Source organism: Microbacterium mangrovi (assembly GCF_000802305.1).
In the GTDB taxonomy this organism is placed as follows: Bacteria; Actinomycetota; Actinomycetes; order Actinomycetales; family Microbacteriaceae; genus Microbacterium; species Microbacterium mangrovi.
In genome coordinates this window covers 171,452-229,122 of record NZ_JTDK01000002.1, presented here as the reverse complement: position 1 = coordinate 229,122, position 57,671 = coordinate 171,452, and the positions used below count along the sequence as shown (strand labels likewise).

Annotated in this window: 48 protein-coding genes (2 of these 48 running past the window's edge); 35 read left to right on the top strand and 13 right to left on the bottom strand. The window is 72.1% G+C overall.

All coding sequences use genetic code 11. The features are described 5' to 3' along the window. The 3 genes in view from LK09_RS02765 to LK09_RS02755 are tightly spaced (at most 51 nt apart) and all read left to right on the top strand, a layout consistent with a single transcriptional unit that may run on beyond the window. Window positions 1-120 carry the end of an ABC transporter ATP-binding protein gene (locus tag LK09_RS02765; RefSeq protein ID WP_039395520.1) on the top strand. Its footprint begins 651 nt before the window's first position, so the window shows 120 of its 771 coding nt (coding positions 652-771); its start codon lies off the left edge, out of view; its stop codon occupies window positions 118-120. A gap of 26 nt (window positions 121-146) precedes the next feature. After that, complete coding sequence (locus tag LK09_RS02760) at window positions 147-1,532, top strand: ABC transporter permease (RefSeq protein WP_052226356.1); 1,386 nt, start codon at window positions 147-149, stop codon at window positions 1,530-1,532. Between the two features lie 51 nt (window positions 1,533-1,583). Further along, window positions 1,584-2,177: an NADPH-dependent FMN reductase gene (locus LK09_RS02755; RefSeq protein WP_039395517.1), complete on the top strand. Its 594-nt coding sequence runs from the start codon at window positions 1,584-1,586 to the stop codon at window positions 2,175-2,177. A gap of 89 nt (window positions 2,178-2,266) precedes the next feature. On the opposite strand, the gene LK09_RS02750 is transcribed toward LK09_RS02755, so the two are convergent. The 4 genes from LK09_RS02750 to LK09_RS02735 all read right to left on the bottom strand — a co-directional run bounded on the left by LK09_RS02750 (window position 2,267) and on the right by LK09_RS02735 (window position 5,600). Then, entirely contained in the window at window positions 2,267-3,763 is a 1,497-nt protein-coding gene (locus tag LK09_RS02750) for an HNH endonuclease signature motif containing protein (RefSeq protein ID WP_039395514.1), read from the bottom strand. A 58-nt stretch (window positions 3,764-3,821) separates the two neighbouring features. After that, window positions 3,822-4,475 (bottom strand): hypothetical protein, encoded by a 654-nt coding sequence (locus LK09_RS02745; protein WP_156138627.1) that lies wholly within the window; start codon window positions 4,473-4,475, stop codon window positions 3,822-3,824. A 227-nt stretch (window positions 4,476-4,702) separates the two neighbouring features. Next, entirely contained in the window at window positions 4,703-5,269 is a 567-nt protein-coding gene (locus tag LK09_RS02740; protein ID WP_052226336.1) for a hypothetical protein, read from the bottom strand. Window positions 5,270-5,345: 76 nt separating this feature from the next. Beyond that, complete coding sequence (locus LK09_RS02735) at window positions 5,346-5,600, bottom strand: hypothetical protein (RefSeq protein WP_039395511.1); 255 nt, start codon at window positions 5,598-5,600, stop codon at window positions 5,346-5,348. An 80-nt stretch (window positions 5,601-5,680) separates the two neighbouring features. On the opposite strand from LK09_RS02735, the gene LK09_RS02730 reads away from it, so the two are divergent. Continuing rightward, window positions 5,681-6,277: a 2-phosphosulfolactate phosphatase gene (locus LK09_RS02730; RefSeq protein WP_039395508.1), complete on the top strand. Its 597-nt coding sequence runs from the start codon at window positions 5,681-5,683 to the stop codon at window positions 6,275-6,277. A gap of 15 nt (window positions 6,278-6,292) precedes the next feature. Here LK09_RS02730 and LK09_RS02725 read toward each other — a convergent pair whose 3' ends face one another. After that, the gene (locus LK09_RS02725; protein WP_039395505.1) at window positions 6,293-6,781 is read right to left on the bottom strand and encodes a SprT-like domain-containing protein; all 489 of its coding nucleotides are present in this window, start codon (window positions 6,779-6,781) and stop codon (window positions 6,293-6,295) included. Between the two features lie 36 nt (window positions 6,782-6,817). After that, window positions 6,818-7,345, bottom strand: a complete 528-nt coding sequence (locus tag LK09_RS02720; protein WP_039395502.1) for a tetratricopeptide repeat protein — start codon at window positions 7,343-7,345, stop codon at window positions 6,818-6,820. Between the two features lie 131 nt (window positions 7,346-7,476). Here LK09_RS02720 and LK09_RS02715 point away from each other — a divergent pair, with 131 nt between their 5' ends. Genes LK09_RS02715 through LK09_RS02695 form a run of 5 tightly spaced genes read left to right on the top strand, consistent with a single transcriptional unit; the run spans window position 7,477 to window position 13,888 of the window. Further along, the gene (locus LK09_RS02715; RefSeq protein WP_039395499.1) at window positions 7,477-8,301 is read left to right on the top strand and encodes a hypothetical protein; all 825 of its coding nucleotides are present in this window, start codon (window positions 7,477-7,479) and stop codon (window positions 8,299-8,301) included. Between the two features lie 30 nt (window positions 8,302-8,331). After that, a complete protein-coding gene (locus LK09_RS02710) occupies window positions 8,332-9,141 on the top strand; it encodes a hypothetical protein (RefSeq protein WP_039395496.1) in 810 nt (269 codons plus the stop codon). Between the two features lie 38 nt (window positions 9,142-9,179). After that, window positions 9,180-12,440, top strand: coding sequence for an ATP-binding protein (locus LK09_RS02705; protein WP_039395492.1), 3,261 nt, complete (start codon window positions 9,180-9,182; stop codon window positions 12,438-12,440). Between the two features lie 48 nt (window positions 12,441-12,488). Beyond that, window positions 12,489-13,091 (top strand): DedA family protein, encoded by a 603-nt coding sequence (locus LK09_RS02700; protein ID WP_039395489.1) that lies wholly within the window; start codon window positions 12,489-12,491, stop codon window positions 13,089-13,091. Further along, the gene (locus LK09_RS02695; RefSeq protein WP_052226335.1) at window positions 13,088-13,888 is read left to right on the top strand and encodes a phosphatase PAP2 family protein; all 801 of its coding nucleotides are present in this window, start codon (window positions 13,088-13,090) and stop codon (window positions 13,886-13,888) included. The genes LK09_RS02700 and LK09_RS02695 overlap by 4 nt, the downstream gene beginning before the upstream one ends. Window positions 13,889-13,991: 103 nt before the next feature. On the opposite strand, the gene LK09_RS02690 is transcribed toward LK09_RS02695, so the two are convergent. Next, window positions 13,992-14,822: an ABC transporter permease gene (locus tag LK09_RS02690; RefSeq protein WP_039395486.1), complete on the bottom strand. Its 831-nt coding sequence runs from the start codon at window positions 14,820-14,822 to the stop codon at window positions 13,992-13,994. Beyond that, a complete protein-coding gene (locus LK09_RS02685; protein WP_197060953.1) occupies window positions 14,819-15,826 on the bottom strand; it encodes an ATP-binding cassette domain-containing protein in 1,008 nt (335 codons plus the stop codon). Before LK09_RS02685 ends, LK09_RS02690 begins: the two co-directional genes overlap by 4 nt. A gap of 127 nt (window positions 15,827-15,953) precedes the next feature. On the opposite strand from LK09_RS02685, the gene LK09_RS22095 reads away from it, so the two are divergent. Both LK09_RS22095 and LK09_RS02680 read left to right on the top strand, forming a co-directional pair. After that, entirely contained in the window at window positions 15,954-16,079 is a 126-nt protein-coding gene (locus LK09_RS22095) for a hypothetical protein (protein ID WP_269430915.1), read from the top strand. Next, entirely contained in the window at window positions 16,076-16,498 is a 423-nt protein-coding gene (locus tag LK09_RS02680) for a hypothetical protein (protein WP_039395484.1), read from the top strand. The genes LK09_RS22095 and LK09_RS02680 overlap by 4 nt, the downstream gene beginning before the upstream one ends. Before the next feature lie 15 nt (window positions 16,499-16,513). Here the strand turns inward: LK09_RS02680 and LK09_RS02675 are convergent, their stop codons facing one another. From LK09_RS02675 to LK09_RS02665, 3 genes are all read right to left on the bottom strand, one after another. Continuing rightward, window positions 16,514-18,958: an HAD-IC family P-type ATPase gene (locus LK09_RS02675; RefSeq protein WP_052226334.1), complete on the bottom strand. Its 2,445-nt coding sequence runs from the start codon at window positions 18,956-18,958 to the stop codon at window positions 16,514-16,516. A 63-nt stretch (window positions 18,959-19,021) separates the two neighbouring features. Then, window positions 19,022-19,882: a spermidine synthase gene (locus tag LK09_RS02670; protein WP_039395481.1), complete on the bottom strand. Its 861-nt coding sequence runs from the start codon at window positions 19,880-19,882 to the stop codon at window positions 19,022-19,024. A gap of 9 nt (window positions 19,883-19,891) precedes the next feature. Continuing rightward, complete coding sequence (locus LK09_RS02665; RefSeq protein WP_039395478.1) at window positions 19,892-20,746, bottom strand: CPBP family intramembrane glutamic endopeptidase; 855 nt, start codon at window positions 20,744-20,746, stop codon at window positions 19,892-19,894. Between the two features lie 108 nt (window positions 20,747-20,854). On the opposite strand from LK09_RS02665, the gene pxpA reads away from it, so the two are divergent. Together pxpA and LK09_RS02655 are read left to right on the top strand one after the other, a co-directional pair. Then, complete coding sequence (gene pxpA, locus LK09_RS02660; protein ID WP_039395475.1) at window positions 20,855-21,622, top strand: 5-oxoprolinase subunit PxpA; 768 nt, start codon at window positions 20,855-20,857, stop codon at window positions 21,620-21,622. A gap of 3 nt (window positions 21,623-21,625) precedes the next feature. Continuing rightward, window positions 21,626-23,167: a 5-oxoprolinase subunit B/C family protein gene (locus LK09_RS02655; protein ID WP_197060952.1), complete on the top strand. Its 1,542-nt coding sequence runs from the start codon at window positions 21,626-21,628 to the stop codon at window positions 23,165-23,167. A gap of 23 nt (window positions 23,168-23,190) precedes the next feature. Here the strand turns inward: LK09_RS02655 and LK09_RS02650 are convergent, their stop codons facing one another. Next, a complete protein-coding gene (locus LK09_RS02650) occupies window positions 23,191-24,564 on the bottom strand; it encodes an AAA family ATPase (RefSeq protein ID WP_156138626.1) in 1,374 nt (457 codons plus the stop codon). A 193-nt stretch (window positions 24,565-24,757) separates the two neighbouring features. Here LK09_RS02650 and LK09_RS02645 point away from each other — a divergent pair, with 193 nt between their 5' ends. The 12 genes from LK09_RS02645 to LK09_RS02590 all read left to right on the top strand — a co-directional run bounded on the left by LK09_RS02645 (window position 24,758) and on the right by LK09_RS02590 (window position 40,186). Further along, a complete protein-coding gene (locus tag LK09_RS02645) occupies window positions 24,758-25,270 on the top strand; it encodes a hypothetical protein (protein WP_039395467.1) in 513 nt (170 codons plus the stop codon). 28 nt (window positions 25,271-25,298) lie between these two features. Beyond that, on the top strand, window positions 25,299-26,435 hold the full coding sequence (locus tag LK09_RS02640; protein ID WP_039395464.1) for a sensor histidine kinase: 1,137 nt from the start codon (window positions 25,299-25,301) through the stop codon (window positions 26,433-26,435). Next, window positions 26,432-27,106: a response regulator transcription factor gene (locus LK09_RS02635; protein WP_039395461.1), complete on the top strand. Its 675-nt coding sequence runs from the start codon at window positions 26,432-26,434 to the stop codon at window positions 27,104-27,106. The genes LK09_RS02640 and LK09_RS02635 overlap by 4 nt, the downstream gene beginning before the upstream one ends. Window positions 27,107-27,110: 4 nt before the next feature. After that, on the top strand, window positions 27,111-27,749 hold the full coding sequence (locus tag LK09_RS20525) for a DUF2238 domain-containing protein (protein WP_052226333.1): 639 nt from the start codon (window positions 27,111-27,113) through the stop codon (window positions 27,747-27,749). 134 nt (window positions 27,750-27,883) lie between these two features. Next, window positions 27,884-28,222 (top strand): hypothetical protein, encoded by a 339-nt coding sequence (locus tag LK09_RS02625; protein WP_039395458.1) that lies wholly within the window; start codon window positions 27,884-27,886, stop codon window positions 28,220-28,222. Between the two features lie 318 nt (window positions 28,223-28,540). Next, window positions 28,541-32,032 (top strand): DNA-directed RNA polymerase subunit beta, encoded by a 3,492-nt coding sequence (gene rpoB / locus LK09_RS02620; RefSeq protein ID WP_039395456.1) that lies wholly within the window; start codon window positions 28,541-28,543, stop codon window positions 32,030-32,032. A gap of 41 nt (window positions 32,033-32,073) precedes the next feature. Continuing rightward, window positions 32,074-35,943 carry a DNA-directed RNA polymerase subunit beta' gene (locus tag LK09_RS02615; protein ID WP_039395452.1) on the top strand — a complete coding sequence of 1,290 codons (3,870 nt, stop codon included), beginning with the start codon at window positions 32,074-32,076 and terminating at the stop codon, window positions 35,941-35,943. Window positions 35,944-36,114: 171 nt separating this feature from the next. Continuing rightward, entirely contained in the window at window positions 36,115-36,762 is a 648-nt protein-coding gene (locus tag LK09_RS02610) for a hypothetical protein (protein WP_039395451.1), read from the top strand. A gap of 100 nt (window positions 36,763-36,862) precedes the next feature. After that, on the top strand, window positions 36,863-38,119 hold the full coding sequence (locus LK09_RS20520; protein WP_052226332.1) for a hypothetical protein: 1,257 nt from the start codon (window positions 36,863-36,865) through the stop codon (window positions 38,117-38,119). A 61-nt stretch (window positions 38,120-38,180) separates the two neighbouring features. Next, the gene (locus LK09_RS02600) at window positions 38,181-38,684 is read left to right on the top strand and encodes a hypothetical protein (RefSeq protein WP_231562933.1); all 504 of its coding nucleotides are present in this window, start codon (window positions 38,181-38,183) and stop codon (window positions 38,682-38,684) included. A gap of 18 nt (window positions 38,685-38,702) precedes the next feature. After that, window positions 38,703-39,365 carry a hypothetical protein gene (locus LK09_RS02595; RefSeq protein ID WP_039395448.1) on the top strand — a complete coding sequence of 221 codons (663 nt, stop codon included), beginning with the start codon at window positions 38,703-38,705 and terminating at the stop codon, window positions 39,363-39,365. Window positions 39,366-39,520: 155 nt separating this feature from the next. Beyond that, window positions 39,521-40,186 (top strand): SDR family oxidoreductase, encoded by a 666-nt coding sequence (locus tag LK09_RS02590; RefSeq protein WP_039395445.1) that lies wholly within the window; start codon window positions 39,521-39,523, stop codon window positions 40,184-40,186. Here the strand turns inward: LK09_RS02590 and LK09_RS20515 are convergent. After that, the gene (locus LK09_RS20515) at window positions 40,183-40,992 is read right to left on the bottom strand and encodes an SGNH/GDSL hydrolase family protein (protein ID WP_156138624.1); all 810 of its coding nucleotides are present in this window, start codon (window positions 40,990-40,992) and stop codon (window positions 40,183-40,185) included. The genes LK09_RS02590 and LK09_RS20515 overlap by 4 nt on opposite strands. Before the next feature lie 144 nt (window positions 40,993-41,136). Here LK09_RS20515 and LK09_RS02580 point away from each other — a divergent pair, with 144 nt between their 5' ends. The 10 genes from LK09_RS02580 to fusA form a co-directional block, all read left to right on the top strand. After that, on the top strand, window positions 41,137-42,204 hold the full coding sequence (locus LK09_RS02580; RefSeq protein ID WP_052226329.1) for a serine/threonine-protein kinase: 1,068 nt from the start codon (window positions 41,137-41,139) through the stop codon (window positions 42,202-42,204). 1 nt (window position 42,205) lies between these two features. Then, entirely contained in the window at window positions 42,206-48,154 is a 5,949-nt protein-coding gene (locus LK09_RS02575) for an Ig-like domain-containing protein (RefSeq protein WP_039395442.1), read from the top strand. 20 nt (window positions 48,155-48,174) lie between these two features. After that, window positions 48,175-49,137, top strand: coding sequence for an AAA family ATPase (locus LK09_RS02570; protein WP_039395439.1), 963 nt, complete (start codon window positions 48,175-48,177; stop codon window positions 49,135-49,137). Between the two features lie 3 nt (window positions 49,138-49,140). Further along, window positions 49,141-50,532: a DUF58 domain-containing protein gene (locus tag LK09_RS02565; protein WP_039395436.1), complete on the top strand. Its 1,392-nt coding sequence runs from the start codon at window positions 49,141-49,143 to the stop codon at window positions 50,530-50,532. Continuing rightward, the gene (locus LK09_RS02560; protein WP_052226328.1) at window positions 50,529-53,093 is read left to right on the top strand and encodes a transglutaminase-like domain-containing protein; all 2,565 of its coding nucleotides are present in this window, start codon (window positions 50,529-50,531) and stop codon (window positions 53,091-53,093) included. Before LK09_RS02565 ends, LK09_RS02560 begins: the two co-directional genes overlap by 4 nt. A gap of 6 nt (window positions 53,094-53,099) precedes the next feature. Next, window positions 53,100-54,563 (top strand): DUF5684 domain-containing protein, encoded by a 1,464-nt coding sequence (locus LK09_RS02555; protein WP_039395431.1) that lies wholly within the window; start codon window positions 53,100-53,102, stop codon window positions 54,561-54,563. A gap of 1 nt (window position 54,564) precedes the next feature. Continuing rightward, the gene (locus tag LK09_RS02550; protein ID WP_039395428.1) at window positions 54,565-55,119 is read left to right on the top strand and encodes a hypothetical protein; all 555 of its coding nucleotides are present in this window, start codon (window positions 54,565-54,567) and stop codon (window positions 55,117-55,119) included. Between the two features lie 336 nt (window positions 55,120-55,455). Further along, entirely contained in the window at window positions 55,456-55,824 is a 369-nt protein-coding gene (gene rpsL / locus LK09_RS02545; protein WP_039395425.1) for a 30S ribosomal protein S12, read from the top strand. 5 nt (window positions 55,825-55,829) lie between these two features. Then, on the top strand, window positions 55,830-56,300 hold the full coding sequence (gene rpsG, locus LK09_RS02540; protein WP_018171439.1) for a 30S ribosomal protein S7: 471 nt from the start codon (window positions 55,830-55,832) through the stop codon (window positions 56,298-56,300). Window positions 56,301-56,387: 87 nt separating this feature from the next. After that, window positions 56,388-57,671, top strand: partial view of an elongation factor G gene (fusA, locus tag LK09_RS02535; RefSeq protein ID WP_039395419.1) — the 5' portion only. 831 nt of this gene lie beyond the right edge of the window; only the first 1,284 of its 2,115 coding nucleotides appear in the window; it begins with the start codon at window positions 56,388-56,390; its stop codon lies off the right edge, out of view.

Below are 57,671 nucleotides of genomic sequence, written 5' to 3'. Positions count from 1 at the left end.
CACGCCGACCGGGTGGTGTTCCTCGGCGACGGCCGCATCACTGCGGACATGCCGCGCCAGACGGCGGAGCAGATCTCCGCCCACATGCTGGCGGCCGACGGTGCGGGGGTGGCAGCGTGAACTGGGCGTTCCTGCGCGAGCGGGGCATGGGGGCGAGCATCCTCGTCGCGGCGATCTCGTCGGCTTTCGGGGCGCTGCTCATCATCGCGATCACCTTCATCGGCGCGTTGCTCAGCGCGGATCCGTTCATCGGGGAGAGCCGGACTCTCGCGTTCGTGCTGAGTTTCATCGGGCTGGTGATCGCGGGGGTCGCGGTCTATGTCGGGGCGATCGTGACGGCCAACACCTTCGCGACGATCGTCGCGGGCCGGACTCGGCGCATCGCGCTCATGCGTCTGATCGGCGCCACCGCTCGCTCTCAGCGCCGGGAGGTGGCCACCCAGGGGCTGGTGGTCGGCGTGATCGGAGCGGTGATCGGCCTGGTCGCCGGCACGGCGGTCGGTGCGGCCGGGACGCAGTTCGCGCACAGCGCGCTGCATCTGGCCGACGTCGCCTTCCCCCTGGTGCAGCCGCTCATGCTGCTGCCCGCAGTGGCGGTCGCCCTCACAACCTGGGGCGCGGCGTGGGCCGGATCGCGTCCGGTGCTGAACGTGACGCCCCTGGAGGCCCTCGGCGGGTCGGTCTCGGCCTCTCGTGAGGAGGTGGCGCTGCGTCGGGGACGCCACGTCGCCTCCGTCGTCCTGCTGGCCGTGGGCGGTCTGCTGCTCGCAGCCGGCGTCGCGCTGGGCCTGCTCTCGCCGCTCGGCGTCGTGGTCGCGTTCTTCGGCGGCATCCTGTCGTTCACCGGGCTCGCACTGGGGTCCACGCTCGTGATGCCGCCGGTGCTCGGCCTGGTCGGGCGCCTCTTCGGCGGCTCCGCGCCGGCGAGGATGGCCGCGCAGAATGCGCTGCGATACCCCGAGCGGGCGAGCCGGATGACGATCGGCGTGGTGATGGGAGTCACCCTCGTGACGATGTTCGCCGTCGCGACCGCATCGATCAAGGTGATCCTGACGGCGTCGGCCGGGGGGAAGCTGCCGCCGGAACTCGCGAACGTGCTGGACACGTTCTCGGCGATCATGATGGGGCTCGTGGGGGTGTCGGCGGTCATCGCGGCCGTCGGGCTCGTGAATCTGCTCACCATCGGCATCGTCCAGCGTCGTCGCGAGCTGGGCCTGCTGCGGGCTCTCGGGCTGTCGTCCGGGCAGATTCGTCAGATGGTGCTGCTGGAGGCGGCGCACATCACCATCGCGGCGGCGCTCTCGGGTCTCGTGCTCGGGACGCTCTACGGCTGGGTCGCGGCGCAGTCGCTGCTGGGCTCGGTGTCCGCGCACGCGGGCGGTTCGGTCGGGGCGGGTCTCGTCGCGCCGGCGGTTCCGCTCGTCCCGATGCTGGTGATCGTGGGGGCCACCGGCGTCCTGACCCTGGTCGCGGCGGCGGTGCCGACACGACTGGCGACTCGGGTGTCGCCGGTCGAGGCGCTCGCCGTGTGACGGGTCGGCGTGCCCCTGCCGGTTCGGGCCCGGCAGGGGCATGCTGTTGCCATGCAGATCGAGATTCTTCAGCATGAGCCGCCCTACCGCGTCGGTGTGATCATCGGCAGTCTCTCCAAGGAGTCCATCAACCGGCGCCTTGCCGGGGCGTTGCAGAAGCTGGCGCCGAAGGAGCTGGAATTCTTCGAGATCGACTACAGCCGTCTTCCCCTGTACAACCGGGATTTCGACGCCGACTACCCGCCGGAGGCTCTCGAGTTCAAGGCTCAGGTGCGCAGCGCCGACGCGATCCTGTTCGTCACTCCGGAGTACAACCGGTCGCTCCCCGGTGCGCTGAAGAACGCGATCGACTGGGGCAGCAGGCCGTGGGGCCAGAACGTCTGGGCCGACAAACCCACCGGCGTCGTGGGGGCGTCGCCGGGGCAGATCGGCACGGCGGTCGGGCAGCAGTCGTTGCGCGCGACGCTGAGCTTTCTGAACGCCCGTCAGATGACGTCGCCGGAGGCGTACGTGTCGTACTCGCCGGGCCTTGTCGACGATGACGGCAACGTGACGGTGGAGGCGACCGCGCAGTTTCTCTCGATGGTGATGGAGAAGTTCCTCGAGTACATCGCGCGGGTGCTCACGGTGATCCCGCGCCCCTGACCCGTTCGAGTCTCCGCTTGCGCCGAGCGCCCCGATCGGACCCCGGGTTCGGTCGGGGCGGTGTCCTGTGCGAAGTGTTGACGCGCGGCTCATGCTGCGGCCTCGGGTGTGGCGGTTCGGAATCGGGTGGGTGGTGGTTGGAGGTCGCCGAACGCATATCGGCGTTCGAGGCGCTGGTGCAGCACGATGTGCTCGACGTCGGGGTCGGGGGAGTGGAGGACGAAGGGTCCGGTTCCGTCGCGGGTGATCCACCAGCCGTGGTGGTGCAGGTTCATGTGGTGGAACCTGCACAGCAGGATGCCGCGGTCCACATCGGTTCTGCCGCCTTCGGAGTGCAGGTCGATGTGGTGCGCTTCGCAGGAGGAGGGCGGTCTGTCGCAGCCGGTCCAGCCGCATCCGCCGTCGCGTTGCGCGAGCGCGAGGCGTTGTTTCGCGGTGAACAGGCGGGTGTCCCGGCCGAGGTTGAGTGGGTTGCCGTTCGGGTCGATGGTGATGGTGGTGGTGCCGGTGTCGCAGACGTGCTGTGCGGCGAACGCGGCCGGCACCGTGGTGTTGGTGTCTTCGATGACCGCGACGCCGGACCCGGTGCGGCTGGTGTCGGTGACGACGACCCGCACGCCGGCCTGCCGCGCACCGAACACCGACGCGGCGTCGGCGAGCGACCCGGTGTGCAGCACGTCCAGGAGCAGGTCGTACGCGAGCTGGTCATTCGTACGCGGGTCGGCGACCAGGGCGTCGGCCGCGGCCTTCTCGTCGGGGTCCACGAACCGGGGCCCGCCGCGACGCGGCCGCAGCGCGGCATCCAGCACGGACGTCACCCACGCGGCCCCGCCGGGCTCGAACCGGATCTTCGCGCACGTGACGCCGTCGGCATCCCGCCACATCCGGAACGACCGGGCCTCGTACTGCTCCTCGAACCGGCGCCGGGCGCCTTCGGGATCGAGCTGGTCGCGGATGCACCGGGCCGCAGACCCGAGGTCTTCCACCGTGCGCCGCGACGCCTCATCGATCAGCTGCTCCGCCGCGGTGGTCCACGCAGCGGTCGTCTCCGCGTCGGGCTGCTCGCTCGCGGAATCGCCATCGGACGGCGGTTCGCCGAGCCCGCGGCGGATCGCCGTCTGCTGGTCCAGCGTGATCCGGCCCGCGGTGAACGCCTCACCGAGACACGCGTGCCAGGCGCGCAGGGGCGTCGTCGGGTCGGGCTGGGAGCCGTCGTCCGGATCGCCCGGCGGAGCTGTCTGCACGGTGTCGACGAGCGCCTGACCGAGGCGCGCGGCCTTGCCGGCCTGTGTACGGGAGACGCCGGTCAGATCTTGGATCAGACCGACCGCCGAGCGGTGTCCGCGTTTCTGCGCCAGCCCGCCGTGCCCGGCATCCCGCGTGGATCGCTCGGCGACCACGCCCGTCGCCACCACCCGCAGTGCCTCGAGCTCTCGGATCGCCGCTGATGTGGACGCGATCACCGCGACCACCTCGTCATCCTGCAGTCGAGTCACGGCGGTGCCGGCCTCTGTGACGGACACTTCTCCGAGCATCGCGGTCAGCACGTCGAGTTGGTGATCGACTTTAGCTACGAAACTGGCCATGCCTGAAGTGTCGCACGGACCTCCGACATTGGGAGATATGTGCGGTCACGAGCCGGAATCAGTGGACCGTTCCGGGGCATCCGGGTCCGTCGGGGTCTTCGTCGCAGGTGTGCTCGACGAGGACGGTGTGGGCGACGTACAGCTGGAAGCGCTTCCCCGGGGCGTTCGCGACCACGTACCCCTCGACGTCGTACCAGCCGGCGGAGCCGGCGAACAACACCTGCGCGGTGAAGGCGACGGTGACTCGTGCGGTGACGAGGGCCTTGCGGCGATACGTGTGGGAAGTGGCGGTGGGGGTGAACATGAGCTCTCCGCGCCCGGCTTTCCAGGAGGACCCCGCGGCGCGAGTGGTCTTCGTGATGCCGTCGCCGTAATCGAACCGGTAGAGGGCCGGCGTGAACCGGACGGTGACGGGCTCGCCGAAGAGAGTGCCCGTCAGTGATTGGCGGGTCGCGGTGACGATGAAGTTCGTCGGCCGCCCCACGATCCCGAACTTCTTCGGCTCCATCGTCAACGACGGGGTGGTTGGACGGAAGGAGGCGATGTCGCTGAGGGTCGGGATGCGGGGGCCGGTCGTGCTGGGTGTGGACTGTTTGATCGGCGATGGCGCCGCGCAGGGGACGGGAGTACCCGCCTCGGTGCAGGGTGCGGGTGCCACGCCACCGAGTTCGTCGGTGCTCGCGGCTGCCCAGTCGATGGCGTCGGGAATCATGGAGCCCGCGTCGTGAGCTGTGTTGCTGTTCTGACTTTGTCCGCCTGACCGGGAACCGCTTCCCGGAGTCCCGGACCCGACGTCATTGCCAGGGCGAGTCCCCACGACGGACACCTGGCTCCCGTCGGTGACGCTCGCGTGGGCGGTCCCCTCGCTTGCGCTTCCGAGCCCCAGGTCCCCCATCGGGCGAAGCCCGCTGACGACGATGGCCATCGCGAGGACCGTCCTCAAGACGGAGCGCATGCCGGCTCACCCTTGCGGTCTTCGATCTTGATGATCTTCATTCCTGTGGGGGTGGAAGCGTCTCTCGAAAACGAGATCTTCACCGGCAGGTGGTCGCGGCGTGACGGCGAGACCACGGACATCCCTTCCGAATCGCTCAGTTCGATGTCACTCACGTTGAAGCATCCGACCAGGAAGACGTCGCCCCACAGTGGATCGCTGGTATCGGACGGAAGGGGCTGCAGAAGATCGATGCGGTATTTGCCGGAGAGCTTCCACCGCTTCGCCGACATCGCGGTGAGCTCCTCCTCATCCGTATCCAGGGCGTCGCCCAGCAGCCACGCGTAGACCGGTTCGAACGTCTTCGGGTCGTCGAGGTCCACCTGATTGCCGGCATCCACATACCCGCGGTAGGTCGCCTCCGCCGCCCTGTACGCCGCGTCGGCACTCGCGAACGGCGGGGTGGGCGTCGGGCTCGGCGTCGGCGCGGCGCTCCCGCACCCTGCCAGTCCGACCGCCAGCCCCGCGGCCAGCACCCCTCCGATCAGCCCACCGGTGACACGCGACTTCATCCCGCCACGGTAATCAGATCCGCGCGACGACCTTGAAAGTTATCCACAGGCCGCGTGCCTGCGGGGCTGGACGCGGCTAGATGCTGACCACGCGCGGGGTCGCCGGCTCTGCCCCGCCCGATCGCCCGAGGGAACGCTCGGTGACGATGGTCGCCGACGCACGGCGCAGCGGCTCCATGGCCCGGATCACGCCGGCGGCCTCGGTCATGACGACGGCGAGGTCGTCATCGCTCATCCGGGACATCACGGCCTGCGCCGTCGCCGCGGATGTGTCGCCCAGCAGCGAGTGCAGCGCTGCCAGATGCTGCTCGATCGAGGAGAAGGTGTCCATGCCGGAACCTTCGCACGAACCTCCGACATCCGCCCCCACCCGGCGACACGCCGACGATCCGACGCTCGTAGGCTGGAGGGATGCCGTCGCCGTTGGATCAGTCCCGCTACCAGGTGCGTCTCGAGCAGGGTGCCGAGGGCCTTCGCCGCCTCGCCCGCGCCGACGTCGTCGTGGTCGTCGACCTGCTGGACGCATCCCTGCGCAGCATCGATGCCGCGGCGGCCGGTGACGTGCTGAAGGTCGCCGAACTCCCGGACGACGTGCGCGCCACGATCGCCGCGGCACACGGTTCGCTCGTCCTCGTCGCGGGCCTTCGCAACGCATCCGCGGTGGCCGACGCGGTGCTCGCCGAGCAGGAGCGCCGGGGGGAACGCACCGGGATCGCCGTCGTGGCATCCACCCCGGGCGGGCGCGTCGCCGTGGAGAACCAGCTCGCGGCGGGCGCCGTCGTCGACGCCCTCGCGGCGCGCGGACTCGATCACAGCTCACCGGAGGCCGCCGTCGCCTGCGAGGGATTCCGCGCGCTGCGCGGCGCGGTGCGACACATGGTCACGGCGGGCGGGACCGGCCAGTCGCTGCTGGATGCCGGACAACGCGCCGTCGTGCTCGCGCAGGCGCAGCTCGACAGCACCGAGGTGGTGCCCGTCGTGCGCGACGCGCGCGTCGAGCGCCTCTGACCGGCGCCGCACGGCTCAGCGCGGGGTCATCGCCTCGCGCCGCACCGCCGCGCTGATCTCGCGTCTCGTCCACAGGAACGCGTGCCGCGGATCGAACCGGGCCGCGCACTTGGCGCACGAGAGCACCCGAGTGGGGCGCCGGTGCCGGTACACCGTGTGCCCCGCCGGACACACGCCCACCCAGGGCGCGAGCTCGACCGCCGTCTCGCCCTGGTGGGTGACGCCGCCGCGGTAGCCGAGGCCCGACGCGATGCGTCTCCAGCGCGGGCCGTGACGGGCATCCGACCCCGCCAGCGCGTGCGCGATCTCGTGCAGCAGGGTCTGCCGGTTGGTCTCGTCGTCGTATCGCGCCGCGAGGTACTTGGAGACCGTGATGCGCCGCTGCGTGTAGTTGCAGGCGCCGGCACGACGCTTGGCGTTGTCGAAGCCGAACGACCATGAGTCGTCGAGGTGGGCCGTGATCAGCGCGTCGGCCCAGGTGCGCACATCCTGCAAGTCAGACATGGGGTGACTTTAGAACGAACCTACGACATCGGGGTGTCAGGCCGACACCGCGACGTCCGCGCGGCGGCGCTCGGCCGCGTCCACTGCCTGGAGCGTCGTCTGCAGGGCCTCTTCGGGTGCGCCCGCCTGCTGGCGCAGGAACAGTGCGCGCTTGAAATCGGCCCGGGCCTCCTCGAACTGCCCGAGGTCGTAGTAGACCTTGCCGCGATGCTGCAGCGCGAACGCGGCCACGTTGGGCCAGTTCTGGCCCTCCGCCTCGTCGGCGCACGTGTCGAGCTCGGCGATCGCGGCGGTATGGGAGCCGCGCGCTTGCAGCACCGTCGCGTGCAGCACGCGCGACCGGAGGAGATCCTTGCGGGTGCCGGCCATCCGCGACTGGCGGACCGCCAGTTCGGCGTACGAGAGCGACGCGTCGAGGTCGCCGAGCACCTTGAGCAGCCACACCCGCTCCAGCAGCGCGGGGAGGCTGCGCTGCTCGCCGAGCGCCTCGAGGCGCTCGCGGCATTCACGCTGATCGACGATCTCCCGCAGCGTTTCGGGGTCGTATCCGCGGATCGTGCTCACGAGTCCTCCCTCTGTCCGGCGTGCTGTGTACCCAGTGTGACCGACCCGTCTGTGAGGGATGCCGGGGCACGCCGTTTTGCAGCGGATGCACCGTGGAACCTCTTGCCCTCCCCGGCGGGTAGCATGCGGAAATGGACGACGCGTCGCGTGCCGAGCTGGAGAGCCTGCGGGCGCGCGCGTATGGTCCGGATGCCGACATCGACGCGGATCCGGCGGCGCTGGCGCGACTCCGCGATCTCGAGGAGGCCGCCCGCGCCGGCACCCCGGCGACCGAGGCGGTCCCGGCCACCGAGCCCGTCCCGTCGGCCGGGCCGGCCGGTGGACCCGGTGCTCCCCGCGATCCGTTCGCCCCGGTGCCGCCCGTGCCGCCTCGCCCCGCGCCCGAGCCGGACACCGCGGATCCTCCGCCCGCCGATCGGGACGATCCGAGCGCCCCGTCCGCCGCACCGCATGGGCGTCGGCGACTCGTCCGCGTGCTGTGGCCCGTCTCGCTCGTGGTCGCTGTGATGCTCACGGCGGCCGTCACCGTCGCGCTCATGACCGGCTTCTTCACACGCGGCCTCACCGCGTCGCAGCGCGAGGTCGCGGTGCTCCAGCTGGCCGACAGGCCGGGGCAGGTGCTGTTCGAGGACACCACGGGGGATGCCCGCAGCGCGTTGTTCGACGGCCTCACCGTCGTGCGGTCGTCGGGCGTGCTCGGCAGCAACGGCGGGGAGTGCCTCGTCGTCTACCAGACCCCGGCGAACGGCGAGGACACGTCGACGCTCGGCGGCCCGATCTTCTTCGGGTGCGCCGCGGGCGGGCTGCCGGCCCTCGTGCAGGTCGGCGTCGACCGGAATTCGCCCCCGCAGCTGCGGGCGGCGTTTCCGGCGGGCACCGGGTTGAAGTTCCAGCTCGACGGCGATCAGGTGCGGGTCATCGCCGACGACTCCGGTGTCCGGCACTCGGCATCCTGACCCGCGTCGCGACGTCGGTACGATGCCGGGATGGACGACGTGACGCGCACGGAGCTGGCCGGCCTGCAGGCGCGCGCCTACGGTCCCGACGCCGACATCCGCTCCGATCCGGCCGCGCTGGCGCGCCTGCGCGAGCTCGAGGATGCCGCCCGTCGCCCGGCTCCGGATGCGGCGTCCGAACCGGTCGCCCCCCCCGGGCGCACGGCGCCGCCCGCCCGCGACCCGTTCGCGCCGGTGCCGCCCCGACCCGTCCCGCCCCGGCCGGCCCCACCGCTGCCGGACCCCGCCGCAGAGGGCGCATCCGTGCCGGCCGACGACGCCGCGGTGGATGCCGCGCCGCTCGCATCCGGTTCGCGGCGGCGCCTGGTCCGCGTGCTCTGGCCGGCGTCCGTCGTGGCGGCCGTCGTGGCCACCGCGGGCGTCGCGGCCGGCATCCACTCCCTGACGTCCTCACAGTACGAGGTCGAAAGACTCGCTCTCTCACCGGGAACACCGGGACAGGCACTGTTCGGAACCACCCAGGGCGTTCCCGACAGCGCGACCTTCCACGGACTCACCGTCGTGCGCACCGTCGGCGGGCTCGGCGGCGCCGGCGACGACTGTCTCACCGTCTATCAGACGCCGCCGGACGGCGGGGACCCGGCGTCGATCGAAGGTCCGGTCTCGTCCGGCTGCACGGCGGGGGCGCTGCCGGCGATCGCGCAGGTGGGGGTGGATGCCGGGTCGCCGCGGGACCTGCAGGATGCCTTTCCCGCCGGCACCGGGCTGCGATTCGAACTCGACGGCGACCGCGTGCGCGTCATCGCCGACGATTCCGGAGTCGGACAGCCGGCATCCTGACCCGCGTCGGAGTCGGACGCCCCGGATAGGCTCGGCTCGTGGCATCCCCCGCGCCGTCTGCGCCCACCGTCCGCCTGCTCGGGCCGGTCGTGCTGCACGTCGACGGCGCCGAGGTCAGCCTGCCGGGGGCGACGTCGCGCGCCCTGGTGGCCGCCCTGACGCTCGCGGCGCCGTCGCCGCGCAGCGTGGACGCGCTCGCCGACGACGTCTGGGGCGACGACCGCCCGCAGAACCCGCGCGGCGCCCTGCAGACCCTCGTGTCGCGCGTGCGCGCCGCCGCCGGCCCTGAGCTCATCCGCAGCGATGCCGCCGGCTACGCGTTCACGGCGTCGTCCGACCTGGCCCGCGCCGGAGAGCTGCGGGATGCCGCCCTCCGTCTTCCCGGCGCCGATCCGGCCAGGCTCGCCCTCGTCGACGAGGCGCTGGCGCTGTGGCACGGCGACGCCGGCGCCGATCTCGACGACGTGCCCGTCGCCGCCGCCCTCGTCGACGAGGCGACCGCCCTGCGCCGCACCCTCGAGGTGATTCGCGCCGAGACGCTCACCGCCGTGGGGCGTGCCGCCGAGGCCGCCGTCGACCTGGCATCCCTCGCCGCCGCGCATCCGTACGACGAACGGCTGCACGCCGCGTGGATGACGGCGCTCGCCGCCGACGGGCAGACCACCGAGGCGCTGGCCGTGTTCGCCGCGCTCCGCGCGCGCCTGCGCGACGACCTGGGCGCATCGCCGGGGCCCGAGGCGGCCGACCTCAACGCCCGGCTGCTGCGCGGCGAGGTGACCGCGCGCCCCGCCCGCGTGCGGATCGGGCTGCGCGCCGCCCCCAACGAGCTCATCGGCCGCGCCGCCGACCTCGCGGCGGTCGACGCGCTGCTGGCGCGCTCGCGCCTGGTCACCGTGCTGGGCGTGGGCGGCCTCGGCAAGACGCGGCTCGCGCAGGCCGTCGCCGCCGGGTCGTCCGCGTCGGCGGTCATCGTCGTGCCGCTGGCCGGCGTCCGCAACGACGACGACGTCCCGATCGCGATCGCCGACGCGCTCGGCGTGACCGAGACCTCCCGCGGAGCCCGCCTCAGCGATACGGCGCCGCGGCCCGACCTGCGCGCGCGCACGGTCGCCCAGCTCGCCGACCGGGCGACGCTGCTCGTGCTCGACAACTGCGAGCAGGTCATCGACGGCGTGGCGTCGTGGACGGCCGACGTGCTGGCCTCGGTGCCCGGGCTCCGTGTGCTCGCCACCAGCCGGACGCCCCTCGCGATCGCGGGTGAGGCCGTGTACCCGCTCGCGCCGCTGGCGGCTGAGCCGCGCGACGACGACACCCCGCCGGATGCCGCCGGCATCCCGCTCGACGGCGCCGATGCGCCGGTGGGCGATGCCGTGCGCCTGTTCGTCGAGCGGGCGCGCGCCGCGCGGCCGGATGCCCGGCTGTCCCTCGACGTGGTGCGGCGCTTGTGCGACCGGCTCGACGGCATCCCGCTCGCGATCGAGCTCGCCGCGGCCCGCGTGCGCACGATGACCCCGGAGCAGATCGAGGCGCGCCTGGAGAACCGGTTCGCGCTCCTCACCGGCGGCGACCGATCGGCGCCGGTGCGGCATCGCACCCTCGAGGCGGTCATCGAGTGGAGCTGGGACCTCCTCGACCCGGAGGCGCGCCGGGCACTCGCCGCTCTCTCCCCGCTCCCGGCCGGATTCTCCGCGGCGACCGCCGCGGGGGTGCTGCGCGAGCCCTTCGCCGACGACGTGCTGGACCGCCTCGTCTCGCAGTCGCTGCTGATCGTCGCCGACGACCCGCAGACCGGCGACGTGCGCTTCCGGATGCTGGAGACCGTGCGCGAGTTCGGGCTCGCACGCCTGTCGGCATCCGGACCCGGCGCCCTCGCCGAGGCGTGGGCGGCGGTCGTGGCGTGGGCCGTGGGGTTCGCGGCATCCCGCGTCGACGATGCCTTCGCGCCCGAGGTCTTCCGGCAGATCCGCGCCGAGCAGGACAACCTCGTCGTGGTGCTGCGCCGGGCGCTGGCGGACGGCGACGACCCCACCGCGACCGTGCTGTTCGCGGTGCTCTGCCAGACCTGGGTGGCCCGCGGCAGCCTCGCGGAGCTGCAGGCGCTGGGGGAGCAGTCGGTCGAGGCGGCGGTGCGCGTCGACGAGCGCCGCGTGCCGGTGACGCCGCTGGTGTCGGTGCTGATCATGGCCGCGGTCGTCGGCGCGTTCACCGGAGACCGGCGCACGGCGCGCCTCGTCGCGCGGGTGCGGGTGCTGCGCCGCCGGCATCCCGATCTTCCGCCGCTGCTGACCGCGATCGCCGATCTGCTGCCCGTCCTGGGCCGGCTCGAGCGGATCCCGGCCGCGCTGGAGGCCCTGCGCACCGACCCCGATCCGCGACGCGCGGTCGTGGGGGAGGCGATCCTCAGCCAGTACGCCGAGAACGAGGGCGATCCGATCGCCGGCGCGGCCGCCGCCCGGCGCGGGTGGGAACTCGCCCAAAAGCACGACATGGTCTGGCTCGGAACCATGCTGGCGACCTCGGCCGCGCAGCTGGCCAGCCAGTCCGCGCACCCGCGGGAGGCCTTGCAGTGGCTGGAACGGGCCGGCGCCGGCGCCGCGGTGTTCGGTGCGGACGACATCGCCCGCCAAGAGACCTGGATGCGCGCCGGCAACCTGCTCGGAGTCGGACGCGTCGACGAGGCACGGGCGCTCTTCGCGGAACTGGCGGGGATGCGCGAGCTCACCGACGACGGCCTCGAGATGGCCTCGATCGGCTGGTTCGGCCTGGCCGAGGCCGACCGCGTCGAGGGCGACACCGCGACATCCGTCGCGCACTACGAACGCGCGATGTCGTGGTTCGGCACCGGCGCGCAGCGCGGGTCGCCGTGGTACCTCATGGCGATGGCGGGCTTCGTGTCGGCCGCCGTCTTCGACCGCTCGCTGCCGCCCGAGCGAACGGCCCGGTGGGCGACGCGCCTGCGCACCCGGGCGCTCGCCACGCGGCGGGTGCGACCCGCGTACGTCGACCGGCCGGTGCTCGGAACGGTGCTGTGCGGCTGGTCGGCTTGGGCGCTGGAGTCGTCGGATGCCGCGCTGCGCCGGCGCGGCGTCGAGGCCCTCGCCCTGGCCCAGGTGCTCGGCGGACGACAGGATCTGCCGAGCCTCCACCACGACGTCCACGTGCGTCACGCGCTCCTCCGGGCGGGGAGGGATGCCGTCGCGGCCGCGCAGCAGAAGGCATCCGGCCTGTCCGCCGACGAGCGCGTCGAGCGCGCGGTCGCGGTGCTGACCGAGCGCGAGGAGCCTGCGGATTCGCCCTGAGCCGGCCATCTCGGAGAGTTCTTAGACGCGGCGTCGCAGGATTGCCGGATGAACATCATCACGTCTCTCGCCGTTCTCGGCCCGGTCGCGCTGGTGCTCATCGCCGCAATCGTCGTCGTGGAGAACGGACTCCTGTTCCCGTTCCTGCCCGGCGACAGCCTCGTCTTCGCCGCTGCGCTGCTGGCGCCGATGCTGCATCTGCCGTGGTGGGTCATCGTCGTCGTCGCCGCGGTCGCCGCATTCGCCGGCGCCGAGCTCGGGTTCTGGATCGGCCGCCGGTACGGGCGTCGCCTGTTCCGCGAGGATGCCCGGGTGTTCAAGCTGCGCTACCTGGAGGAGACCGAGGTCTTCTTCGAGCGCTGGGGCCGCTTCGCGATCGTCCTGGCCCGGTTCGTTCCGATCGTGCGCACCTTCGTGCCGCCGGCGGCGGGCATCTCGCACATGCCGCACGGCCGCTTCACCCTCTGGAACGGGATCAGCGCCGTGCTGTGGGCGGGCGTCCTCGGCATCGCCGGAGCGCTCCTCGGACAGATCCCGTGGGTCGCGGCGAACATCGACTGGATCATGGTCGGCATCGTCGTCGTCACCGTGCTGCCGGTCGGCATCACCGCCCTCAAACGTCACCGTGAAGTCCAGGAGTCCCGTCGATGAGCAATCCCCCCGTGCAGGAAGAGGCCGCCGACGCCGCGCGACGCAGCTCCTTCCAGCAGCCCGCGTCCCCTGAGCGGGCCCCGGTCGCCACCCGGTCCGGCGCCCGCGCGGCGCGGCCGGTGAACGGCATCCTGCGTCCGTCCCGGCATCCCGGGTTCGTGGTGGTCATCGCGGTGCTCGGAGCCCTGCTGGTCACCGCGGTCGGGTTCGCGCTGCGCGCCCACGCGATCGACCTCGCCCTCGCGCAGGGGCTGAACTCGCTGCACACCGGCACGCTCGGCCTCGTGACGACCCTCGTCTATCAGGGCCTGGAACCGACCGCGTCGATCGCGATCACCATCCTCGCCACGGGCGTGATCTGGGCGTCCACGCGTCAGCTGCCGGTCGCCGCCGCGTTCGCCGGGACCGTCGCGCTCACCTGGATCCCGTCCGACATCGTCAAGCTCCTCGTGCACCGGCCGCGTCCGGAGGCGGGGCTGCTGTCGCACCCGTTCGTCCCCGCGCAGATCGACGCGTCGTTCCCGAGCGGGCACACCGTGTTCGTCACGGCGTTCGTGATCGCCCTGCTTTTCGTGCTGCGCGGCACGCGGTGGATGCCGGTGGGCGTCGTCGTCGGCACCCTCCTGGTGGTCGGGGTCGCGACGTCGGTCGCGATCGACGGCGTGCACTATCCGACCGACACGATCGCGTCCGTGTTCTGGTCGGTGACCGTGCTGCCGGGCGCCCGCGTCGTGTGGGTGGACTGGCTGATGCCCCGGATCCCCGGAATCCGTCCCCGATCGGCCCGAGCGGCCTAGGGGGCCACGGTCGCGGGCAGCACCCGATTCAGCCCCGACCGCTCGGAGAGGCGGCATCCGGATCCCCCATCCGGATGCCGCCTCTTCTTTGTGCCCGGCGGGGTCACACCTTGCGCATGTAGGCGCGGACCGTGAGCGGGGCGAAGACCGCCACGATGACGGCCGCACCGAGCAGCGAGATCCACAGGTCGGTGCCGACGGTCCCGTTGTTCACCAGGTCGCGCACGGCGGTGACCAGGTGCGAGATGGGGTTGATGTTCACGAACCAGGCCAGCCCGGACGGCATCGTGTCGGGGTTCACGAACGCGTTCGAGAGGAACGTGAGCGGGAACAGCACGAGCATCGAGATGCCCTGCACGCTGGATGCCGTGCGGGCGATGACGCCGAAGAACGCGAAGATCCAGCTGATGGCCCAGGACGAGACGATCACGAGGAGCGCCGCGAGCAGCACGTTGCCGAAGCCGCCGGCCGGGTGGTAGCCCATCAGGAAGCCGACGACGAAGGTCATGGTCGTCGCGATCGCGTAGCGCACGGTGTCGGCCAGCAGGGCGCCCGACAGTGGCGCGATGCGGGCGATCGGCAGCGACCGGAAGCGGTCGAACACGCCCTTGTCCATGTCTTCGCGCAGCTGAACGCCGGTGACCACGGAGGTGGTGATCACGGTCTGCACGAGGATGCCGGGGATCAGGGTCGGCAGGTAGTCCTGCACGTTCCCGGCGATGGCGCCGCCGAAGATGTACGCGAACATCAGCGTGAAGACGATCGGCTGCACCGTGACGTCGATCAGCTGCTCGGGCGTGCGCCGGATCTTGACGAGCCCGCGGTAGGCCATCGTGAACGTGTTTCGCACGGTCTCGCCGATGCTGGTGCGGTTTCGGAGGTCGCGTTGCGCGGCCGGGACGATCCGGGTCGGCGCGGGAGCGAGGGAGGTCATGCGGACACCTCTTCCTTCTGGTCGGGGGCGGTCTCGGGGGCGTCGGACTGGTCGGCGGCGTCATGGCCGGTGATGGTGAGGAACACCTCGTCGAGGGTGGGCTTCTGCACGCTCATCTCGGACAGGCGGATCCCGGCCTCGCGCAGCGTCATGAGCAGGTCGGTGACCCGGTCGGCATCCGCCATGGGCGCGGTGATCCGAGACGCCTCCGGCGACAGCGTGGCCCGCACGCCCAGCACGCGCTCGACGGCGACGACGGCATCCTGCGTGTCCGCGGCGTCCGCGACGCGCAGCTGCAGGCTGGACGTGCCGACCGATGCCTTGAGCTCGTCGGACGTGCCCTCGGCGACGACGCGCCCGCGGTCGATGACCGCGATGCGATCGGCGAGCTGGTCGGCCTCGTCGAGGTACTGCGTGGTGAGGACGACGGTGGAGCCGGATGCCACGAGTTCGCGGATCGTGTCCCACATCTGGCCGCGGGTGCGCGGGTCCAGGCCCGTGGTCGGCTCGTCGAGGAAGATGAGGGGCGGCTGCGCGATGAGGGATGCCGCCAGGTCGAGGCGCCGGCGCATGCCGCCGGAGAAGTTCTTGAGCGGGCGGCGGGCGGCCTCGGTCAGGCCGAACCGCTCCAGCAGCTCCGCCGACTTGGCGCGCGCCGCCTGGCGTCCGAGACCGAGCAGACGGCTGAAGATGACGAGGTTCTCGGTCGCAGACAGCGTCTCGTCGACCGAGGCGAACTGCCCGGTCACGCCGATCAGCTGTCGCACGACCTGGGGTTCGCGCACCACGTCGTGGCCGAAGATGCGGCCGGTGCCGCCGTCCGGGCGCAGGAGCGTGGCGAGCATGTTGATGGTGGTGGTCTTGCCAGCGCCGTTCGGGCCGAGCACACCGTAGACGGTGCCGGTCGCAACCCGCAGGTCGACTCCGTCGACGGCGCGGTTCTGCCCGAACACCTTCACCAGTGCATCGGCCTCGACGGCCCAGTCGGTGTTGTTCGTGATCATGCAGGCAAGCCTCTGCGTCGCCGCTGTCACGCCGGTCTCGTCGCGCTGTCACGCTCTGTCGTCGCGCTGTCACGCCTGTCTCACCGCGGACGGCCGGCGTCCGCCATCATGGTCCTGGAGGTGGGGCATGGCCGGCAAGAGACCATTCGGGGTGACGCTCGTCGCGGTGATCGCCTGGATCTCGGGGGTGCTGCAGATCATCGGCATGGTGCTGCTGTTCAGTCCCAAGGCGAACGCGTACTTCGGGCGGTGAGCGACCTCCCGGAGACGATGCCGCCGCGGCCGCCGCTGGTGACCGCCGCCGTGGTGCTCGTCTACGTCGGAGCGATGCTCGCGGTCGTGTTCGGCGTACTGGCGGTGCTCAGCCGCTACGACACCGCCGACCCGGGCAGGCGAACGGCGATCACGTTCACCGGCATCGGGATCGTCCTGTTCGGGCTGCTCGGGTTGTCGGTGGCTTCCGGCATGTCGCGCGGCAGCCGGCTCTCGCAGCGGCTGGTGTCGCTGTTCGCGGTGCTGCAGATCGGCGCCTACGCGGTGACCCTCTTCACCGCGGGGCGCCTCAGCGGCACCCAGTGGACCGGCATCGTCGTCGCGACCGCGGTGCTGATCGCCCTGTGGACACCGCGCAGCCGACGCTGGTTCCGGCGGTCGGTGCCGGCATCCGCCTGACGTCGGATCGGCGTCTCAGCGCCCGGAGCCGGCACGTCGCCCGTCGCGCGGGATGCCGAACGCCATGGCCCGCACGTACCGGCGGTGGACGAATCGCACCACCTCGATGAGGGCGATCGTCCCCGCGCATACGAGCGCCACCAGCGCCGCGGCATCCTTTCCCGGGTCGACGAACTGGAAGAACTCGACGAGCACGGGCACCGAGAAGATCGCGACGAGGCAGAGGAACATGGCCCCGATGACGATCGTCTTGAAGCGGGTGATCGGCCGCGACAGCACGGTGAGCACCCAGATTCCCACGATCGCGAGGATCAACGTCGCGCCGGTGCGCAGCTGCGCCACCGAGATGCCGAGTGCTCCGGCCTGAATCGTGTAGAACGTGAGTCCCGCGGTGATGACGAACCCGGCGGGGATCGCGAAGGTCAGCGACCGTCTGAGGAACCCGGGCACGTACCGGGGCGCATTGGGCAGCAGCGCGAGGAAGAACGCGGGGATGCCGATCGTCAGCCCGTCGGTGATCGCGAGCTGCCGCGGGAGGAACGGGAACTCCAGCACGAGAAGGCCGAACACGATCGACAGCGCGGCGGCGTAGACGGTCTTCGTGAGGAACAGCATCGAGACGAGCTCGACGTTCGCGATCACCTGGCGTCCTTCGAGCACCACGTCCGGGAGGTGCGAGAACCGGCCGTCGAGCAGGACGAGGCGGGCGACCGCTTTGGTGGCGGGTGCCGCCGTGTTCATGGCGATGCCGATGTCGGCGCTCTTGATCGCGAGTGCGTCGTTGACCCCGTCGCCGGTCATCGCGACCGTGTGGCCGCGGCTCTGCAGGGCCAGCACCATCCGCTTCTTCTGCTCCGGTGTCACGCGGCCGAACACGGTGTGCTGCTCGAGCACGTCGGCCAGCGCCGCCTCGTCGTCGGGCAGGTACCGCGCGTCGAAGCCCTCGCCGGCGTCGAGTCCGATCTCGCGGGCGATGGCCGCGACCGTGCGGGGGCTGTCACCCGAGATGATCCGGATGCCGACCCCGTGCTCGGTGAAGAACGACACCGTGCGGGCGGCATCCGGCCGCATCTGCTCGCGGAACGTGAGCACGACGAGCGGGGCGAGCGCGACGGGGAGACGCTCGTCCTCCGCGTCCGCGGCGGTGAGCGCCACGGGGGAGTGGGCGAGCACCAGCGTGCGGCGACCGCTCGCAGCCTGCACCGGGACGATCGCCCCGAGCGGGTCGGCCGGGTCGGCGGCGCGGTCGCCGAAGATCATCTCCGGTGCTCCGAGCACCCAGCTGCCCGGCAGCCCCGTCGTGAAGGTCGCGGCGCTCCACTTGCGCGCCGACGAGAACGGCACCGTGACGCTTGCCGCGGGCGCATCGATCTCGGGGAAGACGGATGCCAGCGCCCGGGCGGTCGCGGTGGCCCCCGGCTCGGCGCCGAACCAGGCCAGGGCGCGCTGCCATCCCGGGGCCGGGTCCGCGAGCGGGTGCACGGCGTCGAACGCGACGTCGCCGGCCGTGAGGGTTCCGGTCTTGTCGAGGCAGATGACGTCCACGCGGGCGAGGCCCTCCACCGCCGGCAGTTCGTTGACGAGCACCTGTTCGGTCGACAATTTGGCCGCACCCACCGCGAACGTGATCGAGGTCATGAGCACGAGGCCGAGCGGGATGATGGCGGTGACCGCGGCGATCGTGTTGACGGCGGCATCCGTCCACGCCCCCGACGCGATCGCGGCGGCCCACCCGCCTGCGACGAGCATCTGCGCGTTGAGCACGAGCAGACCGATCGGGACGATGCCCCAGCCCACCCACGCCAGCACGCGGTCAACCGACGTGCGCAGCTCGCTGGAGACGAGCGAGAACCGCTTCGCCTCGGCGGCGAACCGGTTCGCGTAGGCATCCGCGCCGACGCGCGTGATCCGCGCGAGGCCGGACCCGGCGACGACGAGCGACCCGGAAAGCACCGCGTCGCCGGGGCCCTTGTCGACGGCGTCCGCCTCGCCGGTGAGCATCGATTCGTCCACCTGCAGTCCGCGGCCGGCGACGATCGCGGCGTCGGCGGGCACCTGGTCGCCGGGCTGAAGTTCGAGGAGGTCGTCGAGCACCACGTTGCTCGGCGGGATCTGCCGGCTCTCGCCGTCCCGCCGCACGCGGGCGCGTGGGGCGTTGACGATCGCGAGCCGGTCGAGCGAGGCCTTGGCACGGAACTCCTGCCAGCAGCCGATGAAAGTGTTCGCCAGCGCACTGAGGCCGAAGAGGGCGTCCTGCCAGTGGCCGAGCGCGAGCAGCAGCAGGAAGCATCCCAGGACGATCCCGTTGAACAGGGTGAGCACGTTCGCGCGGACGATCGTCCATGCGCTGCGGCTGGAGTCGGCGCCCCTCGTGTTGGTCTGCTCGGCGATGACGCGCTGCGCCACGTCGGCGGACGACAGGCCGGTGGCCGGGTCGGATGCCGCGAGCGGGGACGCCATGGGGCTCACATTATCGAGGCGGAGGTCCGCTCGATGCCCCGGCCCTTGCGACGGGTGTCCGGGTCACTTCTCGAACAGGGAGTCCCTCGGTTTCGGGGAGGCCACGGCGTCGCCGTCCGTCACCGGGACCGCCCCGCGCACGAACTCGTCGATCTCGTGCCCCTGGGCGAGCTTCGCGGGATGCGGGCCGGCGGCCATGAGGCGCGGCAGCCAGGCGGTCGGCAGGGGAGCGGGGGATGCCGCGACCACGAGGTTGCCGAATCGCCGTCCCTTCAGCACCTGCACCTCGGCGAGCACGATCACCTCGGGCAGCACGGCGCGGATCGTGGCGACCTGGCGCCGCGCGAACGCGAGTCCCGCGCCGTCGGCGACGTTCACGAGCAGCACGCCGTCGGGCGCGAGCATCCGCGCCGCCTCGCGGTAGAACTCCACGCTGGTGAGGTGCGCGGGGGTCTGCGCCCCCGAGTAGACGTCGCTGACCAGCAGGTCCACGTTGCCGGTCATGGCCGGCGGGAGCTTGCCGAGCACGGCACGCGCGTCGCCGATGCGCACCCGGATGGCGGCGCCGCGCGGCAGCGGCAGCCGCTCGCGCACGAGGGCGATCAGGTCGGGCTCGATCTCCACGACCTGCTGGCGGGATCCGGGGCGGGTCGCCTCGACGTAGCGCGGGATCGTCATCGCTCCGGCGCCCAGGTGCACGGCGGTGAGCGGCTGGCCCGGCATCCGCAGCCGGTCGATCACCGCCCCCATCCGCGCGACGTATTCGAAGCTCAGGTGGGTGGGGTCGTCCGGGTCGACGTGCGACTGCGGCGTGCCGTCGACCTCGAGCTCGAACCCCGACGTGTACTTCGCGGGCACGACCCGGGCGAGCTGTCCGCCCGACAGCCGGACCGACGGGGATTCCGGTTCGTCACGTCTGCCCACCCCGCCACGCTACCGCGGCGTGGTCGCGGTGGTCTCCCGGTACGCGCGGCCGCGGATGAAGATCAGCAGCACGAAGCCGCCGACGATGAGCAGCTGCGTCGCCGGGGCGGCGAGGGCCACGAGCGTGCTGGGCGCGACGGCACCCACCTTGTCGACGCCGCCGGTGGCGAGGAACGTGGTGGGGTCGGTGAGCCCGTGCAGCAGCATCGCCCACACGAGGTTGCCCGTGACGCGCATCACGAGGTACATCAGGACGCCGAACGCGAAGGTGTAGACGATCGTGAATCCGACGGTGAGGACGCCCTGTCCGCTGAAGATGTTCGTGGAGTGCAGGGCGGCGAACAGCAGGGCCGAGATCGCCGCGACGACCCACTCGTTGTACCCGCCCTTGCGCATCAGGGTGACGACGAGGCCGCGGGTCAGGAGCTCCTCCGAGAACCCGACGAGCAGGCCGGTGGCGAACGTGAGCACGATGACCGCGGCCGAATAGCGCGCGTAGTCAGTACCGAACAGGCGCAGCAGGATCGGGATCGCGACGAGCACCACGGCGATCCACATCCACCAGCGGCCGCGCACGGGCTGCCGTGAGAAGAGGGGCCGGGGCAGCCACCCCAGCGACCATGCGAACAGGGCGAGCACGACGGAGCCGATCAGCACCGCCAGGGTGAACGTCGCGAACACGCTGCCCGGCGTCGAGAAGGGATCGGGTCGCATCAGGCCCCGGGTGAGCGGCAGGAACACGAACGGCAGCAGTTGATACACGCCGCCGTACACGACGACCACCAGAAGCGCCTTCCACCAGCCGCCCCGGTTCCAGAATCCGCGCCAGCCCGTCGTCTGCGCGACGGAAGTGCTCTCGACCATTTCGACCCCCCGGTTGTCCTCTTACGGTCGCGTGATCGGACGCTGTGAGCCCGTTCACAGGATCGAACCTAGCCAACTCGCCCGGCCGTCGGTGGCTACCGTGGAGTCATGCACGTCATCGACCTCAACGCCGACCTCGGCGAGACCGTCAGCACCCTGGCGGGCACGGCGCCGACGGCCGATGACGAGGCGATGTTCGCGGTGATCTCCAGCGCCAGCATCGCCTGCGGCGGTCACGCCGGGGACGCCGTGTCGATGGCGGATGCCGCGGCGCGGGCGGCCCGCACCGGCGTCGCCATCGGAGCGCACCCCTCCTACGTCGACCGGGAGAACTTCGGGCGCGTGCGGGTCGACGTCGACCCGCGAACTCTGCAGGGCCAGCTCGAGGAGCAGTTCGCCGCCCTGCGGTCGGCGGGTGCCGACATCCGGTACGTCAAACCGCACGGGGCGCTGTACCACTCCGCCGGCAGCGACCCGGAAACGGCCCGCGCCGTGACGTCGGCCGTCGCGGCGCTCGCCGCCGACCTCGCCCGTCCGGTGCCGATCCTCGGACTCGGCACCGAGATCGAGCGGGCGGCCGGGGATGCCGGCATCCCGTTCGTGCGGGAGGCCTTCCTCGATCGCGGGTATCTCGCCGACGGAACCCTCGTGCCGCGCGGGATGCCCGGAGACCTCGTGCACCACCCCGCCGAGGCCGCCGCACGCGCCGTCCACCTCGTCGAAACCGGCCGGCTGATCGCGGCCGACGGCACGCTCCTGCGCGTGGATGCCGGATCCCTGTGCCTGCACGGCGATTCTCCGGGCGCCGTCGAGACGGCGCACGCGGTGCGGCGGGCGCTGGATGCCGCCGGCATCGCGGTCCGCGCGCCCTGGTGACCCATGACCGGTGACCTGCCCGTGGTGATCCGCCCATTCGGCGAGCGCGCGCTGCTCGTCGAGACGGACGGACAGGCCGCGGTGCTCGCCCTCCACGCGGCGCTGGCGGCATCCCGCCCCGACGTCGTCACCGAACTGGTTCCGGCCGCGCGCACGGTGCTGGTGCGCTTCGCGGCGCCGGATGCCGCCACCGCGGTGCGCACCTGGATCGGGCACGCGGCATCCGACCCGGCGGCGGATGCGCCGCCCGAGGCGGAGCCGGTCGTGCTCGACACGGTCTACGACGGCGACGATCTCGAATCGACGGCCGCGATCCTCGGGATCTCCGCGGATGCGCTCGTCGCCGCGCACACCGCCGCCGCGTGGCGGGTCGCGTTCACCGGCTTCGCCCCCGGCTTCGGATACCTGGTGAGCGAGGACTGGCCGTACGACGTGCCCCGCCTGGATGCTCCCCGCACGCGCGTGCCCGCCGGCTCCGTGGGACTCGCCGGCGGGTTCTCCGGCGCGTACCCGCGCGAGACGCCCGGCGGCTGGCGGCTGATCGGCCGCACGGACGCGCCGCTCTTCGTTCCCGAGGCATCCTCACCCGCCCTGCTCGCCCCCGGCGCCCCCGTGCGCTTCCGCCCCGTCCGCGCCTCCGCTGCCCCCGCTGCCCCCGCCGCTGTCTCCGAAATCGGCGGCTTCGGGGTGCCCGGCATCCGCGTCGTCGCTCCGGGAGTGTTCGCGAGCATCCAGGATCTCGGACGACCGGGACTGGGCGCCCTGGGCGTCGCCCGCTCGGGGGCGCTCGACCGGGCCGCCCTGCGGCGCGGCAACCGGCTCGTCGGCAACGACGAGACCGCCGCCGGGATCGAGGCGGTGCTCGGCGGGTTCCGCGCGGTTGCGACGCGCGACACCTGGTTCGCGGTGACCGGTGCGCGCGGGCCGATCCTGCTGGACGGGCGGCCGGTGGATCAGGATGCCGCGACCCTGTGGCCGGCGGGGACCGAGCTGCACCTGGACTGGTACGCGGCCGGGGCCCGCGCGTATCTCAGCGTCCGCGGCGGACTCGCCGTGCCCGCCCAGGTCGGGTCGCGCAGCACCGACACCATGTCCGGGCTCGGTCCGGCATCCCTCCGGCCAGGCGACGCGCTGCCCCTGGGCGAGCCCGCACACCCCGTGCCGCCGAACGACCTCGCGCCGTGGGATGCCCCGCCGGACGAGCTCGAGGTGGCCCTCGCCCCCGGTCCGCGCGCCGACCGTTTCGCGGCATCCGCGCTTCCGGTGCTTTTCGAGAGCCGCTGGGTGGTGAGCGCGCAGGCAGACCGGGTCGGGGTGCGGCTGGAGGGCCCCGAGCTGGAGCGCACCCGCGCCGACGAACTGCCCAGCGAGGGGATGGTGCCCGGCGCTCTGCAGGTGCCGCCGTGGGGTCGGCCCACGATCCTGCTCGCCGACGGCCCGGTCACCGGCGGCTATCCGGTGATCGCGGTGATCCCGGATGCCGCCCTGGACGCGATCGGGCAGGCGCGGCCCGGCACCGGCATCCGCTTCCGGCACGCCCGCTGACCGCGCGGTCAGCCCCTGCCCGGTCAGCCCGCGCCGTTGATCCGCGCTCGCAGTGTCGCGGCCTCGGCGTGCAGGGCGCGGTCGCCCGGTCCGTCCGCGACGTGCTCGTCCGCCCGGTCGAGGGCCTGCAGCGCGTCTGCACCCTGGCCGATCGCCCACAGCGTCTGGGCGTGCAGCACGTTCGCGGCCGCGTCGTCTCCGCCCGCTGCGATCGCGGCGGCGACCAGTCGCTCCGCGCCGCGGTGGTCGTCCGCCTGCTGGGCGAGGCGAGCCGACCGCAGCAGCAGCCCGGGATCCGCGGGCTGGCCGGCATCCAGCCGCCACTGCGACACCCGCAGCCGATCGGCGGGAGACGGGTTGCGGCGCGCGACGAGGTCCGCCTGCTCGCCGAGCAGCACCCGGCGCCGGCGCCGCGGGGTCGACTCGCGCACGGCGGCGGCGTACAGCGGGTGGGTGAGCAGCGCGTGCAGGCGGGCGCCGGCTTCGTGCACCTGCACGATCCCGTGCTGCTCGAGGTCGGCGAGGGCCTCCGGCGCGCCCGGACGGGCGAACTCGTCCAGCGACAGGGGCTGGCAGAGGGCCAGGCGCTCGACGGCATCGCGTTCGCCCGGCGTCAGCGAGCGCAGTCGCGCGCGGATCAGCTCGGGCAACGCCGGGGAGTCCACCGGTTCGCCCGTGAGCTGCCAGTGGTCGGCCGCGCGCACCAGGGCGCCGGCATCCCGCGCGCCGATGACGAGTTCGCGCAGGAAGAGCGGGTTGCCCGACGACGCCCGGTGCAGCCGCAGGGCTGTGCCGTGCCCGATCGGCGCGCCCAGGACGAGCCCGAGCAGTTCCGCGGTCTGGTCGATGTCGAGGCCGGCCAGCTCGATCCGCACCGTGTCCGGGGCGGCCGCGATGTCGTGCAGCGTGTTCGGCTCGGCCTCGTCGTGCGCGGCCGTGGTGACCAGGCGCAGCTGGCCGGCGTCGACGAGCCGGGCGATGAGCGAGACCGAGACCGGGTCGGCATGACCGGCGTCCTCGAGCACGAGCAGGATGCGGCGCCCGCGCGCGATCGTCGACAGCGCCGCGCTGGCCGCACTGAACAGGGCGACGGTGTCGGGGGCCGAGGCGATCGGGCCGCTCATGTCCCGCACCAGGACCGGCGCAAGCGTCGCGAGAGGCACGGCGGAAAGGGCGGCGTTGCCGGTCACGCCGACCGACAGCCACCCGTCCGACTCGAGTTCGGCGGCCACCTCGGCGGCGAGCCGGCTGGTGCCGACGCCGTACTCCCCGCGGATCCAGACGCTCCGTGCCGGGCCGCGCAACGCCGACAGCGCGCGCTCGCGCGCCGCCTCCCGCCCCACCAAGGGCCATGGGCTGTCCACAGCGGCAGCCGCTTCGGCTGACTCGAAATCCACCTTGCTCGATTCCTCGGCAGAGCAACCCCCGCGTTCTGCCTCCAGGACACTTTATTGGGTCGCGCCCGCCCACGCAGGAGGCAAATCCCGCGGGTGCGCATTCCGGGCATCCTGACGGTCCACCCGGATCTCCACCCGGATCTCCACCCGCCCGGGCACGGCTCCACCCGCCCCGCGCGGGACGCTGGATGCCATGAACCTCCAACTCGTCGGCGACGTCCTTCTCGGCATCCTCCTCCTCGGCTGGATCGGCTACCGCCAGACCACGTGGCGCCCGGTGAGCATCGCCCAGATGTGGCGGATGCCGCTGGTGCTGGGCGTGGTCGGTGCGGCGATGATCGTGCAGACGAGCGCGATCCTCACGGGCGTCGACCTGGCCTTCCTCATCCTGGAACTCGTCGTCTCGCTCGGCGTCGGTGCGTGGATGGGCGCGATCGCCCACTTCCGGCGCCTGCCCGAGCCGCGCCCCGTCGGCTCGAAGGGCGCCGTGGCGCTGTACGAATCGCGCACCGGCTGGCTCGGGCTCGTGCTGTGGCTGCTGGTGATCGCGGTGCGGGTGGGGCTCGACGTCGTCGCGGTGCGCCTGGGCGCCCACGCGGCCACCACCACCGGCGTCATCCTGCTGATGCTCGCCGCGAACCGGGCCGCGCGGGTCGCCGTCTTCGGCACGCGGCTCGGCCGACTCGCTCCCGTGCCGGCGGTGTGAGCCGGCACCGCCGCGGCATGATGGTCCCGTGATCGTGCGCCCGTCGCCGCTGGCCGTCGTCCTCTCGACGGCCGGCGCGGTGCTGCTCGGCTGGTGGCTGCTGCAGGACCAGACGCGCACGCCCGTGGCCACGGCGCTCGCCGTCACGGCCCTCATCGCCTGGATCGCCCGCACGGTGTTCGCCCTGCTGGCGGTGCGGCATCCCGCCTTCCGCCGTGCCGCGGTCCTCGCGGCGGTGGTGGGCGTCGCCGCGGGGAGTCTCAGCGCCCCCGGCACCGACGGCCTCGGGATCGTGCCGGCGGCCGTGTGCATCGTGATCGTCCTCGCCGACCCGGACGTCCCGCTGTGGGCGGGCCTGTCCGTCGCGGTGGGCGGCCTGGGCCTGCTCGCCCTCGCCGCGGTCGGCTCCGGGACGACCATTCTGTCGCTCCTGGCGATGTGCGGCGGGATGCTCCTCGCGATGCTCGGCGGGTACAGCCGGCGCCAGGGACTTCTCGCGCAGCGGCAGGCGGCTCTCCTCGCCGAGCGCGACCTGCAGATGCGGGAGGAGGCATCCCGCATCGCGCTCGCCCGGGACCTGCACGACGTGCTCGCGCACACGCTCGGGGGCCTGGTCATCCAGCTCGACGCGGCCGAGGCTCTGATGGATGCCGGGGATGCCGCCGCGTCCCGGTCGCGCGTGGCCGACGCCCGGGCGCTGGCCGGCGCCGGACTCGCCGAGGCGCGGCGCGCGGTCGCCGCCCTGCGCGCACCGCAGGCCGACGACGCGCCGGACCTGTCGCCCGCCGCGCTGCGCACCATGCTGACCGACCTGCTCGAGGCGCACCGCGCGCTCGGCGGACGGGCCGAGCTCACCGAGTCCGGTGACCCGCGGACGGTGCCCGCCGTCGTCGGGACGACCCTGCAGCGCGCGCTGCAGGAGGCGCTCAGCAACGCGCGGCGGCACGCCCCGGGGGAGGCCGTCTCGGTCGGCGTGGGCTGGCACGACGACCGGGTGGCGCTCACCGTCGCGAACCCCGTCGCCGGATCGCAGCCGAGCCCGGGCGGCGGGTACGGTCTCATCGGGATGCGGGAGCGCTTCGCCGCGCTCCCGCACGGCGGCGCGGTGCGCGTGCAGCGCGACGCGGACCGGTTCGTCCTCGAGGCGGAGGCTCGACTGCGATGACCGACGACGAGAACCCGATCCGCGTGCTGATCGCCGACGACCAGGCGATCATCCGCGACGGCCTGGCGACCATCCTGGGGCTCCTCCCCGACATCGAGGTGGTCGGCACCGCCCCGGACGGGCGCGAAGCCGTCGCGCTCGCAGTCGAGCACCGGCCCGACGTCGTGCTCATGGACCTGCGGATGCCGGTGCTCGACGGCGTCGCGGCGACCGCGCAGCTGCGCGCCGACGTCCCCGACGCTGCGGTGCTCGTGCTGACGACGTACTCCGACGACGAGTCCATCGTGAAGGCGCTCCGCGCCGGCGCGCGCGGGTATCTCACCAAGGATGCCGGACGCGTGGAGCTCGCCGCCGCGGTGCGCGCCGTCGCCCGGGGTCACCGCACCTTCGGCGCGGACGTCGGGGACGCGGTGATCGGAGCCCTGACCGCCCCGACGCCGGCTCCCGCGGAGGATGCCGCCGACGGCATCCTGTCCCGGTTCCCCGCACTCACCCGACGTGAGGCGGAGGTCCTGGCAGCCATGGCGGACGGCCTCGGCAACGCCGCCATCGCCGAGCGGCAGTTCGTCAGCGTCGCGACGGTCAAGACCCACATCAATGCGATCTTCAGCAAACTCGGGGTGCATGATCGCGCGGCGGCCATCGCACTCGCCCACGGGGTTGGAGAATGAGATCATGACCCGCCCTGCGACCGCCCTCGTGCCCTGGCGGCGCATCGTTCGCGACAACGTCCTGCTGGCGCTGCCGTTCCAGGTCGTCTTCATCGTGCTGCCGTTCGTGCTCGTCGCCGTCGGCGCCCCGCACATCAAGCCCGCCCTGGCGCTGCTCCTGGTCCCGACCCTGTGGGCGACCGGGGTGCTCGGCGCCCTGGTGCGCACTCCGCTGCCGAGGATGCTGCAGCTGAACTACTTCGTGTTCATCACGGCGGGCCCCTTCGCCGGGAGCTCCCTCTCGGTCTACGGGATCATCCCGGGGTGGGACAAGGTGGTGCACTTCGGCTCCGGCATCATGCTGGCGTGGCTGGCGATGTGGGTGCTGCGCGAGTCCGAGGACCGCGGCTGGCCGCCCATGCGGCCGTGGATGTCGGTCGTGTTCATCCAGCTCGTGGCGATGTCGTTCGCGGCGGCGTGGGAGATCTGCGAGTTCATCAGCGACCACACGATCGGCACGCACGCGCAGCTGAACAACCTCGACACGATGGGGGACATCATCGCCGGGACGCTCGGCGGGGCGGTGTCCCTGCTGGTGGTCTGGTGGTTCCGGCGCCCGCGCACGCTGCTGCCGACGTCCTTGCTGAAGCCCGGCCAGCGCTGACCGCGCCCTCCGGCCCCCGCGGTTCGTCCAGCGCTGCGTGCGTGCACAGGCCTACCGAAGCGGCGCCGAAAGGCGTACGGTGAGCGCCGTCGGGAGCGTACCCGTGCTCCCGCGTTTCTCGGAAGGCTGGGGACATGAAGAGATTGGCAGCGGGCTGCGCCCTCGCGGTGGGGCTCGTCCTCGCCGGAGCGGGCGTCGCGAACGCCGGCGAATACACCGGAAGCGGAGGGTATCCGCAGGGAACGTCGCACGCGGCGTCCGAATGCGCGTACTCCGGACTCGACCGGGTCGATTCCCTCGAGAACAACCCGCCGGGCTTCAACGACGACGCGATCGCGATGCGGGGCAGCCAGAAGAACGGCTACCACGGCGTGCAGAGCTACGGCTCGTTCGTCCGGGCCGGGCTGAAGGGCGCCGTCCCGTCGCCGGGCGTCGCCTGCAACCCCACCAAGGCGGGGGCGCCGGCGCCGTAACGGGCCGATCGCGGCACTCGAGCCCGCTCTCGTCCCCCGACGAGCGCGGGCTCGTCCCGTTTCCGGATGCCGGAAGACGCGGTGCGGGGCATTGTCCACCCGGTCTCAGGGAATGTCAAGCAACGGGACTGGACACGGCGCGTCGAAGGGCGTATCGTGGGTGGTTGCGCTCTTGGATTCCCCCTGCCCTCATATGGTGGTCGGCTGTGCCTGCGCTCCCTCGCCTCGGCGGGGTGTGAGACGCGGTGCCGGGGGAGGAACGAGCAGTCCACCCACGACAAGGAACTCGAGGCCCCCGGGCCCATGGAGGTTATCCCCTTGGCTGCTGCGCCCACCGCATCCACCACCCCCAAGAACGGCCGCGGGGCTTCCCGCCTCTCGTTCGCCAAGATCACCGACACGCTGACGGTCCCCGACCTTCTCGCGCTGCAGACCGAGTCCTTCGACTGGCTCGTCGGCAACGACGCCTGGAAGAAGCGGGTCGCCGAGGCGGAGGCCGCCGGTCGCACCGACGTCCCCAACACGAGTGGTCTGGAAGAGATCTTCGAGGAGATCTCGCCCATCGAAGACCTCAGCGAGACCATGCAGCTGAGCTTCACCAACCCCTACCTCGAGCCCGAGAAGTACTCGATCGACGAGTGCAAGGAGCGCGGCAAGACTTATGCCGCCCCGCTCTATGTCGAGGCCGAGTTCATGAACCACCAGACCGGTGAGATCAAGACCCAGACGGTCTTCATGGGCGACTTCCCCCTGCAGACCAACAAGGGCACGTTCATCATCAACGGCACCGAGCGCGTCGTCGTGTCGCAGCTGGTCCGTTCCCCCGGCGTCTACTTCGACCGCGTCGCCGACAAGACCTCCGACAAGGACATCGTCTCGGCCCGCGTCATCCCGAGCCGCGGTGCGTGGCTGGAGTTCGAGGTCGACAAGCGCGACCAGGTGGGCGTTCGCATCGACCGCAAGCGCAAGCAGTCGGTGACGGTCTTCCTCAAGGCGCTCGGCCTGACCAGCGAAGACATCCTCAACGAGTTCGCCGGCTTCGACTCGATCGAAGACACCCTGTCGAAGGACACGATCCTCACGCAGGAGGAGGCACTCCGCGACATCTACAAGAAGCTGCGTCCGGGCGAGCAGGTGGCCGCCGAGGCCGCCCGCAACCTCCTCGACAACTTCTACTTCAACCCGAAGCGGTACGACCTCGCCAAGGTGGGTCGCTACAAGATCAACCGCAAGCTGGGCCTTTCCACCGCGATCAACGACTCGGTGCTCACCCGCGACGACATCGTCGCCACCATCAAGTACCTGGTGCGCCTGCACCGCGGCGACGACACCTTCACGGGTCTGCGCGGCGGCCAGGAGGCCGAGATCCGCCTGGACGTCGACGACATCGACAACTTCGGCAACCGTCGCATCCGCGCGGTGGGCGAGCTCATCCAGAACCAGGTCCGCACGGGCCTTTCCCGCATGGAGCGCGTCGTCCGCGAGCGCATGACCACGCAGGACATCGAGGCGATCACCCCGCAGACCCTGATCAACGTGCGCCCCGTCGTGGCCGCGATCAAGGAGTTCTTCGGCACGTCGCAGCTGTCGCAGTTCATGGACCAGAACAACCCGCTCGCGGGCATCACCCACAAGCGCCGCCTGTCGGCGCTGGGCCCCGGCGGTCTGTCCCGTGAGCGCGCCGGCGTCGAGGTCCGCGACGTCCACCCGTCGCACTACGGCCGCATGTGCCCCATCGAGACCCCGGAAGGCCCGAACATCGGCCTGATCGGCTCGCTGGCCTCCTTCGCGCGCATCAACGCGTTCGGCTTCATCGAGACGCCGTACCGCAAGGTCGTCGACCGCCACGTCACCGACGAGATCGAGTACCTGACCGCCGCCGAAGAGGCCGACTACATCGTCGCCCAGGCCGGTGTGGCCCTCACCTCCGACAACCGCTTCGCCGACGACCGCGTGCTCGCGCGTTCGGGCAAGGACGGCGAGGTCGACCTGTTCCACGCCGAGGAGATCGGCTACATGGACGTCTCGCCGCGCCAGATGGTGTCGGTCGGCACGTCGCTGATCCCGTTCCTCGAGCACGACGACGCGAACCGCGCCCTCATGGGTGCGAACATGCAGCGCCAGGCGGTTCCGCTGGTGCGCAGCGACTCGCCGTTCGTCGGCACCGGCATGGAGGGCTACGCAGCCGTCGACGCCGGTGACGTCATCACCGCCGACAAGGCCGGTGTGGTCTCCGAGGTCTCGGCCGACCGCGTCACCGTTCAGCTCGACGAGGGCGGCACGCAGGACTACTACCTGCGCAAGTTCGACCGCTCCAACCAGGGCACGTCGTACAACCAGCGCGTCATCGTCTCGGCGGGCGAGCGCATCGAGGTCGGCGAGGTCATCGCCGACGGCCCCGCCACCGAGAACGGCGAGCTGGCGCTCGGCAAGAACCTCCTCGTCGCGTTCATGACGTGGGAGGGTCACAACTTCGAAGACGCGATCATCCTCAGCCAGGACCTCGTCAAGAACGACACCCTGTCCTCGATCCACATCGAGGAGTACGAGGTGGATGCCCGTGACACCAAGCTCGGCAAGGAGGAGATCACCCGTGACCTCCCCAACGTCAGCCCCGACCTGCTGAAGGACCTCGACGAGCGCGGCATCGTCCGGATCGGCGCCGAGGTGCGTCCCGGCGACATCCTCGTCGGCAAGGTCACCCCGAAGGGCGAGACCGAGCTGTCGGCCGAGGAGCGCCTGCTCCGCGCGATCTTCAACGAGAAGAGCCGCGAGGTGCGCGACACGTCCCTGAAGGTGCCGCACGGCGAGCAGGGCACGATCATCGCGGTCAAGGAGTTCAACGCCGAGGACGGCGACGACGAGCTCGGCTCGGGCGTCAACCGCCGCGTCGTGGTCTACATCGCCCAGAAGCGCAAGATCACCGAGGGCGACAAGCTCGCCGGCCGCCACGGCAACAAGGGTGTCATCGCGAAGATCCTGCCGGTCGAGGACATGCCGTTCCTCGCCGACGGCACGCCGGTCGACGTCGTCCTGAACCCGCTCGGCATCCCGGGCCGCATGAACTTCGGCCAGGTGCTGGAGACCCACCTCGGGTGGATCGCCAAGCAGGGCTGGAAGGTCGAGGGCACCCCGGAGTGGGCCGTGCACCTGCCCGAGGCCGCCCGTGAGGCTGCCCCCGGCACCAAGGTCGCGACCCCGGTGTTCGACGGCGCCCACGAGGAGGAGATCGCGGGTCTGCTCGACTCGACGCTGCTCAACCGCGACGGCGAGCGTCTCATCGACCGCTCCGGCAAGACGCAGCTGTTCGACGGCCGCTCCGGCGAGCCGTTCCCGGCTCCGATCTCGGTCGGCTACATGTACATCCTGAAGCTGCACCACCTCGTGGACGACAAGATCCACGCCCGCAGCACCGGCCCGTACTCGATGATCACCCAGCAGCCGCTCGGTGGTAAGGCGCAGTTCGGCGGCCAGCGCTTCGGTGAGATGGAGGTGTGGGCCCTCGAGGCCTACGGCGCCGCGTACGCGCTGCAGGAGCTGCTCACCATCAAGTCCGACGACATCCTCGGCCGCGTCAAGGTGTACGAGGCCATCGTCAAGGGCGAGAACATCCAGGAGCCCGGCATCCCCGAGTCCTTCAAGGTGCTCATGAAGGAGATGCAGTCGCTCTGCCTGAACGTCGAGGTCCTCGGCGCCGACGGCACCGCGGTCAACCTCCGCGACACGGATGACGAGGCGTTCCGCGCAGCGGAAGAGCTGGGCATCAACATCTCCAGCCGGTTCGAGTCGTCGTCGATCGACGAGATCTGAACCAGGCCAGGCAAACGCAAGATTCCGACACAGGAGAACTAGTGCTCGACGCAACAACTTTCGATGAGCTTCGCATCGGCCTGGCCACCGCCGACGACATCCGTCGTTGGTCCTACGGTGAGGTCAAGAAGCCCGAGACCATCAACTACCGCACCCTCAAGCCCGAGAAGGACGGTCTGTTCGGTGAGCAGATCTTCGGCCCCTCGCGCGACTGGGAGTGCGCGTGCGGCAAGTACAAGCGCGTCCGCTTCAAGGGCATCGTCTGCGAGCGCTGCGGCGTGGAGGTCACCAAGTCCTCCGTCCGCCGCGAGCGGATGGGCCACATCGAGCTGGCCGCGCCCGTCACGCACATCTGGTACTTCAAGGGCGTGCCCTCGCGCCTGGGCTACCTGCTCGACATGGCGCCGAAGGACCTCGAGAAGGTCATCTACTTCGCCGCGTACATGGTCATCTCGGTCGATGAGGAGGCCCGCCACCGCGACCTCCCCACGCACGAGAACAACCTTCGCCTGGAGATGAAGACCCTCGGCGACCGCCGCGACGCCCGCGTCGCCGCCCGTCTCGCCAAGCTCGAGGAGCAGCTCGCTGCGCTCGAGGAGGAGGGCGCCAAGGCCGACCAGAAGAAGAAGGCCAAGGACGCCGCCGAGAAGGAGATGGCCTCCATCCGCAAGAACGCCGACGAGGCGATCGCGCGTCTGGAGCGCGTGTGGGAGGACTTCCGCACGCTCGAGGTGGGCCAGCTGAAGGCGGAGGACGACGTCTTCCAGGAGCTGCAGGACCGCTTCGGCCAGTACTTCGAGGCCTACATGGGCGCGGAGTCCATCAAGCGCCGTCTGGAGAGCTTCGACCTCGCGGCCGAGTCCGAGAGCCTGCACCTGCAGATCGCCGAGGGCAAGGGCCAGCGCAAGATCCGTGCGATCAAGCGCCTCAAGGTCGTCAACTCGTTCCTGTCGACCGGCATGTCGCCGGCCGCCATGGTGCTCGACGTCGTTCCGGTGATCCCGCCGGAGCTGCGCCCGATGGTGCAGCTGGACGGCGGCCGCTTCGCGACCTCCGACCTCAACGACCTGTACCGTCGCGTGATCAACCGCAACAACCGTCTTCGTCGCCTGATCGACCTCGGTGCCCCCGAGATCATCGTCAACAACGAGAAGCGGATGCTGCAGGAGGCCGTCGACGCGCTGTTCGACAACGGCCGCCGCGGCCGCCCGGTCACCGGTACCGGCAACCGTGCGCTGAAGTCGCTGTCCGACATGCTCAAGGGCAAGCAGGGCCGGTTCCGTCAGAACCTGCTCGGCAAGCGCGTGGACTACTCGGGTCGTTCGGTCATCATCGTCGGCCCGCAGCTCAAGCTCCACCAGTGCGGTCTGCCCAAGCAGATGGCGCTCGAGCTGTTCAAGCCGTTCGTCATCAAGCGCCTGATCGACCTCGGTCACTCGCAGAACATCAAGGCCGCCAAGCGCGCCGTCGAGCGCACCCGTCCCGAGGTCTGGGACGTGCTCGAGGAGATCATCCGCGAGCGCCCGGTTCTGCTGAACCGTGCGCCCACGCTGCACCGCCTCGGCATCCAGGCCTTCGAGCCGCAGCTCGTCGAGGGCAAGGCCATCCAGCTGCACCCGCTCGTGTGCGCGGCGTTCAACGCCGACTTCGACGGTGACCAGATGGCCGTGCACCTGCCGCTGTCGGTCGAGGCGCAGGCCGAGGCCCGCATCCTGATGCTGGCGTCGAACAACATCCTGAAGCCGTCCGACGGCCGCCCGGTCACCCTGCCCTCGCAGGACATGATCATCGGCCTGCACCACCTGACCACGGTCAAGGCGGGTGCGACCGGTGAGGGCCGCGTGTTCGGTTCGGTGTCCGAGGCGATCCTCGCCAAGGACGAGGGCACGCTCGATCTGCAGGCGAAGGTGCGCATCCGCGTTCCCGGCCTGACGTTCCTCGAGGGCGAAGCGCCCGAGGGCTACGAGCGTCACGGTCTCGTGGATGCCTCGCTCGGCCAGGCGATCTTCAACGACACGCTGCCCAAGGGCTACCCGTTCGTTCGCGAGCAGGCCGACAAGGGCAAGCTGTCGCAGATCGTCAACAAGCTCGCCGAGGAGTACCCGAAGGTGGAGGTCGCGGCTTCGCTCGACCGCATCAAGGACGCCGGTTTCTACTGGGCGACCCGTTCGGGTGTGACCGTCGCGCTCTCCGACATCCTGACCCCGCCGAACAAGGGCGAGATCATCGCGAAGCACGAGCAGTCCGCCGCGAAGGTCCAGGCTCAGTACGAGAAGGGTCTCACCACGGATGCCGAGCGCCGCAAGGAGCTCACCGACATCTGGCAGGATGCGGAGCGCGAGATCCAGCAGGCGATGCGCGACAACTTCCCGGAGGACAACACCATCAACCGCATGGTGTCGTCGGGCGCCCGTGGTAACTGGCTGCAGATCCGGAACATCGCCGGTATGCGTGGCCTGGTGTCGAACCCGAAGGGTGAGATCATCCCCCGTCCGATCATCTCCTCGTACCGCGAGGGTCTGTCGGTGGCGGAGTACTTCATCGCGACGCACGGTGCCCGCAAGGGTCTGGCCGACACGGCCCTCCGTACCGCCGACTCGGGTTACCTGACCCGTCGTCTCGTGGACGTCTCGCAGGATGTCATCATCCGCGAGGAGGACTGCGGCACCAGCAAGGGCCTGGACTTCACCATCGCGGCGCCGAACTCGCAGGGTGTGCTCACCCGCGACGAGAACGTCGAGAACTCGGTGTTCGCCCGGACGCTCGCCGCGGCCGTGGTGGATGCCTCGGGCACGGTGCTGGCCGAGGCCGGCGACGACGTGGGCGACGTGCTCATCGACCGCCTGGTCGAGGCGGGCATCGAGACCATCAAGGTCCGCTCGGTGCTCACCTGCGACTCGGCTGTCGGCGTCTGCGCGAACTGCTACGGCCGTTCGCTGGCCACCGGCAAGATCGTCGACATCGGCGAGGCCGTCGGCATCATCGCCGCCCAGTCGATCGGTGAGCCCGGTACCCAGCTGACGATGCGTACCTTCCACACCGGTGGTTCGGCGTCGGCCGAGGACATCACCCAGGGTCTGCCGCGTGTGCAGGAGCTCTTCGAGGCCCGGACCCCGAAGGGGTCGTCGCCGATCGCCGAGTCCGCCGGGCGCGTCACGATCGACGAGACCGAGAAGAGCCGCAAGGTGATCCTCACCCCCGACAGCGGCGACGAGCCGCACGTGTACCCGGTGCTCAAGCGCGCCGAGCTGCTCGTGGAGGACGGCCAGCACGTCGAGGTCGGCCAGCCGATCATCAAGGGCACGCTGGACCCGAAGGAGATCATGCGCGTCATGGGCGCCCGCGAGGTGCAGAAGTACCTCGTCGGCGGCGTGCAGGGCGTGTACCGCTCGCAGGGTGTCCCGATCCACGACAAGCACATCGAGGTCATCGTTCGGCAGATGCTGCGCAAGGTCACCGTGGTCGACCACGGCGACACGGCGATGCTCCCGGGTGAGCTGGTCGACGCGCGTCGCTTCATCGACACGAACCGTCAGGCCGTGGCCGAGGGCAAGCGTCCCGCATCGGGTCGTCCGGAGCTCATGGGTATCACCAAGGCGTCGCTCGCGACCGAGTCGTGGCTGTCCGCGGCGTCCTTCCAGGAGACCACCCGCGTCCTGACGCAGGCGGCCATGGAGGGCAAGCGCGACCCGCTGGTGGGCCTCAAGGAGAACGTGATCATCGGAAAGCTGATCCCGGCGGGCACCGGCCTTGCGAAGTACCGCAACGTCACCGTCGAGGCCACCGAAGAGGCGAAGAGCGAGCGGTACCCCAACCGCATCTTCGCGTCGGACGGCGCCTACTCCGACGAGGACCTGACGTACGTCGACTTCGACAGCTTCAGCGACGGCGACTTCACCACCTACAACTGAACCCCCGTGCCCTGAGCTCGTCGAAGGGCTGACCCAGGGCCCGGATGCTTCGGCATCCGGGCCCTTCGTCGTTTTCCGGTCGCAGACTGGAATCGAGGCGGATCACGCGTGCGGCGTGCCGGGGGGCGGATCGGGATGCCGCCACCTAGCGTGGCAAGCGGGGAGGCTGGGATGATCGGCGGACGCAGGTGGTGGCTGGCATGGCCCGTCGGCATCCTCTGCGTGGCCGCGGTGGCGGGCATGGTGTACGTCGCGGCGCCGGCGGTTCCCTGGGCCGTGGGCTTCACGCTCGGGGTCCTGGAGCAGGGAGCCCGCACTCCGGCCGAACCGCTGCCCACGCCCGTGCCGATCGAGTCCATCGGCACGGCTCTCACCGACGACTGCGTGTCGCTGTATCCGTCCCGGCTCTGGCTGGAGCTCGCCCTCGACCCGCACACGGTGCTGAGTCAGGACATGTCTGCGCCGGCGGTGGAGCTGATGCAGGCGATGGCCCCGTGGCATCCGTCGGTGCGGATGACGTGCGGCTGGCGGTCGGCGACCGGCGGAACGGTGCGCTCGAGCCTCGTGGACCTCACCGCGTCCGGCACGGCCGACGCGACCCGGACGGCGATCGCCGCTGCCCTCACCCAGCGCGGATTCGGATGCCGCGTCACCCGCCCGGATGCATCGCTGCTGACCTGCACGCGTCGTTCCGGACAGGTGACGGACACGGCGGTGGTGCACGGGCAGACGTGGCTCTCGACCACCGAGACGGGGTGGCATCCCGCCGCCTACACCGCGGCGCTCGTGCAGCGGCTGTGGCCCGCGCCGGTCCGCTGAGCGACCGGATGTGGCGCGGCACGGCGAGGCTTCGCGGCACCGCCCGCCGCGCACGTTAGCGTGACGGTGCGGGAGACGCGCCCGCGTGAGGAGATCTGCCATGACCGATCCGCAGGCACCCGGGTCCAAGCACGACATCGATGACGTCGTCGAGCGCGCCAACGCCGGTCTCGCCGAGGCGGAGGCCGCGGGCCGCGCCGCCACCGAGTCGCGCTCGCCCCAGAACGCCGCACCCCAGCAGCCCGGCGCGCAGGAGCCGGCCGCGCACGAGCCGGCCGCGAACGAGCCGGCGTCGGAGGATGCCGCCCCCGCCGAGCAGACGGGGACCGCAGCACCCGAATCGGCTCCGGCGGACGGCACGCCGTCCACGTCCGACGGCGGGGCGCACCTGTGGCCGGCCGCCGCCGAGCCCGCGCACACTGCGGAGCCCGCCGCTGAGCCGGACTCGCCCGCCGCGTCCGCTGAGCCCGCCGCCGCAGCCGCCGAGTCCCCGGCAGGCGAGTCCGCTCCCGAAGAATCGCCCGTTGCGGCCGCCGCAGCCGCCGAGCCCGCGCACACCGCCGAGCCCGCACACACCGCCGAGCCCGTCGAATCTGCGTCGCACACCGCCGAGCCGGTCGCTCCCGCCTCCGACGCCCCCGCGCCTGCCGCACCCGCGCACGAGGCCGACACCACGGTGATCCCGCCCGCCGCGGCCGCCGCCGCAGCATCCGCCCCCGCCGCCGCACCCGCCCCCGCCGCCGAGCCCGAGGAGCCGACCGGGCTCACCGCGATCGCCGGCCCGCGTCCCGTGTACGTCTCGGCACCCGAGGCACCGACTCCGCGCGGCAACCGGGGCGCCGCCGGGCTCATCGGCCTGGTCGCCGCCGTGGCGTTCGCGGTCCTGTACCTCGCCGCCTGGGCGCTCATCGACCTCGTGAAGGGCACGTTCGCGATCTCGGCTCTCGGCAGCCGGGTGCTCGATCACCTCTCCACCGCCGACCTGTGGACGCCGACGGTGGTGTTCTTCCTCGGGTTCTGGCTGCTGGGCGTCTTCATCAACCGGGCGCGCTGGGGCTACTGGGTGGTGTTCGGCATCCTCGTGGGTCTCGCGGCCTACGTCGGGCACATCGCCGGTCAGCTCGCGCACGCGCAGGCCTGGAACCTCACCTACGCGGCCAGCGAGAAGCTCATCGCCGCCCAGCTGTTCGCTCCGCTGTCGATCGCCGCGTTCATCATCGGGCGCGAACTGACGATCTGGTTCGGCGCCTGGGTGGCCCGCCGGGGCCGCAAGGTGACCGCGCTGAACCTCGCCGCGCAGGAGGAGTACGAGCGCTCACTCGAAGCGGGTCCGCAGGCCGCCGCCGAGCGCGCCTGACCGCCGCCGTTCCCCCGCCGGACCGGCCCCGGGCCGGTTCCGGCGGAGGTAACCTGCCGACGTGCCCACTCATCCGGAGAACCCGCCGGCACCCCCGCCGCACGGCGGCCCGGTGCCTCCGCGGATGGCGCTCGCCTTCGCGCTGATCGGCTACGTCGCTCTGGTGATCGCGGGACTCGGCCTGGTCAGCCTCGGAACCGACCAGGACGTCATCGCGGCCCGCGGGTCCGGGCAGCTGCCCGGCATCCTGGGGGTCGTACTGGCGTGCGGCGCGTTCGCGGGCATGCTGTGGCTGCACATCCGTCGCGGGCGCCCGTCGTTCTGGGCGGCGCTGTGGATCGGCGCGGGATGCTTCCTCGCGTACCTGATCGGGGTCGGTATCGGCGTGATGGTGGAGACCCAGGACATCGCGTCCGGGGCATCCGTCGTCGCGCACATCTCGACCACGTGGTTCGGTGCGGTGATCGGCGGTGCCGCGGTGGTGGCCGCCTGGTGCGGGATCGCCCTCGTGCGCACGCGCACCCGCCGGCCGCGCTGGCCGTGGGAGCATGACGAAGACGAGTGACGGCGGTACGGTTGAGCCGTGGAGCGGTCCCTGGAAACCCAGGTCAGCCAGGCAGTCGATGCCTGGCTGCGGTGGCTGCCCCGCTGGCAGCCGGCCACGCACCGGGGTCGTTCGGCCCCGTGCCGGCTCTGCTTCGGGTCTCCGGTGCTGTCGGCGGCCGGGCTCGGCGCCGACGTACCGCACGGCGTGCAGCACGGGCTCTCCACCCGGGTGAAGACGATCGTCGACCACGCCGTCAGCGACTACACGGCCCGGAACTTGCCGATGCTGCAGGCCGAGCTCGACCAGCAGGCCACCCGCAACCGGGCCCGGTCGTACCGGCCGAGCGAGGGTCTCGACCCGGAGTTCGAGGGGATGCCGCTGGACCCCGACCCGGAACCGGGCGCGCCGTTCCTGTTCACGATCGCGGGCCTCGCGGCCGAGGCGGATGCGGATGTCCCGGCGCTGCCGCCGCTGTCCGCGGAGGCGAAGGCCGCCCTGCGGCAGGAGGTCGGACTCGCCGACGACTACGCGAACATGATCGGCCGGGAGGTGTGCGGCATCCTGCTCCACCATCGCCTGCGCATCCAGGAGGCGGTCGCCGAGTTCGTCGAACCGCAGATCGAGGCGCTGCTGGCCGAGCTCACCCAGTCGCTGGATGCTCCGTTCGATCCGCGGGCCGGCGACGACACGCTGGACTGACCGCCTAGCTCACCCACCTCGTGATCAACGCCGTCATCATCGTGGTGGTGGCCGCGCTGATCGTCTGGGGCATCACCACTCTGGTGAACCGAGCGAAGTAGCGCCGCAGCTAGGCGGTTCGTCGCGATCCGAACGCGCGCCACTAACGTGGACCCATGCCCCTCGCACTTGTGACCGGAGCTTCGCGCGCCAACAGCATCGCCGCGGGCGTCGTGCCCCGACTGTCCGCAGACGGCTGGGATGTCGTCACCAGCGACCTCGACACAGGGGACTACCCGTGCGATCTTTCCGACGCCTCCGCGCCGACCACCCTCATCGAGCAGGTCGCGCTCGACCGCGGGCCGCTCTCAGCCCTCGTGCTGAGTCACGCCCACGACGTCGAATCCGGCATTCTCGACACCACGGCCGAAAGCTTCGATGAGCACGTCGCGGTCAATGCCCGAGCGACGCTTCTGCTCATCGCCGCCTTCGCGCGCCAAGCGGATGCGTCTGGCGGAGCGATCGTCGCCTTCACAAGCGATCACACGACCGGAAATCTCCCGTACGGCGCCTCCAAGGGAGCGCTCGACCGGATCGTCATCTCCGCGGCCCGTGAACTCGGGCCGAAACGGATATCGGCCAACGTCGTCAATCCGGGGCCGATAGATACGGGATGGATGGACGATGAGACGCGGGAAACGTTGACCGCCCACCACCCGCTCGGGAGAGCCGGAACGCCGAAAGACATTGCCGGGATCACCGCGTTCCTGCTGTCGGATGAAGGCCGCTGGATCAGCGGCCAGCTCCTCCACACCGACGGCGGGTTCTCCGCGCGGTATTAACCCAGGACGGCGAGGATCGTCTGCGCGTACACGGCGTAGCCGGTGGCGTTCGGATGCAGGAAGGTGCTTCCGTCCGTCGGGTCGCCGCCCAGCCACGGGGCGGCGGTGCCGATCTCGTGACCGGCGAACGACACCGGGGCGAACCGCACCGCGACGTTCGCGGCGGCCTGCTGCTGGACCGCCCCGGCCAGCGCGGCGTCGAGGGTCCACACCGCCTGGTTCACCTGCGCGGCGATCGGGAACTGCTGCGCGAGGTCGGCGCTGAACGGGATCGGATAGCCGGTCACGACGATCGTGGCGCGCGGGGCGGCGGAGTGCACGGCCGCGATGAGGGCGCTCATGCGGCCCTCGACCATGGTGAGCGCCAGCTGCGCTTTCGCGATCGCGGCGAGGCATCCGGGGGTGCCGGCGTCCGGCACGCACTGCGTGTATACGTCGGCGATCCCGAGGTCGTTCGCACCGGCGGTGATCGTGACGAGGGTGGTGCCCCGGTTCACCTGGCTGAGCTGCGTGCCCGCGACCTGGGCGATCGTGTCGCCGGAGCACGCGGGGTCGCGCAGCAGGTTGTACCGCGGGACGGCGCCGATGAGCGACGGATACCCGAGCGGACTGACGTGGCAGACGCCGGTGGCGCCCGGGGCGCCTTGGCCGGCCGCATACGAGTCGCCCACGGCGACGTACTTCGCCACCGGTGCCGGCTGGGCGGCGAGGGCGGGGGCGGCTCCGAGGGGGAGGGCGAGGAGGGCGACGGCGGCAGCGGCGAAGGCCAGGAGTCGGCGCCGACGAACAGGTCGGATGGCGCTCATGGCCGGACAGTACACCCGCCGGACACGCCCCGGTAGGCCGCATGCGATCACGGTTGCGAGTTGCACCACTGTTAGCATGGACGTCCGAGTCTGATCGGGTAACGCGCCGGGGCTCGCCGAATCACGATCGATGCCGGGGGAGCGATGCCGAAGCGACTGCCGGCCGCTGCGCCCGTCCTCGCCGGATTCACGTTCGTGCGGCCGCTCGGGTCGGGCGGCTTCGCGGACGTGTTCCTCTACGACCAGGACATGCCGCGCCGTCAGGTTGCCGTCAAGGTGCTGCCGAGCGTCGCCGGCGAGGCCGACCTGCTGCGCATGTTCAACGCCGAGGCCGACGTGCTCGCGCACCTGTCGGCCCATCCGTCGATCGTCACCGTCTACGAGGCGGGGATCTCGGCCGAGGGGCGCCCGTACATCGCCATGGAGTACTGCCCGGGCTCCCTCGCCCAGCGCTTCCGCCTCGAGCGGATCCCCGTCGCGGAGGTCCTCGCGATCGGCGTGAAGATGGCGTCCGCGCTCGAAGCCGCGCACCGCGCCGGCCTCGTGCACCGGGACGTGAAACCGTCCAACATCCTCATCACGTCCTTCGGGTCGCCCGTGCTGGCCGACTTCGGCATCGCGTCGTCCCTCGCGCCCGGGCAGGGCAGCGGCGTCTTCGCCATGAGCGTGCCCTGGTCGGCTCCCGAGGTGGTCGCCGAGCACACCACCGGTACGGTCGCGAGCGAAGTGTGGGCGCTGGCTGCCACGCTCTATTCGCTGCTGGCCGGGCGCAGCCCGTTCGAACGGCGGGAGCCGGGCCAGAACGACCGCGACCAGCTGCGCCGGCGCATCCTGCGCGCGCAGTATCCGCCGATGAACCGCGCGGATGTCCCGGAGGAGCTCGAGCGGGTGCTCGCGACCGCGATGCAGCGCGACCCCGCGGCCCGCTACCCCTCCGCTCTCGCCCTGGCCGAGGCGCTCGGCGAACTGCAGGTCCGGCTCGGCCTGCCGCGCACCCCGATCGAACTCGCCGCCTCCGAGTGGGCGCCGCCGTCGCCGCCGGTGGACTTCGCCGACGCCCAGGCGCGCGGCCCGGTGCGTTCCGCGGTGGATGCCCCGGGGTCGCGGCGGCTGCGCACGACGACCGACCTGACCTCGCTCGCGCGCGATGAGGACGCCACGATCACCGGCGGTCGCGCCCGTCGCCGCCGGTGGCCCTGGAGCCGCAGCTGACATGGGGCGTCGCAAGGTCCTGCTCGCCGTCCTCGCAGCCGCCGCGGCGGTGGCATCCGTCGTCGCGGTCAGCGTCGTCTGGCCGGGGCTGGATGCCAAGCAGACACCGCCGGCGGCGTCGGCGCTCTGGGCGCTGCAGACCGGCACCGGGCGGCACTACGCCCGGGTGAACACGGCCGTCGGTGAGCTCGACACGGTGCGCACCATCGAGAACCCGACCTCCGTCGCCCAGGTGGGATCGGGCGCCTACCTGTTCGCCGACAGCTTCGGCAAGCTGGCCCGGATCGACCAGGCCCAGCCGGCCGACCTCGACAACGAGGCGCTGCGGCACGCGGCATCCACTCCCGCGGGCACGGTCGACGCGGCCGTCGCGGGCGGCTTCGTCGCGTACCGCACCGATGCCGGTGCCGTGTACGCGGGCCGGCTCGGCGCCACCCCGGTGTCCGTGCAGCCCGGCGACGGCACTCCCGGCGCGCGGGGGTTCAGCGCCGAGGCGATCACCGTGGACGATGCCGGCACCGTGTTCGCCGCCTCCCGTGCGGACGGCGCGGTGCTGCGCTTCAGCATCCCGCAGGGGCGCGCCCTGGGGCAGGATGCCGCCGCGGGCCTCCCGCCCGGCAGCGACGACCTGGCGATGACGGCGGCCGGCGGGACGTGGTTCCTGGCCGACCGGGATGCCGGGCGGGTGTGGTCGGCGTCCGGGGCGCGCGCCCTGAAGCTCGTCGGGACGGTCGCCGCGGGCATCCCCTCCGCGACGAGCGGGTCGGCGTGGATCGCCGACGACACCGGCCTCGTGCGACTGCCCGCCGACGGGTCGAAGCCGGTGCGCGTCACCGGCGGCGGGACGACCGACCTCGGCACGCCGACGCAGCCGATCGTGCAGGGCGGCACGGTGTATGCGGGCTGGCTCGGCACCGGCTCCGGAACCCTGTGGCGCGGCTCCGCCTCCGGGGCGATCGCCGGCGACGAACGCCGCGACCTGTCGTATGGCGGGCACACGCTCCCCGAGGAGCGCCGGCCGGTGCTGACCGCGGCCGGCTCGAGCGTCATCCTCAACGACACCCGCTCCGGCTGGGTGTGGGATGCCACCACCGGTCGCCTGCTTCCGTCGAGCCAGGACTGGACCCTGGGCAGCCACACCAATCCGGCCTCCGACCAGTCCCAGCAGCGGGCGCCGGTGGTGATCGACCCGAAGCCGCCGGTCGCCGAATCCGACAGCTTCGGCGTGCGGGCGGGCGCCCTGGTGCCGCTGCCGGTGCTCCTGAACGACCACGACCCCAACGAGGACGTGCTCAGCATCGACCCGCAGACCGTGTCGGGGCTGCCGTCGTCGTTCGGCACGGTGTCGGTCGTCGACCAGAACCAGCGTCTCGTGGTGCAGGTCGCCCCCGGCGCAACGGGGTCGGCATCCTTCCGCTACCGCGTCACCGACGGCACCGCGCCGGGGTCGGGCGGCGGCCTGTACTCCCGCTTCGCCACGGTGACCCTGACCGTGCGGCCGGCCTCGACCGAGTCCGCGCCGCAGTGGTGCCCGGTCGCCGGATGCCTGGCCACCTGGCCGAGCCCGCAGGTCGCGCCCGGCGGCACGGTGTCGGTGCCGGTGATGAACGGCTGGGTGGACCCCGACGGCGACCCGGTCATGCTGCTGGGCGTGCAGAACCCGAGCGGTGTCGGAAGCGTCGCCACGACCGCGACCGGCGACGTCGTGTACCGGCATCCGGACCCGTCCGAGACGCGCGCGCAGGTGATCCCCCTCACCGTCACCGTCGGGGACACGCGCGGCCGCACCACCACCCGCACGCTCACGGTCAGGGTCGCCGCGCATCCGAAGCTGACCGCCGAGTCGTTCACCGTCGTCGACGCGCACGCGCAGGGTCTCAGCGTCGACACGGCGTCGCACGTCACCGGCACCGCGGGCCGGCTGTCGCTGTCGAGCGTCCGGGTGCTCGACGAGGCGTCCGCCGAGGCCGTGCCCACGGCCGGCACCACGTCGTTCGACTTCACCGCGGCGAAGCCCGGCACGTACCGGGTGGCCTACACCGTCACCGACGGATCGTCGGATGCCACCGCCACCGCGCGCATCACGGTGCTCCCGCCGGACGCTCCCGCCGATCTCGCGACCGCGCCGGTGACCGCGTTCGTGCGGCCCAAGCAGGACGTCACCCTCGACGTCTTCGCCGCGGTGTCCAACCCGACCCACCGGGTGCTGCTGCTCAGCGACATCACGCCGGCGCCGGCGGCCGGGGCGAGCATGTCGGTGGACGCCGTCGGGCAGAACTACCTGCGCATCTCCGGGTCGACGGCCACCGGCGAGCCCGGCCTGCTCGGCACCGTGCGCTACACCGTCTCGGACGGCTCCGGCGGGGTCGGCGGCAGCGTCACCGGGCAGGCGACCGTCTACCTCCTCCCGCCGCCTCCCGAACTGGCGCCGATCGCGGTCGACGACCAGGTCGTGGTGCGTGTCGGCGCCCAGGTGGACATCCCCGTGCTCGACAACGACGTCTCGACCTCGGGCCAGGCGATGACCCTGGACCCGGCATCCGTCCGCACCCTCGGCGCCGCGGGCCACGGCTCGCTCGCGTTCGCGTCGGGCCGGATGCTGCGCTACCTCGCGCCGACCGCGCCGGGGCAGTACCGGGTGCGGTACGCCGTCTCGGCGGCAGGAGCGCCGAACCTCACCGACAGCGCCACCGTGCGCATCACCGTGATCGCGGACGGCTCCAACCGCGCCCCCCGGCCCGGCACGCTGGAGGGGCGCGTGCTCACCGGGCAGCAGACCACGATCCCGTTCCGCTCGTTCGGCGTCGACCCCGACGGCGACGCGGTGATCCTCGACCGGGTGGTCACGCAGCCGGCATCCGGATCCGCCGCCATCTCGCCCGACGGCTCGGCCATCGTCTACACGAGCGTCCCCGGGTTCCACGGGCAGGCCGAGTTCACCTACCGGGTGCGCGATGCGCTCGGCGCGACCGGCACCGGCACCGTCCGTGTCGGCGTGCTGGATGCCCAGACCAACCCCAGCCCGGTCACCTTCACCGACGACGTCGACGTGCAGGCCGGCGGCGGCAATGCCGTGCGGATCTCGCCGCTCGCGAACGACATCGACCCGACCGGCGGCACCCTGACGCTCAAGGACGTGCGCCCGGACGTCGTGCAGTTCCTGCAGGACGGCTCGCCGAACCCGGAGTACGCGCGCCTGGCCGCCCGGGTGCAGCGCATCGGGTCCGACCGGATCGCCGTCAGCGCGGGCGAGGACCCCGGCACGATCTCGTACCTGTACGACGTGGAGAGCTCCACCGGCAACACCGCGCGCGGGCGGATCGTCGTGCAGGTCGTGCGCGCCGCCGTTCCCGACTACCCGGTGGTCACCGACACGGCCCTCACCGCCGTCGACCGGGACCGCTTCCCGCAGGGCATCGACGTGGTCGCCGGCCACGTGTCGTGGACGGGCGGCGACCCGTCGACGCTCACGCTGAGCCTGTGGGGCGACCACGCCGGCCTCACGGTGTCCGGGCACCGCATCAGCGGCCGGGTGACCGACGCGGCGCGCCTCATCCCGTTCCGGCTCACCGGCCGCACGCTGTCGGGCGAGAAGGTCGTCACCTACGGGTTCCTGCGGATCCCCGGTGCGAACCAGCTGCCCCTGACCCTGAAGCCGAACCTGGCCCCCGAGCGCGTCAAGGAGGGGGAGTCGGTCACCTGGCGCATGGCGGACCTCGTCGCCCTGCCCGCCGGCGCGCAGCTGCAGGTCGACCGCACCGCCGACACCACCGGCGCGCGGGCTCAGGCCCGGTGCACGGTGTCCGGCGGCTCGGTCACATACGCGGCGGGCAAGGGCGCGCCGTGGGCGGATGCCTGCGTCGTCAGCGTGCGGCTGGCGGGCCAGACCGACTGGACCCATCTGTCGGTGCCGATCCAGGTGATCGCGGACGCTCCGGTGCCGCAGCTGTCGCCGGCATCCGTCACCGTCGGACCCGGCCAGACCGCGTCCTACGACCTGCGCAGCCTCACCGTCTGGCAGGGGCCGGCCGACTGGGCGCACATCGTCTACACCGTCGCGTACCGCGGCGCGGACTTCACGGTCACGCAGTCCGGATCGCACCTGCGGATCGCCGCTCGGGATGCCGCCCTCCCCGGCGCCGAGGAGGTCGCCGTCGTGGGCGTCTCCAGCTCGCCGGGCGTGGCGCCGGCGCGCCTCATCCTGCGCGTGGGCGCGGCGCCGTCGGTGCTGCCCCAGGGCGGCACCGTGGCGCAGCAGTGCTCCGAGGCATCCGGCTCGTCGTGCACGGTCACGGTGTCGGGCGCGCCCGGCGAGGTCAACCCGCTCCCGCACACGCCGCTGCGGGTCGTCTCGGTCACCTCCGCCTGCAAGGGCATCGCGTTCGCTGTCGAGTCGGCCGCCGCGGTCCGCGCGACGTGGACGGCGAAGACGCCCGGCCAGCAGTGCACCGCCTCGGTGGCGATGCGCGACGCGCAGGGCCGGGTGACCCCGGCGAGCACGGCCGCGCACGTGCAGCTGAACCTGCAGGGCTACCCGCAGACGCCGGCCGCGGTGAGCCAGGTCGCCTACGGCGACGGCACCCTCACCCTCGAGGTGAGCCCGGGCGCGGCGCAGCAGGCGTGGCCCGCGGTCACCGGCTACGTGATCCGCTCCGGCGGTGCGGTCGTGGCGACCTGCGGCCCGGACGGCACGTGTCCGGCGATCAAGGCGCCCAACGGCGTGGAGCGCGTGTACACGGCGACCTCCCGCAACGCCGTCGGCGAGTCCCGCGGCAGCGTGTCCACGAGCGGCTGGGCGTACAACGCGCCGAGCGCGCCGGCATCCGTCACCGCGACGCCGGTGCCGGCCGGGGATGCCGGCGGAGTCGTGTCCCTGCAGATCGACGGGATCGACTCGGCGCAGACGGCGTCGCTGCACATCACCAGCGCCACCGGCGACACCGTCGATCAGCCGGTGCGCCGCGGGCAGAGCTCCGTCACCGTCGCGCAGTACACGGTCGGCAGCAACCGGGCGACGACCATCACCGTGACACCGGTCTCGCGGTTCGAGCTGCCCGCCGGACTGCAGGGGACCCCGAACGGCCAGTCGCGGTCGACGCTCGGCACCGGCATCGGCGCCCCGCAGAACCTCGGGCTCAGCCTCAGCTCGCAGGCATCCGGCAGCTCCGCCACGATCACCGCGTCCGGGTCGGCCGACCTGAACGGCGACGGGTCGAGCCTGCGGTACGGCTTCGCGCTCGGACTGCGCGGATGCCAGACCGCGGACTCCGGGGCATCCGCCCAGTACACGGTCAGCGTCGGCCGCACGTACACCGTGACGATGTGCGTCGAATCCTGGTTCGGCGGGCAGGAGTTCGCGAGCTCGCAGGTTTCGCGGCAGATCACGGCCTACCCGGACGACTCCGCGCCGAAGGGGTACACGTTCCAGGTCGACGGCGCCCCGAAGCCGGTCTCGGACGGCGCCCAGTGGCTCATCCGGTCGCAGCCGACGTCCGACGTCGACAACCCGCCGGCCGGCGTCGACACGGCGTTCTCCGGCTATCCGTCCGACGTGATCGGATCCGATCCGGGCATCCGCGTCTGGCACGAATGGAACGGCTGGCGCAGCGCCAGTGCCGCCGTCGTGCCGGCCGCCGGCAGCGCCCCGTACCAGGTGGCGGCGAGCTGGCAGGTGTCGCAGTGCACCGCCGGTTCCGCGCCTGCCGCGAGCGGCACGTCCACCGGGGGCGGGGCGACATTCGCCTTCGACTTCTCCGGCGCGGTGTACCGCAACGCGAACGGCAAGCGGCTCACGACGCCGACCGACGGCACCGTGCCCGCCGGAGCCGTGAGCGTCTCGGGCGTCGGCGTTGTGGCCCACTGGTCGAACGCGAACTGGAACCTGGGCGACGCGACCGACACCTTCGGCGGCACGTGCACCCCCGGACCCGACCCGACCCCCACCCCTTGACCGGCCACGAAAGAGGACACATGACCATCTCGCAGGATCAGGCCACCTGGTTCGCCCAGACGTTCCGGCAGCTCGCCGAGAACGTCGAGCGGGCCGTTCTCGGCAAGCGCGCCGTGGTGGAACTGGTGCTCACCGCGGTGCTGAGCGAGGGCCACGTGCTGCTGGAGGACGTCCCCGGCACCGGCAAGACGTCGCTGGCCCGCGCCCTCGCCCAGTCCGTGCAGGGCACCAACACCCGCATCCAGTTCACGCCGGACCTGCTGCCCGGAGACATCACCGGCATCACCGTCTACGACCAGAAATCGGGCGAGTTCACGTTCCACGCCGGGCCGGTGTTCGCCAACGTCGTGCTCGCCGACGAGATCAACCGGGCGAGCCCCAAGACCCAGGCGGCGCTCCTGGAGGTCATGGAGGAGGGCCGGGTCACGGTGGATGCCGTCAGTCGCGCGGTCGGTTCGCCGTTCCTCGTCATCGCCACCCAGAACCCGGTGGAGCAGGCCGGCACGTACCGCCTCCCCGAGGCCCAGCTCGACCGCTTCCTCATGAAGACGTCGCTCGGCTACCCCGACCACGCGGCGACGCTGCGCATCCTCGACGGTGCGGCGGTCGCGACCAGCGACCTCGCTGCGGTGATCACCCCGCGTGCGCTCACCGAGATGGCCGAGCTCGCCCGCGGCGTGTACGCGAACGCGCGGATCCTCGACTACATCGCCCGCCTCGTGGATGCCACCCGTCAGGCGGAGCAGGTGCGACTGGGCGTCTCGATCCGCGGCGCGCTCGCCCTCACCCGCGCTGCACGCACCCGCGCCGCGGCGCAGGGACGCACCTACGTGACGCCCGACGACGTGAAGGCGCTCGCCGTGCCGGTGCTGTCGCACCGTCTCATCCTGCACGCGGAGGCCGAGTTCGACGGCGTCACCGCCGAAGCCGTCATCGGGCAGACGCTGCTCGACGTGCTCCCCCCGACCCAGCGCGAGGCCTGACGCGTGACCCCGGCCCCCACCACCACCGGCGCGCCGGCCACCCACCGGTCGGCCGGCGACACGGGTTCGACCACCGAGCTCACCGCGACCCGCACCCGCGTGTCGCGGCGTTCCGGGCGCGCCCCGGCGCTCGCGCGTCTCGCCGGAACGACGGCCGCGGCGTTCTCCCGGGCCGCCGACGCGGCCGCCCGCGTCGGCCGGAGCGTGGCCGACACGGTGATGCCGGCGGGGTGGCTCCTGCTGGTGCTCGTCGCCGGAGGTCTGGTCGCCGGGCTCGTCTGGGGATGGGTGGAGGCGCTCCTGGCCGGGATCGCGGCCCTCGTGCTGCTGGCATCCAGCATCCCCTTCCTGTTCGGCGCGCGCGGGTACGAGGTCTCCGTGCAGCTGTCGCACGAGCGGGTCGTGGCCGGCACCACGGTCGACGCGGACGTCCACGTGCGCAACACGGGCACGCGCACCGCGCTGCCCGGCCGGCTCGACCTGCCGGTCGGCGCCGGCCTCATCGAGCTGGGCGTGCCGCTGCTGCGGGCCGGGCACGAGGTGGTCCGGCACCTGGAGATCCCGGCCGTCGCGCGCGGCGTCATCCGCATCGGCCCGCCCACCGCGGTGCGCAGCGACCCGGTCGGCATCCTCCGCCGCGAACGTCGCTGGGAGGCCGTGCACGACCTGTACGTGCACCCGCAGACCGTGCCGGTGCCGGCGGTGTCCGGCGGCCTCATCCGCGACCTCGAGGGCAGCCCCGTGCAGCGACTCGTCGACGCGGACATGTCCTTCCACGCCATCCGCCAGTACGTGCCCGGCGACGCGCAGCGCCAGATCCACTGGAAGTCCACCGCGAAGACCGGGCAGCTGATGGTGCGCCAGTTCGAGCAGACCCTGCGGTCGCGCCTCGCCGTGGTGCTCAGCGTCGACCCCGGCGACTTCGCCGCCCCGGACGAGTTCGAGCTGGCCGTCAGCGCCGCGGCATCCCTCGCCGTGCAGGCGGTGCGCGACGGCCGCGAGATCGAGGTCGTCACGGGCCTGTCGACGCCGCGCACCGACCGCGGACGCAGCCGGGCGATCGAGGTGCTGCGCGCCCCGGCGCCGCGCCCCATGCTCGACGGGTTCTCGCGCATCGACGCGGCCGAGACCCCGGTGCCGCTCGAGGAGGTGTGCCGCCTCGCCTCCGAGACGGCGGACTCGCTCGCCCTGGCCTTCGTCGTCTGCGGCGCGAAGACGGATGCCGGGCGGCTCCGCCGTGCGGCGCTGGCCTTCCCGCCCGAGACCGTCGTCGTCGCGGTGGTGGCCGATCAGGTCGCCCACCCGCGCCGGCAGGTGCTGCCCGACCTCACCGTGCTCACGATCGGCGTGCTCGCCGACCTTCCCGGCCTGATGTTCCGGGCGGTGCAGTCGTGAGCCGCCGCGGGCGCATCCGGCCGCTGACCGACCCGGTCGTGCGCGAGCGCCGCGCGCCGCGCCGTGCCGCGCGGGCGGAGGGCGGACTGCGGGATGCATGGCTCGCCGCCGCCGCCCTGTACGCGATCGCCGTGACCGCCGTCGGGATGTTCGTCACCTGGCCCATCTACGCCGACCCGGCCTTCCTGGTGGCGACCGGCACCGCCGCCGCAGCCGGGATCCTCCTCGCCGGGCTCACCGTCTGGCGCGCCCTGCCGTGGTGGGCGGTGGCGCTCGCCGCCGCGGCGATCGTCCTCGTCGTCGGCGTCGTCGTCGCGGTGCCGCCGGCGACGCCCGCCGGCATCCTCACCTCCCTCCGCAGCACCGTGGCCGGTGCGGTCACGGGGTTCAAGGACCTCGTCACGGTGAACCTCCCGGTCGGGACGTACCGCAACCTGCTGGTTCCGGCGGTCCTGGTGTTCACGATCGCGCCGCTCGGGACGGTGCTGATCGGGCGCCGCCGCACCCGCGTCGGCGCCTTCGGGGTCGTCTTCGCGTGGACGATGCCGCTGTACGGCCTCCTCTTCGGCCTCACCGTCACGAGTGCGCCGATCACCGTCGGCCCGGTGACGATCCCCGCCCCGCGCGAGCAGCTGGGCGCGGCGCTGACCCTGGTCTGCTCGCTGATCTGGCTGGCATGGCGGGTGGCGGCCGGAAGGCGCGCGGCCCTGCAGCGGGCCGCAGCCGCGGGCGGCCTCCGCTGGTCGCGAAAGCGCACCGGGTCGGACATCCGTCGGGCCGCTCTCGCCGCGGCGCTCGTCGCGGTCGCCGTGGTGGGCGCCTCCGCCGTCGCGCCGGCGATCGCGCAGAGCCGCCCGCGCGAGGTCCTGCGCTCGGCGACCGGTCCCGAGCTGCAGATCGCCCGCGCCGTCACCCCCCTCACCGACTACCGCACCGCCTTCACCGACCCGATGGTGAACCGGGCGCTGTTCACGGTCACCCCTGTCGACGGGCCCCTTCCCGACCGCGTGCGCCTGGCGACGCTGTCCTGGTACGACGGCGTCGCCTACCGGGTCTCGGATCCCGGCGCGGGGCGCGGAGACTTCGTGCGGGTTCCCTCGACGCTTCCGGCGTCCGGACCCACGAGCACGGCGCGCATCACCGTGCAGGGCCTCTCCGGCATCTTCCTGCCCTCGTTCGGTCAGCTCCAGGAGGTGCGCTTCGCGGGCGGCGATGCGGGATCCCGCGCGGATGCCTTCTACTACGACGCGCCGGCCCAGGCCGCGGTCGAGACCGCCGGCGGCGGAGTGCGGTCGGGCGTCTCGTACACGATGACGTCGGCCTCCCCTCCCGTCCCCGCCCTCTCAGCGGCGAAGTCGCCGCACGCGGAGCCGCAGGTCACCATCCCCTCGAGCGTGAAGACGTGGGTGGCCAAGCAGGATGCCGGCGCCGACGGGGCCGCTCTGCAGACGCTCGTCGAGCGCCTCCGTCAGCGCGGATATCTCAGCCACGCCCTGTCGGTGCCGGCCGGCGGCGCGGCGTGGGAGAAGGCCCTCGGCGACCGGTACACGTTCCAGCCGAGCGCGTCCGGTCACTCGCTGGGCCGCATCGACACCCTGTTCCAGCAGCTGCTCACCCGCCAGCAGCAGGCCCAGGGCAAGCCCGGTGCGTCGCTGGTGGCCGGCGTCGGCGACGACGAGCAGTTCGCCGTCGCGACCGCGCTCGTCGCGCAGACGCTCGGATTCCCGGCCCGCGTGGTCGTCGGCGCCCGCCTCACCGGCGGAGACGACGGGGTCCCGTCGTGCGCGGGCGGGGTGTGCCGCGGCGGCGACCTCACGGCGTGGACCGAGGTGCAGTCCTCGTCCGGCGATTGGATCCCGGTGGATGCGACCCCGCAGCACACGGTCGGCGTCACAGACACCGTGGTGCGCCAGCGCGACCCGGAGAACGCCACCGATGCCCGCCCGAGCACCGCGCAGGAGGTCGTCCCGCCCGACCCGGTGCAGCGGGATGCCGCGCACGCGCCGGCCGTCAAGCAGCAGGATGCCGGACCGGCCGCGCTCTGGGCGGCCCTGCGCGTGGCCGGGATCTTCCTGGCCGCACTCGTCATCCTGCTCGGCCCGCTGCTGGTGATCCTCGGCGCCAAGGCCGTGCGTCGGCGCGGGCGCCGCAACGCCCCCGACACCGCCGGCCGGGTCGTCGGCGGATGGGACGAGTTCGTGGACGCCGCGGTCGACCACGGGATGCCCGTGCAGACCGGCCGCACCCGCGTCGAGTTCGCCCGGGAGCACGCCGAGTGGTCCGCCGCCGAACGGGCCGAAGGCCACGCCGCGACCCTCGCCGCCGTCGCCGACCACGCCGTGTTCTCGGACGCGGCCCTGTCGGATGCCGAGGCCGGCGAGTTCTGGCGCATCGTCGACGAGGAGCGCCGCCGCCTGGCGGCATCCCTCCCGGTGGTCCGCAGGGTTCTCGCGGCCCTATCGTTGAGATCGTTCTTGCGCGAGCTGCGGCCCGCGCGCGCCCGCGCTCGCCGAGCCGCGCGCACCACCGAAGGGAGGGGGCCCGGGACGACCGGGGCCTGAGCAGACATGGGCAGCTACAACACCGGGGCCGACACCGGCCTGATCGTCGTCGCGGTGATCGTCGACATCCTCCTCGTCGCGGGCGTGTACGTCTGGACCGCGCTGAGCCTCAACGCCGTCTTCCGCAAGACGGGGGAGCCCGGCTGGGCCGGGTGGGTGCCGTACTTCAACACGGCCACGGTGCTGAAGCTCGGCGGGTTCTCGCCGTTCCTGGTGCTGATCGTGCTCTTCCCGGTGCTCGGTCCGCTGGCGCTCTGGGTGCTGGTGATCATCTCGGCGTCTCGGATCAACGTCGCCTTCGGATTCCGCGAGGGGGCCGGTGTCGGGATGACGTTCCTCGCCGCGCTGCTCTTCCCGGTGTGGTCGAGCGTGCTCGGCTGGGGTTCCGCGCGCTGGGTCGGACCCGACCCGCGCCTGCGAGCGGCGGCGATCGGCGCCGCCCCCGGCTCCGGCTACGAGCCGGCCGCGTACGGTGCTCCGGCCGGCTTCCCGCAGTCCGCGGAGGATGCCCCGGCGGCCCCGGCACCGTCGTGGCTGTCGCAGCCTCCGGCGGCCCCCGCGGCATCCCAGGGCGATGCGCCGTCGTGGATGTCGCCGCCCCCGGCGGCCCCGGCCGCCCCCGACGGCTACGCGCCGCCGGCGACGGAAGACCCCTTCGCCCCGCTGTACGCCGCGCCCGAAGACGACGACCTCGAGGGCATCGACGACCCGGTGCCCGGCCCGCGGCGGTCGGTCGCCGGTGCCGAGACCACCGCCCAGCCGGCGGTCGCGTCGCACCCGACCGCGGGCCTGATCGACGCGGTCCCGGTCGCTGCGAGCACCCCTGGCCCGGCACCCGCGACGGAGGAGGACGAGGCCTCAGCGCCCGTCGCGGCCGCCGAGCCCGCTCCGGCCGTCCCGGCGTCGCCGGCCGACCCGTGGGCGCCGCCCGCCCCGGTGTCGGCGGCCCGTCGGTCCCCGGCCCCGGAACCGGCGGACTTCTCGGACACCTCGGCGGAGGTCTCCGCGGTCGCGGGCGCCCCGATGGCGGGTGTGCCGATGTCGGCGCGCTCGTCCGTGTCGGCGCGCCGCGCCGAACCGGAGCTGCCGGACGCCGAGGGCGCGTTCGACGAGACGATCATCGCGCCGCGGCGCCGCACCGAGTGGATGCTGACGCTGCCGCTGGGTGCCCCGATCCGGCTGACGTCCCCGGTGCTGATCCTCGGTCGGCGGCCCGCCGCCGACCCCGCCTATCCGCAGGCGCAGCTGGTCGACATCGCCGACGAGACCCGCACCGTGTCCAAGACGCACGCCCGCCTGGAGCTGGCCGCCGACAGCTGGACGATCACCGACCTCGGGTCCACGAACGGCGTCGTGCTCATCGCGGACGACGGCACCGAGACCGACCTCCCGGCCGGGGCCTCGCAGCTGGTGGGGGAGCGCTTCCTCCTCGGCGATGCGGAGCTGCGCCTGACGCGCGGCAAGGAGTGACGTGAGCGGAGGGGGTGACGCGTTCGAGCCGGACGACCGGACCCGGCTCTCGCCTCGACGCGGCGTCCCCGAGCCGACGGACACCACCGAGCTCGTGGACCGCACAGTGCTGTCCCCTCGGCATCCCGCACCGGATGCCCCGGACGACGCGACCGTCCTGTCTCCCCGGCATCCCGCTCCGGATGCCCCGGACGACGCGACCGTCCTGTCTCCCCGGCATCCCGCTCCGGAGGATCCGGAGGACGCCGACCGCACCGAGCTGTCCCGCCGGGATGCGCCCCTCGCGCCGCCGGCCGCGCCGCGGCGAACGGAGCCGCTCGAGCCGGAGGCGCCGCCCGCCGTCTACCGTCCGCGCCCGGTGCCCGCACCCGCCGACGCCGACCCCGACCGGCGGCCCGTGCCCCTGCCGCCCCCGGCCGGATCGGCGCCCGACGCCGACCGGGTCGCCGCGCACCGGCGCCGCACCCGCCTGCGCACGCTGCTGGCGATCATCGTCGTGGGGGTCGTGGTCGTCGGGGCGGCGGTCGCGCTGCTCGTGGCCCTGCTTGCTCCCTGAGCGGTCGCCGGGATGAACGCATCCTGAACACCCGCCGTGCGGTCCCGGCCGATGTTGACCGTCTCGCCGGCGGCCGCATATACTAGACCTTGTGTGCGCATTGCGCGCCGTCCGTCATGCCTCGGCATGTCGTACGCCGCACGCGCGCCGCACCTCAGGGACCGACCTGCGAACAGGTCACCCCCACGGCATACCCACCCTCTCAAACAGAATGCATTTTCTGCGGGTGGGTCCGCGTGAGTCTGCAACATCCCGACACGAATGCCCCGGCACGAGTGCGGAAGCCGCAGATGAGACACGAACGCTGTCACCGTGCAGCACTGACAAGGAGAGAACGTGCCAACCATTCAGCAGTTGGTCCGCAAGGGGCGTTCGCCGAAGGTCTCCAAGACCAAGGCGCCCGCTCTGAAGGCGAACCCGCAGCAGGCCGGCGTGTGCACCCGCGTGTACACCACCACCCCGAAGAAGCCGAACTCGGCGATGCGCAAGGTCGCTCGTGTGAAGCTCCGCAACGGCACCGAGGTCACGGCCTACATCCCGGGCGAGGGCCACAACCTGCAGGAGCACTCGCTGGTGCTCGTGCGCGGTGGTCGTGTGAAGGACCTCCCGGGTGTCCGCTACCGCATCGTCCGCGGTGCGCTCGACACCCAGGCCGTCAAGAACCGTAAGCAGGCGCGCAGCCGCTACGGCGCGAAGAAGGGTTGAGTTAGATGCCTCGCAAGGGACCCGCCCCGAAGCGTCCGGTCGCCAACGACCCGGTCTACGGCGCACCGATCGTCAGCCAGCTCGTCAACAAGATCCTCGTCGACGGCAAGAAGTCGCTCGCCGAGTCGATCGTGTACGGCGCCCTCCAGGGTGTCGAGGCCAAGAACGGCCAGGACGCTGTCGCCACCCTCAAGAAGGCGCTCGACAACGTGCGCCCCACCCTCGAGGTCAAGAGCCGCCGCGTCGGCGGCTCGACCTACCAGGTGCCGGTCGAGGTCAAGCCTCACCGTGCCAACACGCTCGCCCTGCGCTGGCTCGTGAGCTACGCCAAGGGTCGTCGTGAGAAGACGATGACCGAGCGCCTCCAGAACGAGATCCTGGATGCCTCGAACGGCCTGGGTGCCGCGGTCAAGCGCCGCGAAGACACCCACAAGATGGCCGAGTCGAACCGCGCCTTCGCGCACTACCGCTGGTAATCATCAGCGACCCGGATGCCGGCCGGAGACAACCTCCCCGGCCGGCATCCCCGTGAACTTTCACACGAAACGTAAGGAAGACATCCCGTGGCACAAGACGTGCTCACCGACCTCAACAAGGTCCGCAACATCGGCATCATGGCGCACATCGATGCCGGCAAGACGACGACGACCGAGCGCATCCTGTTCTACACGGGCGTCAACCACAAGATCGGCGAGACGCACGACGGCGCTGCCACCACCGACTGGATGGAGCAGGAGCAGGAGCGCGGCATCACGATCACGTCGGCCGCCGTCACCTGCTTCTGGAACAAGAACCAGATCAACATCATCGACACGCCCGGCCACGTGGACTTCACGGTCGAGGTGGAGCGCTCGCTCCGCGTGCTCGACGGTGCGGTCGCCGTCTTCGACGGCAAGGAGGGCGTCGAGCCCCAGTCCGAGACCGTGTGGCGTCAGGCCGACAAGTACGACGTGCCGCGCATCTGCTTCGTCAACAAGATGGACAAGCTCGGTGCCGACTTCTACTTCACGGTCGACACGATCGTCAACCGCCTGAAGGCCAAGCCGCTCGTGCTGCAGCTGCCGATCGGTGCCGAGAGCGACTTCGTCGGCGTCGTCGACCTCATCGAGATGCGCGCACTGGTCTGGCCGGGCGACGCCAAGGGTGATGTCACCATGGGCGCCAAGTACGAGGTGCAGGAGATCCCCGCCGACCTTCAGGAGAAGGCCGAGGAGTACCGCCACCAGCTGCTCGAGACGGTCGCCGAGTCCGACGACGCACTGCTCGAGAAGTACTTCGGCGGCGAAGAGCTCACGATCCCCGAGATCAAGGGCGCCATCCGCAAGATGACCGTCGCCGGCGAGCTCTACCCGGTGCTCTGCGGCTCGGCGTTCAAGAACCGCGGCGTGCAGCCGATGCTCGACGCGGTCGTGGACTACCTGCCGTCGCCCCTGGACGTGCCCGCCATCGAGGCGCACGACCCCAAGGACGAAGAGATCGTCATCGAGCGTCACGCCGACCGTGAGGAGCCCTTCACGGCTCTCGCGTTCAAGATCGTGACGCACCCGTTCTTCGGTCGCCTGACCTACATCCGCGTCTACTCGGGTCACCTCGACTCCGGCGCCCAGGTCGTCAACGCGACCAAGGGCAAGAAGGAGCGCATCGGGAAGATCTTCCAGATGCACGCCAACAAGGAGATGCCGGTCGAGTCCGTCACCGCGGGTCACATCTACGCCGTCATCGGCCTGAAGGACACCACGACGGGTGACACCCTGTCGGATGCCGCCAACCAGGTCGTGCTCGAGTCGATGACCTTCCCGGAGCCGGTGATCGAGGTCGCCATCGAGCCCAAGACCAAGGCCGACCAG

What these genes read in the sequence shown, in the direction of transcription:
- LK09_RS02760 (WP_052226356.1), top strand. Translation starts at nt 147, where the DNA reads ATGGGGGCGAGCATCCTCGTCGCGGCGATCTCGTCGGCTTTCGGGGCG.
- LK09_RS02755 (WP_039395517.1), top strand. Translation starts at nt 1,584, where the DNA reads ATGCAGATCGAGATTCTTCAGCATGAGCCGCCCTACCGCGTCGGTGTG.
- LK09_RS02750 (WP_039395514.1), bottom strand. Translation starts at nt 3,763, where the DNA reads ATGGCCAGTTTCGTAGCTAAAGTCGATCACCAACTCGACGTGCTGACC.
- LK09_RS02745 (WP_156138627.1), bottom strand. Translation starts at nt 4,475, where the DNA reads ATGATTCCCGACGCCATCGACTGGGCAGCCGCGAGCACCGACGAACTC.
- LK09_RS02740 (WP_052226336.1), bottom strand. Translation starts at nt 5,269, where the DNA reads ATGAAGTCGCGTGTCACCGGTGGGCTGATCGGAGGGGTGCTGGCCGCG.
- LK09_RS02735 (WP_039395511.1), bottom strand. Translation starts at nt 5,600, where the DNA reads ATGGACACCTTCTCCTCGATCGAGCAGCATCTGGCAGCGCTGCACTCG.
- LK09_RS02730 (WP_039395508.1), top strand. Translation starts at nt 5,681, where the DNA reads ATGCCGTCGCCGTTGGATCAGTCCCGCTACCAGGTGCGTCTCGAGCAG.
- LK09_RS02725 (WP_039395505.1), bottom strand. Translation starts at nt 6,781, where the DNA reads ATGTCTGACTTGCAGGATGTGCGCACCTGGGCCGACGCGCTGATCACG.
- LK09_RS02715 (WP_039395499.1), top strand. Translation starts at nt 7,477, where the DNA reads ATGGACGACGCGTCGCGTGCCGAGCTGGAGAGCCTGCGGGCGCGCGCG.
- LK09_RS02710 (WP_039395496.1), top strand. Translation starts at nt 8,332, where the DNA reads ATGGACGACGTGACGCGCACGGAGCTGGCCGGCCTGCAGGCGCGCGCC.
- LK09_RS02700 (WP_039395489.1), top strand. Translation starts at nt 12,489, where the DNA reads ATGAACATCATCACGTCTCTCGCCGTTCTCGGCCCGGTCGCGCTGGTG.
- LK09_RS02695 (WP_052226335.1), top strand. Translation starts at nt 13,088, where the DNA reads ATGAGCAATCCCCCCGTGCAGGAAGAGGCCGCCGACGCCGCGCGACGC.
- LK09_RS02690 (WP_039395486.1), bottom strand. Translation starts at nt 14,822, where the DNA reads ATGACCTCCCTCGCTCCCGCGCCGACCCGGATCGTCCCGGCCGCGCAA.
- LK09_RS02685 (WP_197060953.1), bottom strand. Translation starts at nt 15,826, where the DNA reads ATGATCACGAACAACACCGACTGGGCCGTCGAGGCCGATGCACTGGTG.
- LK09_RS22095 (WP_269430915.1), top strand. Translation starts at nt 15,954, where the DNA reads ATGGCCGGCAAGAGACCATTCGGGGTGACGCTCGTCGCGGTGATCGCC.
- LK09_RS02675 (WP_052226334.1), bottom strand. Translation starts at nt 18,958, where the DNA reads ATGGCGTCCCCGCTCGCGGCATCCGACCCGGCCACCGGCCTGTCGTCC.
- LK09_RS02665 (WP_039395478.1), bottom strand. Translation starts at nt 20,746, where the DNA reads ATGGTCGAGAGCACTTCCGTCGCGCAGACGACGGGCTGGCGCGGATTC.
- pxpA (WP_039395475.1), top strand. Translation starts at nt 20,855, where the DNA reads ATGCACGTCATCGACCTCAACGCCGACCTCGGCGAGACCGTCAGCACC.
- LK09_RS02655 (WP_197060952.1), top strand. Translation starts at nt 21,626, where the DNA reads ATGACCGGTGACCTGCCCGTGGTGATCCGCCCATTCGGCGAGCGCGCG.
- LK09_RS02645 (WP_039395467.1), top strand. Translation starts at nt 24,758, where the DNA reads ATGAACCTCCAACTCGTCGGCGACGTCCTTCTCGGCATCCTCCTCCTC.
- LK09_RS02635 (WP_039395461.1), top strand. Translation starts at nt 26,432, where the DNA reads ATGACCGACGACGAGAACCCGATCCGCGTGCTGATCGCCGACGACCAG.
- LK09_RS20525 (WP_052226333.1), top strand. Translation starts at nt 27,111, where the DNA reads ATGACCCGCCCTGCGACCGCCCTCGTGCCCTGGCGGCGCATCGTTCGC.
- LK09_RS02625 (WP_039395458.1), top strand. Translation starts at nt 27,884, where the DNA reads ATGAAGAGATTGGCAGCGGGCTGCGCCCTCGCGGTGGGGCTCGTCCTC.
- LK09_RS02610 (WP_039395451.1), top strand. Translation starts at nt 36,115, where the DNA reads ATGATCGGCGGACGCAGGTGGTGGCTGGCATGGCCCGTCGGCATCCTC.
- LK09_RS20520 (WP_052226332.1), top strand. Translation starts at nt 36,863, where the DNA reads ATGACCGATCCGCAGGCACCCGGGTCCAAGCACGACATCGATGACGTC.
- LK09_RS02590 (WP_039395445.1), top strand. Translation starts at nt 39,521, where the DNA reads ATGCCCCTCGCACTTGTGACCGGAGCTTCGCGCGCCAACAGCATCGCC.
- LK09_RS20515 (WP_156138624.1), bottom strand. Translation starts at nt 40,992, where the DNA reads ATGAGCGCCATCCGACCTGTTCGTCGGCGCCGACTCCTGGCCTTCGCC.
- LK09_RS02580 (WP_052226329.1), top strand. Translation starts at nt 41,137, where the DNA reads ATGCCGAAGCGACTGCCGGCCGCTGCGCCCGTCCTCGCCGGATTCACG.
- LK09_RS02575 (WP_039395442.1), top strand. Translation starts at nt 42,206, where the DNA reads ATGGGGCGTCGCAAGGTCCTGCTCGCCGTCCTCGCAGCCGCCGCGGCG.
- LK09_RS02570 (WP_039395439.1), top strand. Translation starts at nt 48,175, where the DNA reads ATGACCATCTCGCAGGATCAGGCCACCTGGTTCGCCCAGACGTTCCGG.
- LK09_RS02555 (WP_039395431.1), top strand. Translation starts at nt 53,100, where the DNA reads ATGGGCAGCTACAACACCGGGGCCGACACCGGCCTGATCGTCGTCGCG.
- rpsG (WP_018171439.1), top strand. Translation starts at nt 55,830, where the DNA reads ATGCCTCGCAAGGGACCCGCCCCGAAGCGTCCGGTCGCCAACGACCCG.